Here is a 57,671-nt window from a genome sequence, read left to right as displayed (position 1 = left end):
ATTTTTTTACGTTGCATTTGCGTCTCAATTTTTAGTACAATAAAGTTGGAGGTGTCGGCATGAGAGAAAACAGAGAATTAGAGTTTAAAGAGATTGTTAACCATTCATTTCTCAAAACGGTGAGTGCTTTTGCCAATTTTGGTACTGGTAAAATCCTGTTTGGGGTGAGTGATGATGGTCAAGTGATTGGTTTAGCGGATCCTGAGCAAAGCTGCTTAGCGATTGAAAATAGTATTAATGACAATATTAAGCCGCGACCTAATTTTTTTTTGAGTATCAATGCTGATAACACGATTACCCTAGAGATTGCAGAGGGACTCAGCAAGCCATATTTGTATAAGGGTAAAGCCTATCGAAGAAGCGATAGTTCATCAGTTGAGGTCGATCAAGTTGAATTAAAACGTTTAATTCTATTTGGCGAGAATGTATATTTTGAAGAGCTACCGTATTCTCATGATGTTCCACTTAGCTTTAATCGCCTTGAAGAGCAGCTTGATAAGGAGCTTAAGGTTCCTAAGCTAACAGAAGATGTGCTAAAAACGCTTGGCCTATACACAAAAGATGGCCAATTCAACAATGCAGCAGGTATTTTTGCTGACAAAAATACCTTTCCGGGTGTCGATATCATTCGATTCGGTCGCTCCCTTAGCGAGATTTTAGAGCGTCAGACTGTTGACTGTCAGTCGCTCTTATCCTTGTATGAAGAGGCGCTCATCATGTTTAGGCGATACTACCAATATCAAGAAATCATTGGCTCTAAGAGACAATTGGTAGAGAAGGTTCCGGAAAAGGCGTTTAGAGAGGCCTTGGTCAATGCCTTAGTTCATCGTACGTGGGATGTACAAAATCATATCCGTATTGCAATGTTTGATGAACATATTGAAATCCATTCGCCAGGTGGGCTACCTCCCGGGATTAGTGAGGAGGAGTATCTATATGGCTACGTTTCTTCTTTGAGAAATCCTGTTATTGGAAGCATCTTGTTTAGATTAAATTATATTGAGATGTTCGGCACAGGAATTAGGAGGATTAATGACTTGTACCGAGATAGCGAGCTTAAACCGTCTTTTAATGTGTCAGCTAATAGTATTCAGGTGATTTTACCAGTCGTTAATCGTTTGCCAGAATTAAGTACGGACGAGAAAGTGATTTTTGATTTATTGGCTGACGGTAGAAAGTTGGCAAGTAGTGAGATTGTCGCAGCAAGTGGTTTTAGTAAAAATAAAGTCATCCGCTTACTAAACGATCTAATTGACAAGAAGTATATAAAAGTAGAAGGTCAGGGTAGGGGAACGCGTTATAAGCGTTAACGCAGAGTGGTGATTTCACCCCTTATGAATCGCTTCACAAATTTTTGGTAGTTCTTTTATAAACCGCAATGTCGGACGATGCAAAATATCGACATCGACGGTCACTAATTGCTCTGTGCGTAGCTCAAGGCCGATTTTCTTAAATAGCTTGATGGCCGCTTCTTGTGCGCGTTCTTTGCCATTCGGATCGGTTGCGCTGTAGCCATGAATCACGATATCTGGCGTATGCAAAAGTAGCTCTTCGGGATTGACGATAAAGCTGGGCTGTTTGATATCAGCAAAAATATTTTCGGTATGACAGCCTTTGACCGCCTGGGCTAAAAATGTCATATCACTTAAGCTAAATACTGGTTGTTTGGAAATTAGGAAAAAGACTTTTTTAGGTGTTTTGTTTTTATTGTCCTCAACTAAGTTTTGCCATTCTGCTTCAATAGCATCTATTTTTGCTTCTGTTGCAGCACGTTTTTTCTCATCATGTTGAACGCGTGCTAACACCATGCGCCAATCATTAAATAAGGCCGGAACTGTATTGGGCAGAGAAGCTATCACGTCAATTTTTTTAGCAGGAAATAAATTGTCTAACTCAATATTGGACGTGAAGTGCAGCAAAATATTCGGCTGATACAGCAGAAGTAGCTCTTTATTGGGATTGAGTCCTGAGCCTATTGAGGGGGTGTTTTTAACTTCTTTAGGGTAGTTGCTGGCATCATCTCGCGCCACCAATTGCTCCTCTAAACCGAGGTCATAAACCATTTCTGTCATGTGCGGAGAGAGTGTGATGATACGTGGTGCGTCAGTAGGTTCTGCAACAGCGGCACCGTTGAGAGCGAGTAAATTTAAACCTGAAGCAATGATGCTCAGAAATCTTTTGAAGCGCATAGCCTACTCAATTTAAAAAGCGGTTTTACGAAGTGAAGCCTCGTAAAACCGCTTCCACAAGAACTTAATTAGTTCTTGGGTTGCCAACTTAAATTAACAAATATATTACTGCCTTGGCCACGATAACCGTGAACAGGTGCGTATTTCTTATCAAAGATATTATTCCAGTAGACTTGCGCTGAAAACTCTTTGCTCAACTGAACTTTAGCAGATAAATTGACTACGCCATAACCACCTAGTCGCGTGTTATTGGCTAGGTCATCGTAGCGTGCGCCGATGTGCATAAACTCGGCACCCAAGTTAAAACGATCATAGCTCTGCTCTACACCGGCACGATAAACTTGACGGGCGCGACGAATCAAGTTGTTATCAGTGATATCGTCCTTGGCATCCAGGAAGTCTGCACCAGCGTAGACGCGAGTGGTGCCAAAGCGAGTGGCATCAAATTGATGAGAAGCGGTTAAGCTAATGCCGCGAATCGTTGCTTTTTCTGTGTTGCTCGTGCTGGCAGGGTAAGAGCTGGTATCGTAGGTATTAATCAAATCACGATACTTTGTGTAGAAAGCACGAATGCTGGCGGCTGTAGTCTCATTGGCGAAACTGAGGTGAGCTTCAATGTTGCGTGATTTTTCAGGTTTCAAATCAGGGTTGCCCTGGAAGCCCCAGTTTAGTGGTGCATACATATCGTAAAAGCTAGGGATTCTAAAGCCTGTATTGCCTGCCAAGCCGACAGTGATGCTGTCAGTTAGATCAAAATCATAGGCCAAGCTACCAGTAGTACGGGAACCGTAATCAGTATAGTGGTCATTACGAACACTGGCTTGTAGGTGATGGCGACTTAAGAAACTGCCTTGATAAATCGCCCCAAAGGAATTGGTGTTGCGTTTATTCTCATCAAATTGAGTAGTAGAGCCGATGCGTTCTTTGTAGCCTTCATAAAACACAGAAACTACGTGCTCCGGTGCGACATGAAAGTCATTTTGCCAGCTAAAGCTATTTTGGTAGGTGTTGTTTAACGTATCACCCCATGGGCCATTGTCAAACATTGAGCTCTTGCCAAAGCCATAGCGTAGAGTGCTATACCACCAGTCAGTAATTTTGTTGCTGCTGCTGAGACCATAGACTTGTTGGCGTTGCTTAACATTAGCACCAACCGGATCGTATTCACCGGCATCATAATCGCCGCTGATATAGCCATTTAAAAAATGAAAACCAATCCGTTGCTCAGGCGCCCAGGTCCAACCAAAGCTACCACTTAAGCTATGCTGTTCGTAGCCATCATCATCCGGGTTGTAGTTGTACAGATTGTCTGGCGTTGTGGCGTTATGCCCATCAGATTTGGCGTATTGCGCGTGTAAGCTATAGTCAAAGGTGCCATCGGCGCCTGAGAAGCCGGCGCCGGTACGGATGGTACCCTCACTGCCAAAGCCAATATCTGCATAGGGACTAAAATCGCGCATCTGACCTGGTGTTAATTCAGTCACTAGATTGACGACCCCGCCCATGGCGCTAGAACCCCATAAACTGCTGGCTGAACCTCGTATCACTTCAACACGCTCAAAGGCGCGAGGATTTAAAGTGCCCCAAGGTATGCTATTACCTGCGACTGGATTATTAATCCGAATGCCATTAAGCATGATGAGGTTTTGATCACCCCAAGCACCACGGATAGAAATACCTGAGATAGTATGCGGACCACCGCTGTCGTACATCTGAATACCGGGTTGGCGTATCAGTGTACGTAAAATATTGGCATCATTGTTTTGGCGTAATTTGATGCCGTCAATCACCGTCACATCGCCAATGGCACGCTGCAGCGGTTGAGCATGGCGTGAGGCGACTACGACGAGAGTGGGTAATTGCTGAACGATTTCAGCTTGATTGTCTGTTGTGGTGGTTTGAAGGTCTTGTGCCATCACGGTAGGCGCAATAAAACAGGCAACGGCCAGAGCGGCCGCTAGAGGGGAGATTCTAAACATGGAACGTCCTGTGAATGTGCGTCCCCGCACATGTTAAAACAAAAATCAGGTAGATTGCAGGCTGGTGTCGGGCTTAAATAATGAGATAGGAGACAAATTATTCATTACCGTTGCGGGGGCAGCACAGTTTTGCTCAGTCCTATTGGAGTGGGTGGAGTGTGAGCATGCTGTTTCCCATTTAACTTACGCAACTAAAGACGTAGGTTCTAATAGTCGTAAGCACCCATCAATCATTTATGCATTGTAACAAAACTCGATGATTAGACTAGCTAAAGCCACTGTCCTGATAGGGCCTGTCTAGAAAAGTGGTGTTAAAAAGCAACAAAATGTATAAAACATGACAAAAGTAACTTTTGGCTTTAGTGCAGCTTAATTAGCAGCGTATTAACCTTCAAACTGAGCTTCCCTTTGTCTGTTGGTGGTGTCACCTGAGTTATAATGTGCGGTTCTAATTTGCTTATTTTATAAGGGTTTGTAGTGACTTATCCAGCTTTGCCATATCCAATTTCTTCCTATACTCGCGGTGCAGAATTTGCTCGTCGTTTAGCGACCGATAGTATTTTGGTGCTTGACGGGGCGATGGGGACGATGATTCAAACCTATAAGCTCGGCGAGCAGGACTTTCGTGGTGAGCGCTTTGCTAATCATCACAAGGATGTTCGAGGCAATAATGAGCTTCTCTCTTTGGTGCGTCCGGACGTTATTTCAACGATCCATGAGCAATACTTAGAAGCCGGCTCAGATGTTATCTGTACCAATACCTTTGGCGCGACGCGTGTAGCCCAAGGTGACTATGAGTTATTTGATATCGCCTATGATTTAAACAAGGCGTCAGCTGAGTTGGCACGTGCTGCGGCAGATAAGTACAGCACAGTTGAACATCCACGTTTTGTTGCCGGAGCATTAGGCCCTCAGCCCAAAACAGCGTCTATTTCACCGGATGTTAATGATCCCGGTGCGCGCAATATCACCTTTGATCAGCTAAGAGAAGCATATGCCGAGCAGTTGCATGGCTTACTTGATGGCGGCATTGATATTGTTTTGTTAGAGACCATTTTTGATACGCTCAATGCCAAGGCTGCTATTTTTGCCATAGAAAGCGTTTTTGAAGAGCGTGGCGAGCGTTTGCCCGTGATGGTTTCCGGTACGGTGACCGATGCTTCCGGACGTATTCTTTCCGGTCAAACGGTTGAGGCTTTCTGGAATTCAGTACGTCATGCCAGACCGATTACCATCGGCTTAAACTGTGCCTTGGGTGCCGCGTTGATGCGACCTTATGTGGCAGAGCTGTCAAAAATCTGTGATACCTTTGTCTGTGTCTATCCTAATGCCGGTTTGCCTAACCCAATGTCTGAAACCGGATTTGATGAAACCCCGGTGGTGACCTCTTCTTTGTTGCAAGAGTTTGCTGAGGCCGGTTTTGTTAACGTCGTGGGTGGCTGTTGTGGTACGACACCCGCGCATATCGCTGCTATTCGTGACAGTGTGCAGGGCTTACCTGCGCGTAAAGTACCCGAGATTCCTATTAAAACCCGTCTTTCAGGTTTAGAGCCACTTAATATTGATGAGGATAGTTTATTTATCAACGTGGGTGAGCGTACTAACGTCACCGGCAGTAAGGCTTTTTTGCGATTGATCCGCGAGGAAAAGTACGATGAAGCATTAGCTGTTGCTCGTCAACAGGTCGAAAACGGCGCGCAAATTATTGATATTAATATGGATGAGGCCATGCTTGATTCTAAGCAGTGTATGGTCAAGTTCCTCAACCTAATCGCTTCCGAGCCTGATATTTCACGCGTACCTATTATGATCGACTCCTCTAAGTGGGAAGTGATTGAGGCAGGTCTTAAGTGCATTCAGGGTAAGGCCGTCGTTAACTCTATCTCCATGAAGGAAGGGGTAGAGGAGTTCAAAGAACACGCCAAACTCTGTCTGCGTTATGGTGCAGCAGTGGTAGTGATGGCTTTTGATGAAAATGGTCAGGCTGATAACTTGGCACGTCGTATTGAAATTTGTGAAAGAGCCTACCGTATCCTCGTTGACGAGGTTGGTTTCCCGCCTGAAGATATTGTTTTTGACCCTAACGTCTTCGCAATTGCAACCGGTCTTGAGGAGCATAACCGCTACGCTTTAGACTTTATTGAGGGGGTCAAGTGGATTCACGAGAATCTGCCGCATGCACGTATTTCGGGCGGTATTTCTAACGTCAGCTTCTCTTTCCGTGGTAATGAGCTGATGCGTGAAGCGATTCACACGGTCTTCTTATACTATGCAATTAAAGAAGGCCTCACGATGGGTATTGTCAATGCCGGTATGTTGGGCGTTTATGCGGACTTGGATAAGACGACCCGTGATTTGATTGAAGACGTGGTTTTTAATCGTACCGATCCTTTAGGTAAAACTGATCCGGATGATGAGCGCACTAATACCGAGCGTTTGGTTGAGCATGCGGAGTCGGTACGTGGCAATGTCGCCCGCAAAGAAGAGGATTTGACTTGGCGTGAACAGCCTGTACGTCAGCGTCTGATTCATGCCATGGTGCATGGTGTGACCAGTCACATCGTTGAGGACACCGAGGAAATTCGCCAGCAAATTGAAGCGGCCGGCGGTCGCCCCATTGAGGTGATTGAGGGGCCACTCATGGACGGCATGAATGTGGTGGGTGACCTGTTTGGTGACGGTAAAATGTTCCTTCCTCAGGTCGTTAAGTCTGCCCGTGTGATGAAGGAAGCCGTGGCGCATTTGGTTCCTTTTATTGAGGAAGAAAAACGCCAAATTGAAGCGGCCGGTGGTGATGTCCGAGCCAAGGGTAAGATTGTTATTGCGACGGTCAAGGGGGATGTGCACGATATTGGTAAAAATATTGTGGATGTGGTTCTCCAATGTAATAACTTTGAAGTAATTAACATGGGTGTGATGGTGCCAGCTGCCGATATCCTCGCCAAAGCCAAAGAGGTTAATGCCGATATTGTCGGCCTTTCCGGATTAATTACGCCCAGCCTGGAAGAAATGCAGTATGTCGCTACCGAAATGCAGCGCGACCCCTATTTTGTTGAGCGTAAAGTCCCTCTGATGATTGGTGGTGCGACCACGAGTCGCGTGCACACAGCGGTTAAAATTGCGCCGAAGTATGAGGGCCCTGTTGTGTATGTACCGGATGCGAGTCGCTCAGTAGGTGTTTGTACGTCGTTAGTGTCAGACAATGTAGATGCCTTTATTGAGAAGCTGTCTGAAGAATATGAACTGGTGCGTCAGCGTCACGCTAATCGCAAGACGAATCCTCTTATCTCAATAGAAGAAGCACGAGCCAATAAAGTAGCCATCGATTGGGCTAATTACACCCCGCCAAAGCCAAAGTTTATCGGTCGTCGCGAGATTGTTAACTTCGATCTAAATGAGATTGTTAAGTTCTTTGACTGGGGACCTTTCTTTAACTCTTGGGGTTTGTTTGGTAAGTTTCCGCAAATTCTTGAGGATGAGGTGGTTGGCAAAGAAGCTAAAGAGCTTTATGAAAATGCCAAAGTTATGCTTAAGAAAATCGTTGACGGTCGTTGGCTGACTGCCAGTGGTGTGCTTGGTTTTTATCCCGCTAATACGATTAATGACGATGATATTGAGCTATATACTGATGAGTCTCGCAGTGAGGTGCTTCTTACTTGGCGTAACATACGCTCTCAGGGTAAAAAGCGACCGGGCATCTATAACAAGTGTTTAGCCGACTATATCGCTCCTAAAGAAAGCGGAGTTGAGGATTATATCGGTATGTTTGCGGTGACCGGTGGCCTTGGCATTGAGAAGCATGTAGAGCGCTTTGAGGCCGAAGGTGATGATTACTCCGTTATTATGCTCAAGGCACTCGCCGACCGCTTTGCAGAGGGCTTCGCTGAGGCTTTACACTATCGTGTACGTACTGACTTATGGGGTTATGTGCCTGAGGAATCGCTGGATAATCAAGAGATCATTGATGAGAAGTACCAAGGTGTCCGTCCGGCACCGGGATATCCTGCGTGTCCTGAGCACACGGTCAAGGCAGATATGTTTGAGGTGCTTGAGCCTGAAAAAATTGGTATGCATATTACTGAGAGCTATGCGATGATCCCTGCCTCCAGTGTGTCAGGTTTTTATTTCAGTCACCCGGAATCCTCTTATTTCAGCGTGGGTAGTATCGGAGACGATCAGCTGCATGACTATACCGAGCGTAGCGGCATTTCTTTGGGTCAAGCTAAACGCCAATTAAGTAGCGTCTTAGAGTAGGTTTTGGTTTTTACAGGTCATAGGGGTAAGTAATGGCTCAAGCAGGTTCAGTCAAGCAAAAGGAGCTAGGGGATTTTTTGCGTCAAGCACGCGCCAAAGTGACTCCCGCCATGGCTGGACTGCCTGATTACGGGCGTCGTCGTACGCCCGGTCTGCGTCGAGAGGAAGTGGCACAATTAAGCGGTATTAGTGTGACTTGGTATACGTGGATCGAACAAGGCCGAGATCTTAAGGTCTCGGCTGAGGTTTGGTCTGCCTTGGCAGATGCCTTGCACCTTAATAAGGTTGAGCGAGCCTATTTATTTCAACTTGCTCAACAAAATGACCCTGATCTGAAAAAGGCGTCAGCCGGCAGTTTGCCTTTGGCCTTGCCGAATTTAGTCAATCAAATCAATACGCCTGCTTATATTCTTGATAAGTGTTGGAATATTCTTTATTTCAATCAACAATTAGATGAGTTGTTTGGGCATTGGCCGGGTCAGCAAGTGCAAGACCATGCTAACTTGTTGCGTTTTATCTTTTTAGCACCTCTCAGTAGACAAATTATTGTGAACTGGGAGGAGCGTGCCCGCCGTTCAGTTGCTGAGTTTAGAGCGGATATTGCTTCTTTCATGGAAGAGGCTGAGGTTCGCGAATTTATTGATACGTTTATAGTGCATAGCGAAGAGTTTGCTCAGCTCTGGGGGCACAGGACAGTAGAAGCACGAGAGGGTGGGGCGCGTGGTTTTTATCATCCACAACGTGGCTACTTGGAGTTTGAGCAATTAACCTTCAGACTGGCGACTCACTTAGATTACAAATTAGTTATTTTAAGTTAGTATCAGTTAATTACGTGTGGTGTCCATGGAACAGCCTCCGGGATCCAATCGCTTACTTGGCGTCAGAGCGAACTCAGTGAAGAGCAGCTCAAAGCGCTGCTTATGCTATCTGCGCAGTTAAAGGGAAAATAGGGAGTATTCATGTTGTCAAGGCGACGGCCGTTATGGTGGTTCATGCTGTTGGTATTGCTTTTGCTGTTAGTGAGTATCGTCAGCTTAGTAACAGGCAAATACCCGCTGACCTTAGGCGAGTTATGGCAGAGTTTGATAACGGCCGGTCGTGCAGAAACTAATGCTGATATGGTGCTCTGGAATTTGCGTTTGCCACGGCTACTTGCCGGTATTTTAGTGGGTGCTTCTCTAGCAGTTGCCGGTGCAAGCTATCAGGCTATGTTTAAAAATCCTTTAGTATCGCCGGATATCTTAGGTGTTTCTGCCGGTGCCGGTCTGGGGGCGGTGTTTGCTATTTTTCTGTCCTTGCCGTTGGCTGCAGTGCAGCTGTTTGCGTTTGTAGGCGGTTTAATGGCGGTCGCTTTGGTGTATTTGATATCTCTGACGAGTCGGCAGTTTGACTCTACCTTGGTTTTGGTGCTGGCAGGCGTGGCGATCGGCAGTTTATTAGGGGCCGGGATTTCTTTGATCAAAATTCTGGCTGATCCCTATTCACAGCTAGCCACGATTACTTTTTGGCTCTTGGGTGGGCTTAATGCTGTCTCTAAGAGTGAGTTGTTATGGGCTTTGCCCTTTATGCTTCTGGGCTTGTTGCCTTTAATTCTATTACGTTGGCGTATTAACTTATTAAGCCTTTCCGATATGGAAGCTCAGGCCTTAGGCGTTAATACTGGGTTTTTACGGTTTCTGTTAATTATTTGTGCCACGTTAATGACGGCAGCCGCTGTCTCATTTACCGGTATTATCGGCTGGATTGGCTTAGTCATACCGCATGTTGCTCGTTTATTGGTAGGGCCTGAGTTTTCCCGTTTATTGCCAAGCTCTTTATTGATAGGCGCTGTTTTTCTCGTGTTAACGGATAATGTGGCACGTAATGCAGCCAGTATCGAACTGCCATTAGGGGTTTTGACTTCATTAATTGGGGCCCCGTTTTTCCTTTACTTGTTACTCAAAGGGCGTTCTCATGGGTAAACAGGTGGTTTTGTCGGCACGCGATTTGCGAATTGGCTATGGTAATAAAACGATTGCGGACAGTATCAGTTTTGAACTGGAAGCGGCTGAGGTCTTGTGTTTGTTAGGGCCTAATGGTAGTGGTAAATCGACGTTGTTTAAAACAGTGCTTGGATTAGTTCCCGCGCTTGACGGTCAATTATCCGTGTTGAATCAACCTCTGGCGCGTTGGTCACGACGACAATTGGCGCGACAAATTGCTTATGTGCCGCAGCAGAGCGTTTCTTTGTTTTCTTTTACTGCTTTAGATATGGTGTTGATGGGCCGAAGTGTCTATACAGGATTGTTCTCTACACCTTCAAAAAATGATAAGGAAAAGGTTTGGTCTTGTTTAGAGCACTTAGGGATTGAGCATTTGGCTGAGCGTTTGTTTCCGCAATTAAGTGGTGGTGAACAGCAATTAGTCTTGTTAGCGCGTGCCTTAGCACAAGAACCCAAAGCGCTGATCTTGGATGAGCCGACATCAAGCTTGGATTTTGGGAATCAAATTTTGGTGATTGAGCAGGTGCAGCAGCTGAAAAAGCAAGGTTTAGCTATTTTTCTTTGCACCCATCAGCCGGAACATGCCATGCGTATGGCCGATAAGGCTTTGTTGCTTGCCAAAGGAAAGGTGTTTGCACAAGGGGCTGTTCATGAGGTGCTTAGCATCAATAATTTGGCCACCATGTATGGTTTAAGCGATGATCGTGTGTGCGATTACTTAGAAACGAGCTTGTCCAAGTTTCAAGCCGATTGACACAAAAGGTGCGCTACCCAACGACTGTCAGCTCTGTTAGGCTTGTTAATCTGCCGTGCTTAGATGATAATTAGAGCGGCAATTTTCAATAAAACTTCGTTGGTTATAAAAAATGTCAAAAAATATATCTACCCTCGCCAATTCAGGTGGTTGGGGTGAACTCCTTAGCGGTAAAAATGGCTTGCGGACCATTGCTCTCTGCGGAGGGGTAGCTGTTCATGCGATTAATGTGTATATCGTAACCACGATTATGCCCTCCGTCGTTAGGGATATCGGTGGTATTAATTACTACGCTTGGATTACCTCGATTTTTGTGGCTGCATCTATTATCGGTTCAACCTCATCAGCGCGTTTGCTTGAGCAATTCGGTTTGCGTTCGGCCTATTTGCTCGGTATTTTTGTGTTTGTTCTTGGATCGATGGCATCGGCGATGGCGCCTTCAATGCCTGTTCTATTGTTTGGTCGAGCCATTCAGGGCTTAGGTGGCGGGGTCATGCTGGGACTGAGTTATGCGTCTGTGCGCTTAGTTTTTGCACCGCATTTATGGTCACGGGCAATGGCTCTTATTTCGACGATGTGGGGAGTGTCGACGCTGACAGGTCCTGCTATTGGCGGTCTTTTTGCTGAGCATGGTGCTTGGCGAATGGCACTTTGGTCTACCGTTCCGGTCGCCTTAATCGTGGCTTTTCTGGTATTTACTCAAGTGTCACAGCGTACTGACGCAAACAATGCGGCTCAAAAAAGTGAGGTGCCTTTAGTAAAAGTTCTCTTCTTAAGTTTTTCAGTGATTGTGTTATCGCTTGGTAGTTTAGGGGATTCTTGGCTGTTGCGAATCGCTTCGTTAGGAGGCGTCGCCCTGATTTTATATGGTATTGCCAAGAGTGACTTAAAAAGTAATAACCCATTATTGCCTACCGGAATGTATTCTTTGAAGCACCCGATTGGAGCCCTGTTTTCAGGGGTCGTGCTGTTAAGTATGGGAGTCACTACTGAGGTATTTATACCATATTTCCTGGAAAATATTCATGGCCTGCGTCCCCTGGTTGCCGGTTATATGGCTGCGATGATGTCTGCCGGCTGGACGGTAGGTTCTTTGTCCACTGCAGGTAGGTCGACTCAAACGGTGAATAAGCTGATGATTGTCAGTCCAATGATATCCGGCATGAGTCTCTTCCTGCTTGCTTTATTAATGCCGTGGCAGGGCTTAAGTGCAGAGCATCATGCGGCTTGGGCGATGATTTTTCCTTTGCTGGGTATTGGCATAGGGGTAGGGATGTCATGGCCACATATTTTGTCCCGTGTGTTAATTGCTGCAGATAAGGGTCAAGAAAACCAAACAACCAGCGCCATTACAACGGTACAACTATATGCCGTATCACTCGGTACGGCCTTGGGTGGTATGCTGGTTGCAGCGGCCGGTTTTAATGATGGCGATTTAGCCGGGACTCAGTCTGCTGCAGCAACGCTATTAGGCAGTTTTGCTATATTGCCTTTTATCTTTGTATTGGTGTCTAAAGCCGCTAGACAAGTCAAATGACAAGGCAGTCAGCTCATTTGGATGGATGGCGTCAAGTTAGCAATCGCGCTAAAAACGATTTATCTAGTTACAATTGCTTAATATTAAATGCTTTAAGCTTTGATAATATGAATCGTTTTGTTACTATTAAGAAGCTACCGGAAGGGGTAATTTCAGTCCATGCGTTTTTGTTGGGCAATTCTTCATTAGACTAGGAGAAATCTTATGAAAATCAAATCAGTACGTTTAGGTGGTATAGTGTTGGCAGCGACCTTGGCTGCAGGTTGTGCCACTCAGGGTGGTCAAACAGCAACAGGCGCAGGTATTGGTGCAGCATTGGGAGCCGGTTTAGGCGCTCTTATTGGTGATAGTTCCAAATCTGCCGGTATTGGCGCAGGTATTGGTGCGGTAGCCGGCGGTATTGTTGGTTATAACTGGGATCGTCTACGCGGTAATATTAACGATGCCGGCGGTCAGGAGTTGGGAATTACAACGACTCAAATGCCTGATGGCAGTCTAAAAGTTCTTATTCCGGAGGGCGCTACCTTTGATACCGGTAAGTATGATTTGAAGCCTGCATTATACCCGGTGCTTAACCAGGTAGCGGCTGAGATGCAGTCGCATCAGCAATTGCGTGTTAAATCAGTCGGGCACACGGATAGTACCGGTTCGGTCTCTATTAACCAGCCACTATCAAACAACCGCGCTTCTGCTGTGACTAATTACTTAGCAAGTCAGGGCGTTGCTCATTCTCGTATGACCGTTGAAGGTCGTGCGGCTAATGACCCAATCGCTTCTAATGACACGGCTGAAGGTCGTCGTATGAATCGCCGAGTGGAGTTGTTCTTATACGCGGTCGAATAAAGCGATTAAGCGTTACTTGACCTAGATAAAGGGCAAAGCAGTAGGTGGGCTTTGTCCTTTTTTGTGCTTACAATGATACCGTCTTTTTGGTAAAACATCACTTGGTGAACGGCTTGCCCTTGGGGGTTAAAGCTGCGCTCTGCCATAAAGGATCCACCATCTTTAAAGTGCAAAATGATACTGGAACAGCGAGTTCCGTAATCAGGACTGATAATAAAGGGGCTGCTAAGGAGCTTCTCTAAGTCGTCACTGACACCGGTCTTGGGTAGTAAGTCATCAGGTGCTTGCTGGTTATTAGCGAGCTTTTCAAAAATAAGGTTAATAAAGTCTTGAGTGGTGCTGCTTTCAAGATGTTTTAAATCGCTGCTGCTAATAGCGGTCAGATCAATGCCGTCAAGACTTGAGCCGAGTGCTTTGGTTTTTGGCCAGACGGTAAATAAGTCGGCGTTGGATAAGGTGTAGCTACCGGGACTAAGTTCGTAGGGAGCGTATTTAGCGGGCTGCTGAGCATCAATTTGCTTAATTAATGCATCATTAGCTAGGTAGTAGAGCTTTTTACTATCTCCAAAAATAAGATTAAAGCCATTATATTTTTCTAAGGGGCCTTGCTCTTTTATAAACTCAGTGAGTGTAGCAGGCGTGAAGCCGTGATGCCGTGCTTGCCAGCATAATGCGTTGCGCACCAAGGCACCGCGACTTTTGGCCTCGTTGCGTATCGCTAAGGGATTGCGAATATTGGTAATGAGTGCGACACCGCCTTGTTGATTGATTCCTAACCAAGTACCACCTGCCTCTAAGTCGCGTCCGGCGATGATATCCGGCAGATCTTCCCATCTAGTTGCAAAAGCAGTAGGGCGTGCGTGGAACTCATCGCGGTTAGCAGCGACAAATAAAGCAGCTTCTTGAGCAGGTTGAAATCGAATATAGGCGATGCACATTGAATGACTAGTCCCTAGCCTTCGGCCTCACGTAGCAGACCGTAGATTTTATCTTTGAGGGCTAACTTTTCTTTTTTCAGCTGTTCAATGTCCAAGTCGGCATGAATGGCTGTGGCTGCGTTTTTTTCCATGCGAGTAATCTTTTGGTCCAGCTCATTGTGCTGATTAAAGATTTTTTCAAAACGGGGGTCATCTTGGCGTAGCTTTGTGATGAGATCTTGATATTCAGGAAACATGGTTTGTCCTTTATAAAGATGGAGAGACGTCTGATAGGGTCTCTATATGGCCAGCATAAGTGCTAAAAAGATCGATAAATTAATAGCATCCACCTTTGTTTTTACCAAAAAATCTACCTAATGGTTGCTTCTTCTTCGTAATTCAGAACTTCTTGAATCGTATTGTCCGGATTCATAATCGCTACTTTGGGACGGTGATTTTGTGCTTCTTCATTGGTCAAGAAGACATAAGACATGATGATAACCACATCACCTTTTTGCACTAAACGAGCTGCCGCGCCGTTTAAACAGATGACACCACTGCCGCGCTTGCCTTCAATAACATACGTTTCGAGGCGAGCACCGTTGTTGTTGTTGACAATGGCGACTTTTTCATTGGCCAATAAACCGACAGCATCCATTATATCGCCGTCAATAGTTACTGAACCAATATAGTTCAAATCAGCTTCAGTCACCACAGCGCGGTGAATCTTGCTGTTCATCATGATACGCATCATAAATTTCTCTTGTAAAATAAATTAGTTAGAGCTCAGGTGTTGACTGACTATTTCAGTCATTTCGAACATATTAACCTGATCTTTACCAAAGATAGGGCGCAGTTTATCATCGACATTAATGTTACGACGATCGATAGGATCTTGTAAGTCGTTGGCCTTGATGTATTCCCACATCTTTTTAGTTACTTCTGTGCGTGGTAAAGGTTCGGTACCTACGATAATCGCTAATTCAGCGCTAGGTACAACAGGTTTCATAAAAGCAGCATTGGTTTTGTTAGCTGTTTTTTGGTGGTCATAAATTTTCTCTTTTTTAAATTTTTCAAAGGCAAAACTCCGCTTATGGCGGTAGCCTTTTCCGTAAAGCGTGATATTGTACGGTATTAAGTGTTTAAATTTTTTAAAAGTCGCATTAACAGTTAAAATGGCGACAAATGTAGATATGAGCTTTTTTGATTAGGAAATATTATGCAAATTACAGAGGATAAAATCACCTTAATCCAGCCAGATGACTGGCACCTACACCTAAGAGATGGTGAGGCCTTAAGTCATGTGGTGGCAGATACTGCTAAGCAGGTTAAGCGAGCCATTATTATGCCAAACTTAGTGCCGCCTGTAAGCACTACAGAGCAAGCATTGGCATATCGCCAACGTATTTTAGATGCACTAAAAGGCTCGGCTGCGGCCAAGGCAGACTCGTCGCTATTGGGTTTTGAGCCATTAATGACTCTGTATTTAACTGATAACACATCCCCAGAAGAGATTATAAAGGCTAAAGCGTCTGAAGTGGTGCATGCAGTTAAACTTTATCCGGCTGGTGCCACGACTAACTCTGATGCGGGTGTAACCGATTTATTAGGCCACTGCTCAGAGGTGTTAGAGCAAATGCAACAGGTGGGTATGCCACTTTTAGTGCATGGTGAAGTAACTGATCCTGAGATTGACGTGTTTGATCGTGAGGCGGTCTTTATTGACCGTGTGATGTTGCCGCTACGCCAGCTTTTTCCTGAGCTTAAGGTTGTTTTTGAGCATATCACAACCAAAGAGGGTGCCCATTATGTGCGTGATGCCGAGGGTCCAGTGGCGGCGACGATTACGCCACAACACTTACTCTATAACCGTAATGCTATTTTCACCAATGGTTTGCAGCCGCATTATTACTGCTTGCCCGTTTTAAAGCGCGAGGTTCACCGTGAGGCGTTGATTGAAGCAGCTACCAGCGGTTCACCACGTTTCTTTATGGGAACTGATAGTGCGCCACATGCTCGCTCACTTAAGGAGCAAACTTGTGGCTGTGCTGGTTGTTATTCGGCTTTCCATGCCTTAGAGTTATATGCTCAGGCCTTTGAGAGTGTAGGTAAACTTGATCGTTTAGAGGGTTTTACTAGCTTTTATGGACCAGATTTCTATAATCTACCTAGAAATACAGAAACCATTACATTAAAACGACAAGCTTTCAATATTCCAGAGGAGTTGCCTTTTGTTAATGGTGGCACCTTAGTGCCTTTGGCTGCAGGTACTACTCTGAATTGGCAGCTTGAAGCATAATTTGGAGTAAAAACGTGGCGATTGGTTCAGGTAGTAAAAGTATCGTCGATTTGCACCAGGCCGCAGAGGTCGATGACTATATCTATGATCATTTATTAACCGAAGATAAGCTATTTGCCGAGGTATTAGAGCGTTGTAGCCAACATCCTATTCCCTTAATTCATGTATCCCCTGCACAGGGTAAGTTTTTAAAGTTCTTGGTGCAGATGATGGGAGCAAAAAGAGTTTTAGAAATAGGCACGCTAGCGGCTTATAGTACCATCTGGATGGCCTCGGCCCTACCCGAGGATGGTCAATGCATTACCTTAGATTTTGATGAAAAGCACGTTGCTATCGCTCGCGACAATATTGAGTTTGCAGGTATGAGCCATAAGATTGAGGTGATTCAAGGTGCAGCAGTTGAAAGCATGGAGCAACTGATTGCTGATGGGGTAGAGCCTTTTGACTTTATTTTTATTGACGCAGATAAGGGTAATAACCCGAGCTATTTGGAGCTGTGCTTAAAATTATCGCGTCCAGGCACGGTTATCATTGGTGATAATGTGGTGCGTCATGGCAAGATTCTCGAAGAAAATCCTAAAGGCGCTAATATTAAGGGTCTAAAGACCTTCTTTGAGATGATGCGCAATCATCCTCAGCTTGACGCTACGGCGATTCAAACCGTTGGCGCCAAAAGCTGGGATGGTTTTTCAATGGCCATTGTTAAGTAGTTAATGAGCTTATTGGGGATCCTTGCTCTCAAGAAATTCCCAGCGCTCAAATAGCTTCTCTAATTCCTTGGCCAGTTTCTCGAGCTCGTCTTGGATCTCTTGTGCTTTATCTGAGCCATCGGCATAGGTATCGGGATCGCTGAGTTGCTCAGAAAGAGCCCCCTGCTTAGTTTCGAGTTCAGCGATTTTCTCTGGTAACTCGTCTAATTCTTTTTGTTCCCATGGGCTGATACGATTGCTACGTGGTGTACGTGGTTTTTGCTCTTCTGTAGCTTTGCTTTCAGAGGCTTCTGTTTTGGTTTTCTGAGGTTCAGCTGGAGCCTTTTCTTTGGGCTTATTTTTGGCGCTTTGCTCAAGCCAATCCTCATAGCCGCCGACATAGTCGCGCCATGTGGCATCACCTTCGTAAGCGATGGTTTGGGTGACTACATTATCTAAGAAGCTTCGGTCGTGACTCACTAAAAGCACAGTGCCTTTGAAGTCTTGAATTAGCTCCTCTAATAGCTCAAGAGTTTCAATATCTAAGTCGTTAGTCGGTTCGTCCATAACTAAGACATTAGCAGGACGAGCAAATAAACGTGCCATTAAAAGACGGGCGCGTTCACCACCCGATAGACTGCTGACAGGCGATTGAGCGCGTGCTGGTGAGAATAAAAAATCACCAAGATAACTCATCACGTGCTGACGCTTATCGCCAATCTCAATCCACTCACTACCAGGATTAATTACCTCGGTCAGTTTGGCATCTTCATCAAGCTGCTCACGCATTTGATCGAAGTATGCGATATTTAAGTTGGTGCCTAATTTGACTGTGCCTTCATTAGGCTCTAAGCGGCCTAAGATGATTTTTAATAGAGTGGTCTTACCAACGCCATTAGGACCAATTAGGCCAATGCGGTCACCACGTAAAATAGTGGTGCTGTAGTCCCTAATTACCTCTTTATCACCAAAGCGATGAGAAATGTTTTCTAGCTCAGCCACTATTTTGCCCGAACGATTGCCAGTATCAATAGCGAAGCTCACATTGCCTTGTTGTTCGCGGCGTTGTTGACGCTCAACCCTCAAGGCTTTGAGTCGACGTACACGGCCCTCGTTACGCGTACGGCGGGCTTGGATGCCAGTGCGAATCCACACCTCCTCTTGGGCAAGGAATTTATCGAAACGCTCTTGCTCTTTAGCTTCGGCGGCAAGCCACTCGGCCTTATGCTCTTGCCAGCGACTGAAGTTACCAGGGAAGCTAAGTAATTGGCCCCGATCTAATTCGACAATGCGATTAGTGACATTGTCTAGGAATCGACGATCGTGGGTAATAATCATGCAGGTTTTATTACTTTGTTTTACCTGCTCTTCTAACCAAGCAATACCTTCAAAGTCGAGGTGGTTGGTGGGTTCGTCTAATAAAAGCAAATCGGCATTTTCCACAAAGGCGCGAGCTAAGGCGATGCGTTTGCGGGTGCCGCCTGATAGGCCCTTAACCTTGGCCTCAGGATCTAGGCCTAATTCATCAATAATGGCTTGGGCGCGAGCGGGCTTAGCCCAATCCTCAGTGGATAAATAATCGCCCGTAATACTATCTAAAATAGTGAGCTCTGGATCTAAGTCGGGCTCTTGCTCTACCGTGATCACTTTAAGACCGCCCTTAAGCTGAATTTCACCATCATCGGGTTCAGTGCGGCCGTCTAGTAGGCGTAGCAAAGATGATTTACCTGCACCATTACGCCCAATCAAACCAATGCGCTCACCCTCAGCAATAATAAGATCGGCCTTATCTAAGAGTGCGTGGTGACCGTAAGAAAGACTGACTTTCAGAAGAGAAATAAGAGCTTGTCCGGACATATAAGAAGATAAAAATAGTAAATTAATAATGTTAATATGCCAATATTATATAGTAAGTGTGATTTCTAGGTGATAAGTCAATTAAGGTAGCGCTTAGCGTTTTAGTTATTAATGGTTTATTATTTGCTCATATTGTTGTATATTAAATGCATCTTTATTGTTATGATGAGATGTGATTGTTATATTCTGTAAGGTCAAAGTGAGTGTGGTGCTTATTGCTTATATACTAAGATGCTAATATAGAGACGTTTTATTTAGCGAGTCACAATTATTTTAGTAGCGGGTAGCTTAAATGATTAAGGAAGTTTTCAGATGATAAAAAGAATGTTCAGCAAGTTATTACTTTGCTTCTTAATGTTGTTTAGTGGATCCCTCTATGCGCAAACCATTAACTTTGACTTAATAGATAATAAAGGGCCAGTGACTCAAGAGAGTTACCCAGGTAAATACTTGCTCTTAGCGGTTGGCTATACCTCTTGTCCTGATATTTGCCCAACGACCTTATATGAGTTCGGGGCAGCAATGAAAGCGATTAAAAATCCAGATGCCATTCAGCCAGTGTTCGTAACCATTGACCCAGCTAGTGATGAGGTTAATCGTTTAAATGCTTATACGGCTTTCTTTGATAAGCGCATTGTGGGTTTAACAGGTCCTAAAGAAAATATTAAACATCTTGCTGATCAAATTGGGGCCACTTATGGCTATAGCCTTAACGGCAAGCCTATTGAGGATCCTGAGCCTGGAATGTCTTATGCGGTTTATCACAGCGCTTATATTTATTTAATTGATCCTGAGCGTGAAATTCTTGATGTATATGATTATCAAATCGGCGTGGATGGATTGGTTGAGGCTTTAGATGAGGTCTTAGGCGTTCCCGATTCAGAGTCAGGGGCTGAGTCTCACGACCGAGATGAGGTGGCAGCGGTACAAGCGGAGTCCCATGTCGCTACTGCTGAGGCTGCGAGTGCTGCTACTACGATAACTACAGACTGCGAATTACCAACGGGCTTTGTGCCGGTCAAAGAGCCCCATGATTTAGCCGCAGTAGTCGATTCTGCTCCTGAGGCAAAAGTGAGCCTATTGAATTTATGGGCTATCTGGTGTGAGCCTTGCCGCGTAGAATTGCCATTGTTAGATAAGTTTGCGACCGAGCAAGATAAGATGTCGGTTGTTGCTCTCAACCTAGGCGATCAGAAAGATAAGATTGCCGAGTTTTTTAAAATTCAGGCTATTCAGCACTTAACTCAACAAAGTACAGATGATGCTATGCTCTTACGCCGTTTAGGCGGTATGGGCTTGCCATTCAATATGTTATTTGTTGATGGTAAGGCAGTAGCCCTTAAAAACGGTATCATTCAAGAGACCGAAACGCTAGGTCGTTTTGCTCAATGTGTTTTACATTAAATGGCTCGGCACTTTTTACAAAAAGGAAGAAGTATGAGGAAAGCTTTAATTTTAAGCGCCATATTTATGGCGTTAACTCAAACTGCTGTTGCAGAGGAATCAACTACCACCGTTGATAATTGTGTGATTCAAGAGGTTTTACCGGGTAAGGACATGACAGGCGCTTTTGTGACATTCCATCACAAGGGACCGCAGGTTAATATCGAGTCAGCCGAGATTCCCAGCATTACGACGCACATTGAGTTGCACTCAATGGAGATGAAAGATAATGTTATGACCATGATCCCCTTGACTAGCCCTGAGCTTAATGAAGGTGTTAGGGAGTTTAAAAAAGGTGGTGATCATGTCATGGTTATGAGTATTCCTGAGGATAAAATGCCTAAGGTTGGCGAAACACACACCATGACATTTAACTTTAGCGATGGTACCAAAGCCAGTTGTGATGCTATTGTGAAGTCAGTCGATGAGATTATGCAAGAAGCTGGTAAGGCTGGAACGGCTGATATGGCTCATCAACATTAATTGGCATTTGTAAATTGTAGTTATAAGGGGGTATTGATTGTGAAAAGGCGAGATTTTTTACGCTACTCGATTGGTGGTGGTTTAGTTCTGGCTCAACCGCAGTTGCTTCTTGCTGCAAACAAAGAGCAACCCCTTTATAACCCGCATCTTTATAATCCGACTCGCCATCTCTTTATTGCTGATAGTGAGTCGTCTCAAATCACTATTTTCAACGTGATGTACGATAAGCACATTGATATTTTAAATTTCAATGTGCAACCAGAAACCATTGAGCTTGCTCGTGACGACTCAATGATGTTGGTAGGTAATAGCGAATCTACCGATTTGATTTTATATGATTTAAAAACGAGTTTACGCCGTGATATGGAGCTACCTTCACCTCTTTATAGGGCAGTGTATGTACCGCAATCTAAATTAGTGGCGATTGTCTTGCGCGATCATGTGGCAATGCTTGATTACCAAAAACGTCAATTAACTACATATGATGAACCGCCTGCTATTAGCGCACAAGATAAAGATAGCAAACAAGAGCCCAAAGTTTTATTTAGTTCTTATACTCGAACCTTTTGGGTATTAGACGAAAATAAGGCACAGATCTATCGTAAATCTGCTTATGAATCTGATGATAAGCCATGGCAAACCATTGATTTGTCAGCGCGCGCTAGTGTCAATTTAAGTGCTGGCTTTGATGGCGGGGTGATTACGCCAGGTGACCACATGATGGCCCTAACAACCAAACAAGGTAACGAGGGCTATGTTTATTATATTGATCAGGACAAGCTATATAGCACGGGGCCCATGGGTACCGTAGACTCGACTAGTGGTTCAATGGTCAGGCCTTATATTGATTCATCGTTTAAACGCGTTCTATTTGCTGATAGCAATGGCAATGTGGCCTTATTTGATTTCGATAAGAGTGAAAAGGCTGAGCACTTTAAGGTGGATTTTACGCCTCGAGAGTTCCGTACGGGTTGGTTAGAGACGACCTTGATTATCGGGGGTGATAGGGGCTTGCAGTTCCAGTCATTTAATGATTTAAATGATAAGGTGTTCTTTGAATTACCTTCAGGGGTTGTAGATATGTGGGTAACAGGCGATAGCAAAACACTCTATGTTACTCTCGAAGAGGGTGAGCCACAGGTGTTACGTTATGATATCCGCCGTAGGGTCGAGTTAAAGCCATTGTTAATTCACGGTGTGATCAAGGGGGCGGCCTTGCGTATGGGCAGCACCAATAGTATTTGCCACTAAATCATAGGATTCAATTCAGAACAAATACAGCCGCCTAAATTTTCCCCAAAATTATTAAAAATTGACGCAATATGATCTGAACTTTTGTTGATGGGTTAAACTCTAATCTATGGGGCAAGTCGGGCAATCGCGGGCTTAGGCACGAGGAAGGTCCGGACTCCACAGGACAGGGTAGCGGCTAACAGCCGTCCATGCCATCGGCATGAGGAATAGGGCCACAGAGACGAGACTGTTATGAGGGCTTAGTTTACTAAGCACACCAATGGCGACTTCCATTGGTTGTGGCAATGTATTTCGGTACTTGACCACGGCATAGCAGGGTGAAACGCGGTAACCTCTACCCGGAGCAACATCAAATAGGCATACGTGCTGCATCATGCAGCCAAGGGCGGTCCGTCCGAGTATGCGGGTAGATGGCACGAGCTTATTAGCAATAATAAGCCTAGATGAATGATTGCCAACGAGTAATCGTTTACAGAATCCGGCCTATAGACTTGCCCCACATTTCTTTATATCGATTTAAGTGTACATTTTTCACTATTCCCACTCCTTTGATTTTTTAGTCTGAAATTTCTCCATTTTCTTCTTTGAAAATACACTTTGCTCCCACTTTGAATGGTTGGAGCTAGGGGTTTTTGTGCCTCGTATACCACTTACTCGCACTTTTTTCTCTAAGTGATTGAGATTTAATTAAATAATACCTGCATGTACAGGCTTTATTTTTAGCTGTAAAAGCATGATTTTGCTTGAAATTTAATGAAAAATGTCATAAAGTGGTGTGAAAGGGTTAAGAAGTGGTATAAAGTGGGAAATTAAAATGACAAGTGGGATAGGATAGTGATTTTTCAAGGCAACCATCCATTAACGATCGACGTAAAAGGACGGATGATGATTCCGGCCCGGTATCGTGACGTCTTATTGGAGGAAGTCGGAGGTCAGCTAACCTTTACTTGTAATTTTGATGGTGGTTTATTGGTCTACCCCAGGCCTCAATGGGAATTAAAACTGGAAGAGATTATGAATCTACCCGCTAACCTTGCTTCGGTAAAAAGAACCCTTCTGGGTAACGCTTTTGATGTGGATATTGATAAAGCAGGACGAGTCTTAATTCCATCTCAGCTCCGTGAACGAGCTAAGTTGGAAAAAGAGGTGGTGTTGGTCGGTATGGGTCGTCATTTTGATCTATGGGATTCCCAGAAGTATGAGGAATTAGTCTCTATAGATTTAGAGGCCGGTCTGCCCGACGATCTGGGTGATTTTTCTCTATAAGAGCTAGAGATGAGTCAGGATTTTAGTCACACCACTGTTTTGCTTCATGCCACGGTCAACGCTTTAGTAGACCCGTGCTTCAATGCGAAGTCCAAAGCTGTGCACTCTCCACTGCCCGCACAGCAGAAAGACGGCGTATTTGTTGATGGGACTTTCGGCAGAGGTGGTCATAGCCGTTATTTGCTCAGCCACCTAAGCCCTGAGGCGAAGTTATTCGTTTTTGACAAGGATCCGGAGGCGATGAGAGTAGCCAATGAGCTACAAGCCGAGGATGCTAGAGTGATTCCTGTGCATCAGGCATTCTCTTCTATGCCAGAGGTGTTGGCGGAGTATGGAGTATCTAAGGTACAGGGCATCATGATGGATTTAGGTGTGTCTTCACCGCAATTAGATGACGCCGCTCGCGGTTTTTCATTTATGCGCGATGGTCCCCTAGATATGAGGATGGATACCAGTCGCGGCATAACCGCCGCTGAATGGCTGAATTCCGCCTCACTTGAGGAAATTAGAGGAGTGATAAAAGACTATGGCGAAGAACGGTATGCTTTCCAGATTGCAAAGAAGATTGTTGATCGCAGGCAATCCAACCCATTTCGTGGCACGCTCGAACTCGCCCAGCTCGTCGCTGGCGTCGTCAAGTCGCGCGAAAAGGGTCACCACCCGGCAACTCGCACCTTTCAAGCTGTACGGGTTCACATCAACCAAGAGCATGAGGAACTCGCACGCAGCCTCGCGTCAGTTTTAGATTTGTTAGGGACCTGTGGGCGCTTAGCAGTAATCAGTTTTCACTCGCTGGAGGATAGGCCGGTGAAACAAGCCATTGCTAAGGCATCCAGTCTCGATCCGGAGTTAGCTAAGCTACCATTGCGTGATAGCGAATTGCCGCAGGCGCGATTAATCAATCTTGGTAAGGTGCAAGCCAGTCGAGAAGAGGTTCAGCATAATCCTCGCTCACGCTCCGCGATGTTAAGAGTGGCCGAGCGTACTGCTGCCAAATGATCTTATAGAGGTTTGGCATGTATAGAGTATTAGTTTTTGGGTTAATTGCTTTTTTTGTTTATAGCGCAATCGAGTTGGTCAGTGCGCGTTATGAACAGCGTCAGCAATTCACACAAATTGAACGAGCAAATAGGGTTGAGCGTGAACTGGAGACTCAATGGAGTTTCTTGGAGTTGGAGCGAGCCAAATTGACGAGCTCGATGAGTATAAGAAGCGAGATTGAAGGCAAATTAGATATGCATTCGCCTGAGGTGAATGAAATTATTTATATCCGAGAATCCGAGCTTAGTCCCTTAAATGCAGCAGGTTCGAACAGGTAAAAAAATGAGATTTAAACAAGTCTTAAAGCATATTCAGCGGTCTAAGTCTCGCAATAAGCGTGGCTATCAGGCCCAGCCCCGTTTTTTTAATGAGCCTGTTTTAGAAAATAAATTTCCAAAATGGCGCAGTCTACTCGTGCTTGGCTTGTTTGTGTTTGGTTTTGCCCTTGTCGTAACTAAATCCTTTTACCATCAAGTTTACAATAATGATTTTCTGCGGACTGAAGGCGATAAGCGCTTTGAAGTAAACCAGACTTTACCTGCAAATCGTGGCCGCATTGAGGACCGAAACGGTGTTTTTTTAGCGACCAGCGTGCCCGTCAGAGCCGTGTGGATTATTCCTGAGGAGTTAAAAAAAGCCTCGCCTGAAGAGTTTGAGTTTTTGTCTCAGTCAGTTGACCTTTCTGTGGCCAGTATCAAAGAACGCATGGAAAATCATATGGGTAAAACCTTTGTCTATCTAAAGCGTCAGGTGGCGATGGACAAAGCGGACGCGTTAAAAGAGCAAAAGCTGCCGGGCGTCTATTTTCTGCCCGAAGTTAAACGTTCTTACCCGCAGGGCCCGATTACTGCGCATATCGTAGGCTTTACGAATATCGAAAATAACGGTATTGAGGGGATTGAAAAGCATTACGAAGAGCGTTTAAGTGGTATCGAGGGCAGCCGAACCGTATTGCGCGACCGCTTGGGTCGTGTGATTCAGGACGTGTATACTCAACAACCGGCGCAAGATGGTGAAAACGTTCGCTTGACCATTGATAGTCAAATCCAATATTTGAGTTATCAGGCCTTGGAAAAAGCAGTAGAACATCACGCAGCCGATTCTGGCGGTGCCGTAGTGATTGATATTCAGACCGGTGAAATTCTGAGTATGGTCAGTTATCCGAGCTACGATCCTAATGACCGTTCAGCACGTAAGGGTGGGTTACTGCGAAATCGCGCGGTGACTGATGTGTTCGAACCGGGTTCTATTATTAAGCCGTTTGTTGCTGCGTTGGCGCTGGATTCCAAAGCAATTTCATTAAATACCATGTTTGCTACCGGTAACGGCAGCTATCGATATCAGGGGCATACGATTACTGACGTGAGTCGTCGTAACGGTACCTTAAATGTAGCGGGTATTATTCGTCGCTCAAGTAATATCGGCATGACGATGATCGCTGAGCGTTTGCGCGCTGAGCAAATGTGGACTGTATTTAAAGCCTTGGGCTTTGGTACGGCACCGGAGATTGGCTTCCCGGGAATCGCAACAGGTACGCTAAGGCCGTGGGAGCGCTGGCGCTTAATTGAAAAGGCCACGATGTCTTATGGTTATGGTGTTTCCACCTCATTACTGCAAATTGCTCATGCTTACACTTCGTTGGCGCGCGATGGAGATATGATCAATTTATCGTTGATCAAAGATAATCAGCCTAAAAAAACCTTACAAATATTCAGTAAGGAAACTGCGCGCAACGTACGCCACATGCTAGAAGAAACGGCCGGTCCTAATGGGTCAAAAATTCAAGCGATGGTTGAGGGCTATCGTATCGGCGGTAAATCAGGGACTGCGCGTAAAATAGTCAATGGAAAATATAGCCGTAGTGATTATCGTGGTTCGTTTGTAGCCCTTGCACCTGTATCCAATCCACGTATTGTGGTTGCGGTGACGGTGGATAATCCGCGCAAAGCCGGTTATTTCGGTACGCTAATTGCAGGGCCGGCAACCGGTGAGATTATTAGTGGAACTTTAAAATATATGAGCGTCCCGCCGGATATCAATACCGGTCCAACATTAGAAGCCAAAAATATGAAGACCCAAGGCGACGCCACTCGTAGCTCGCGTGGATGATCGCTATGACAGCGTGTAGGAAGTTGTATGCAAGAACAGAATAAAGAAGTGTTAGCCATTGTACAGTGGCTCCGACAGCAGACTGAGCACGGAGCCGATCTGAAACTTGATTCCAGAGACATCCAAGCAGGGGATGTCTTTGTTGCGTCTAAGGGGCAACAAAATGATGGCGCTCAATATATTCAGGGAGCCATCGAAAATGGTGCAGTCGCGGTTTTGCTTGATGCAGATTCAGAAAAAATAGTAGATGCCAATATCCCTATTTTGTCGGTTAGCAATTTAAGGTCGCTCTTGGGTGAACTTGCTGATGAGTGGTATGGCAAGCCTTCTGAAACTGTTAAGGTTATTGCAATTACCGGAACTAACGGTAAAACCTCGTGCGCCAGTTGGGTTACACAGGCTCTCAATCTTAACAATACACCTTGTGCAACAATCGGTACCCTAGGTGTTATATTGCCCGACGGCACGAACCTTGGCGGTTCGTTGACGACGCCGGATGTGCTTAGTTTGCACCGTATACTGGCCTATTTGCGTGAGCAAGAGATTTATACTGTGACGATGGAGGCTTCTTCTATAGGCCTTGAGCAGGGTCGTATGGATGGTCTACGTATCGGGATCGCCGGTTTTACTAATTTGAGCTTAGACCATTTAGATTACCATCAGAGCATGCAAGAGTACGAGCGTGCTAAAGCCTTGTTGTTTACTTGGCCTAATCTGAAATTAGCGGTCCTCAATGCGGATGACGCGGCCGGCTTGCGCTTAGCTGAAAAGTCAGTTGCCAATTTGACCACAACCTACTCGCTGGATATGGGCTCCGCAGCCGATATACGTGCTTTGCACTATACATTCCATGATTACGGCCTTTCTTTTATGTTGCGCACTCCTAATGGCGAGACGCAGGTTATCAGTCGTTTGGTCGGTGAGCACAATATTTCTAATTTGTTATTAACCGTTGGCATTTTAGAGGGCTTAGGCTGGAGCTTGACGCGAATTAGTCGTACTTTAAGCAAATTAGAGGCTGTGGCCGGGCGTTTGGAAACCGTTGAACCTATTGCCAATTCACAAAATAAGCCCTTAGTGGTGGTTGATTATGCGCATACTCCTGATGCATTAAAGCGCGCTTTGCAGGCGATTAGGCCAAATGCCGATGCGCGTGGCGGGCGTTTGGTATGTGTTTTTGGTTGTGGTGGCGATCGTGATCGTACAAAGCGCCCGTTGATGCTTCAAATTGCTGAGGAGTTGGCTGATCTGATTTATATCACCAGCGATAACCCACGCACTGAAAAGCCGGAGGCCATTTTAGAAGAAATTGTGGCCGGTCTATCTGCACCTAATGCAGAAAAATTGGCCTTAGTGGAGAAAAATCGTGATTACACCATACTCCACGCTATCTTGCAAGCAGCCCCTGATGATGTCATTCTAATCGCCGGTAAGGGGCATGAGGATTATCAAGAAATTAATGCTAAGCGTCATTTCTTTGATGATAGGCAATGGTCGAGCCTTGCCTTATTAATGCGTGATGGTCTAAATATCAGTATTGATACGCGTAAATTAGAAGCCGGCCAGTTTTTTGTGGCTTTAAAAGGTGAGCATTTTGATGCGCATAGCCTGCTTAGCCAAGCCCAAGAGAAAAAGGCAGTGGCGGCATTGGTTTCAGCACCTAACAAGGAATTAGCCTTAGCTCAAATCCAAGTTCATGATACGCTTGATGCTCTGATGACCATGGCTAAAGCTTGGCGTGCGCAGTTTACGTTGCCGGTCGTTGCTGTCACCGGTAGTAACGGTAAAACGACCACCAAGGAAATGACTGCCTCCATCATGAAGGCTGCTTACGGTGATGATTATATTGCGACGCTTGGTAATTTAAATAACCACATAGGGGTGCCCCTGAGTCTGTTGAGATTACGTAGCCATCATCAAGTGGCCGTATTTGAGTTAGGAATGAATCATCCGGGTGAGATAGCCATTTTAGCCGATTTATGCCGCCCGACAGTCGCTGTGGTGACGAATGCGCAGCGTGAGCACCAAGAATTTATGCATACGGTTGAGGCGGTCGCCAAGGAAAATGGCTCAGTATTTGCCTATTTAAGTGATGGTGGCACAGCCGTTTATCCTGCGGCTACCGAGTACACAGCGCTTTGGGATGAGCTAAGCGCCACTAAAAAGTCCTTACACTTCGCAATTAACGAGCCCTCTGCTGAGCTTCATGCGACAGCGATAGGACATGGTGCTAAGGGGGCTAGTTTTGTGCTGACTGTTCATGACGAGGTACTGACGATTAATCTGCAAGTACAGGGAGAGCACAATGTCAGCAATGCGCTGGCAGCGAGTGGTGCTTGTTTTGCAGCGGGTCTGAGCTTAGAGCATATCCAACAAGGCTTAGAAAACTTTTCCGCGGTGTCGGGACGCTTACAAAGCTATGTCCTCGAAAACGGTACGCAAGTCATTGATGATAGTTATAATGCTAATCCAGATTCTGTGCGCGCAGCAATTGATGTGCTCAGTGCTTTGCCGCAGCCAACCGTCTTAGTCTTAGGTGATATGGGTGAGCTGGGTCCTGAATGGGCACAAATGCACCGCGAAATAGGTCAATATGCTCAGCAAAAGGGCATCAGTCATTTGTTAACCTTTGGTGAAGCAACCCAAGAAACAAGCCATGCTTTTGGTGAGGGTGCCCAGCATTTTGAGCTAATAGAACAGATAGGTGAGGCAATAGCTTTATTAGAACCGGCTGCTATATTGGTTAAAGGTTCTCGCTTTATGCAAATGGAGCGCGTAGTGCAGAATCTGTTATCAAAACAAGAAAGTAAATAGTAAGCAACGGGGAAGCTACTCATGTTACATGAGCTGTTTAAATATCTAAGTAAAGATTACAGTTTTTTTGCAGTATTTGATTATTTGACTATGCGTGCGCTACTCGCTAGTGCTACGGCGTTGGTGATTGGATTAATCGCCGGTCCTAAGGTGATACGTAAGCTATTAGAGCTCAAGGTTGGTCAAGCAGTTCGACAATATGGCTTAGAAAGTCACTTAGTAAAAGACGGTACGCCGACCATGGGTGGCGTATTGGTGCTTATCGCGATTGCGTTGTCGACCTTGTTATGGGCAGACTTAAGTAATCGCTTTGTCTGGGTAGTGCTTTTTGTGACCGTTGGTTTTGGTGCCGTTGGTTGGTTCGACGACTATCGTAAGGTGGTTTACAGAAATCCGGAGGGCATGTCATCAAGAGAGAAGTTCTTTTGGCAGTCAACGATTGGCGCAATTGCCGCTCTTTATCTGACCTTTGCTGTTGCCGCACCGGAAAATGCTGAGTTATGGCCTTTATTTAAAGAGTGGGTCATGAGTGGTTTTACCATGCCGTTGCCCCGACAAGCAGATTTAATTGTGCCGTTTTTTAAGAGCGTGAGCTATCCATTAGGTGTGTTCGGTTTTGCGATCTTAACCTGGCTAGTGATTGTCGGCTCGAGTAATGCGGTCAACCTAACTGACGGCTTAGACGGTTTAGCGATTATGCCGACAGTGATGGTGGGCGGTGCCTTAGGTATTTTTGCCTATGTCGTCGGTCGCGTGGATTATTCAGGTTATTTACTATTTCCTTATATCCCCGGTGCTGGTGAGATGCTGATTCTATGTGCGGCATTGGGTGGGGCGGGTCTGGCCTTCCTGTGGTTTAACGCCTATCCTGCGCAAGTGTTTATGGGGGATGTCGGTGCCTTAGCTCTTGGCGGTATGCTTGGTTGCATTGCCGTGATTGTGCGCCAAGAGATCGTTTTCTTTATTATGGGCGGTGTTTTTGTGGTTGAGACGCTTTCTGTGATGCTTCAAGTCAGTTGGTTTAAATATACCAAGAAGCGCTATGGTGAAGGTCGACGTATTTTATTGATGGCACCATTACATCATCATTTTGAGAAAAAAGGTTGGAAGGAAACACAGGTAGTGATTCGTTTTTGGATTATCACTATCATGCTGGTGTTGATTGGTCTTTCAACACTCAAGTTACGTTAATTTTTTCTAAAGGTCTGTTAAAACGCGGCAATGATGCAACAAAAAAGCTTGTCTCAATCACATGTATTAGTTTTAGGTCTCGGTGAGGCTGGTTTAGCCAGTGCGCTATGGTGCCTGCATGAAGGCGCTAAGCTGCGCGTGGCTGATACGCGTCAGGAACCGCCGGGATTAGCTGAGATTAAAGCCGCAGCCGCTGCCAAGTTCGATGCGCGGGTCTCTTACGCCTTAGGCGAAGATTGCTTGGCGTCACACACCCTAGATGGCATCGATTCTCTTATCCTTAGCCCGGGACTATCCCCTAACGAATCGCCTATTAAAGAGTTTCTACAAATGGCCGAAGCTCAAGGTATTGAGGTGATTGGTGAGGTGGAGTTATTTGCTCGTGCCTTGGTCGATTTAAAAGCGACTCGAGGCTATGACTGCGATGTTATTGCAATCACGGGGACAAACGGCAAAACCACCGTGACGATGATGGTCCGCGATATGTTGTTAGCTGCCGCTGTGCCTGCCATTGCCTGTGGCAATATTAGTCCTGCCGTACTAACCGCGCTCAGACAGGCCCTTGAGGCAAATGAGCTGCCTGAGGTTTGGGTGGTTGAGCTATCCAGTTTTCAAATGGCAACGGTACAGTCGTTACGACCCAAAGCCGCTGTTGTGTTAAACCTTAGCCAAGATCATTTGGATTGGCACCTCGGCTGGGAGGATTATGTCCAGCACAAGGCTAAGCTATTAGAGTTAAGCGAGATTAAGGTTGTCGCCCGTCCGGAACCGGAAGTGATGGCGATGGTGTCTGATGTTCAAGCAGTCGATGTGGTCAGTTTCGGTGAAGATGAGCCCCGACTTATCGGTGATTTGGGGATTCAAAATGACGGCGGTATTGCTTGGTTGACTGCCAATATGGATGAGGATGACTTTGATGTACCGCTCAGTGCTGCTGCCCGTAAGAAAAAAGAACAACTGACAATCCGCAGCAATGGTCGCCTGAAGCACTTAATGCCGGTAGAAGCGTTGCCGGTTAAGGGGCGCCATAATGCGCTTAATGCTTTGGCAGCGCTCGCTTTGTGTCGAGCCATGCACGTGAGCTGGGGGCCCTTATTACATGCCTTGACTAATTTCCAAGCAGCACCACATCGAATGAATTTCGTGCGTAATATCAACGGTGTGGATTTTATTAACGATAGTAAAGGGACTAATGTCGGGGCAACCTTGGCGGCGATTAATGGACTAGAGCAGCGTTTAGTCGTTATCTTGGGTGGCTTAGCCAAAGGTCAAGATTTTGGCCCCTTACAACAACCCTTAAAAGACAAGGCCCGTGCACTCGTTTTGATCGGCCGTGATGCTGAGCAGATCGAACAGGCGCTGGGTAGCACCGGTGTTCCGGTATCCCATGCGGATTCGATGGAACAGGCGGTCAATACAGCCATGGGTTTGGCCACCAGCGGTGACGTGGTACTGTTATCACCGGCATGTGCCAGTATGGATATGTTTAATAATTATATGCAGCGTGGTATCGCTTTTGCTGAAGCGGTGCAGGAGTTGGCGCTTGAGTACGGGGAGATCTAGATGGCTCTAAGCATGCGCGATCGATTCGTTCACGAGGGTGAATCAAGAGTTAATGAGGTGTCGCCTAATCGCGTCAAAATGCGCGATTATGACCTATTGCTTTTATCGATTATCGGCGTGATTGTGATATTGGGCCTAATCATGGTCTATTCCTCCTCCATTGCCTTGACGGACGGACCAAACAGTCAAGTGATTAAGTTTAATCGCTATTTTGTTATGCAGGCCGCCTTTATTGGTATCGGCTTTTTTGGCATGTTTACCGTCTTCAATATCAATATGGATAAGTGGGAGGAGCTGGCACTGCCATTTTATATTGTCGCGGCAATACTCCTGCTTATTGTATTGTTTCCCTTTATTGGTCGAGAGGTTAATGGTGCTCGTCGTTGGATTCCTTTGGGGCCGGTAAACTTTCAGCCAAGTGAATTGATGAAAATAGCGATGGTTGTTTACGCTGCGCGTTATGCGGTAAGACATCACGAAGTCATTGCCAGCCTCAAATTTATGGATGGCTTTGTTAGAGGGATCCTGCCTATTGCCGGGTTGATGGCTTTGGCTGTCGGTTTAACAGTCGTGGAGCCGGATTTGGGTGCGGCAATGGTGATAGCCTGTATTTGTATTGGGCTCTTATTCTTGGGTGGTTTACATAGTTTTTATTTAAGCACCGTCATTATCGCTGGAGTGGCATTGGTCAGCGTTGCCGTGTTTGGCAGCTCGTGGCGCTTACGGCGACTGCTGGCATTTATGGATCCCTTTAGCGAGGAGCATGCGCAGTCCTCAGGTTACCAATTGGTGCACTCATTGATTGCCATTGGGCGCGGAGAGTGGAGTGGTGTGGGTCTGGGTTTTAGTATTGAAAAATTGCACTATTTACCGGAAGCGCATACCGACTTTATTTTGGCCGTTATTGGCGAAGAGCTGGGTTTTGTCGGTATTACATCGGTCGTTATACTGTATTTTGTGTTGGTTTTTAAGTGCTTTAAAATCGGTCGTGTTGCGATCGCGATGGATAGGTTTTTTAGTGGCTTGGTGGCCCAAGGGGTTGGTATTTGGATTGGTTTTCAAGCGCTTTTCAATTTATGCGTTTGCTTAGGTTTATTACCCACTAAGGGCCTGACCTTACCGATGATAAGTTATGGCGGTTCCGCGATGGTGATTACATTAAGTGCGCTTGGTTTAGTCTTTAGAGTAGATTATGAAAACCGTCAGTTGATGCGTGGTCTGTCCATTTCCGGTGTGCCGACGCCGAGGTATATGTGATGAGTGATGAGATTCAGATGAGTTCGACAATCGCCCCAGACACCACTGATGCGGCAGTAGCCGCACCGACCATCTTGATTATGGCTGGCGGTACCGGCGGTCATATTATGCCTGGTTTAGCAGTTGCAGATGAGTTACAGCAACGCGGTTGGCATGTATATTGGTTAGGCAATCCGGACCGTATGGAGGGTGACTTAGTGCCTGCTCGTGGCTTTCAGTTGCTGCCGATGAGTTTTTCCGGGCTTCGTGGCAAGGGGTTGTCTGCGCTGTTGAAGCTGCCCTTTGCCTTGGCCGGTGCGCTAGGCGATGCGCGTAAGGCGTTTAAGAAGGTGAAGCCTAATGTGGTGTTGGGGATGGGCGGTTACGCAGCTTTTCCGGGTAGCCTGATGGCTTTTCTTAGTGCTAAACCCATTGTTTTGCATGAGCAAAATGCCGTGGCCGGAACGGCCAACAAGGTCATCAGTAAATTAGCTAAGCGTGTATTGACGGCTTTTCCAAATGCACTGTCAAACGGCACAGTAATCGGTAATCCGGTCCGTGCTGAGTTGTTGAATTTATCGATGCCGACAGAGCGCTTTGCAAACCGTGAGGGACCGTTGCGTTTGTTGGTGGTCGGAGGTAGTTTAGGCGCTTTGGCATTAAATAATTTAATTCCCCAGGCCATAGCCCAACTACCATTAGAACGGCGTCCGTTGATCACACACCAGTCAGGTGCTGCTCACCTTGAATTACTAAAAAATAATTATCAAGAAGCGGGTGTGGAAGCAAATTGTGTGGCTTTCATTGATAATATGGCAAATGCACTTGCAGAGGCTGATTTACTTATTTGTCGAGCAGGTGCAATGACGGTGGCAGAAGTTGCCGCCGTGGGTGTGCCGGCATTGTTTGTTCCTTTGCCGGGAGCCATTGATGATCACCAGACAGCAAATGCTCGTTGGCTAGCCGCTCATGGTGCAGCAGAGGTAAAGGCACAATCCGCACTCACTGCCCATTGGTTATCAGAGTGGCTGTTGACCAAGGATCGTGAGCAGCTGTTAGAGATGGCAAATTTAGCGCGAGCAATGGCGTTACCCGGTGCGACGCATGCAATTGCTGATGTGTGTGAGCAATTAGCTAGAGAATAAAATGAAGTATAGAATTAGAAATATCCATTTAGTAGGAATTGGCGGCTCAGGGATGAGCGGTATTGCCGAGGTATTGATTAACCAAGGTTATCAAGTCAGCGGTTCTGATCTGAATAAAACGGCGGTGACTAAGCGCTTAGAAGAGTTAGGTGCGCATATTTTTTATGAGCATGCGGCGGACAACGTCGATAGAGCAGAAGCTGATGTGATCGTCACCTCTACGGCAATTTCCGGTGGTAATCCGGAAGTGCTCAAAGCGCGCTCGCAAGGGATTCCTGTGGTATCCCGAGCGATGATGCTGGCTGAATTAATGCGCTTAAAAATGGGTATTGCTGTTGCTGGCACTCATGGAAAAACTACAACGACCAGCTTGGTCAGTAGCATTTTAGCGGCAGCTCAATTGGACCCTACCTTTGTGATTGGCGGACGATTAAACTCAGCAGGTACTAATGCCTACCTGGGCAAGGGCGATTATATTGTAGTGGAAGCGGATGAGTCAGATGCTTCTTTTCTTAACTTATTGCCGGTCATGGCTATCGTAACCAACATTGACGTTGACCATATGGACACCTATGGTCACGATGTCGCTCGTCTACGTAGTGCCTTTGTCGAATTTACGCAAAATCTGCCTTTTTATGGCACCGCTATTTTGTGTGTGGATGATGATAACGTCAAAAAAATCATCCCCTTTATTTCTCGTCCGATCGTTACCTACGGTATCGAAGAAGAAGCAGATTATCGCGCGACCAATATTCGCAGCGTCGGTCCGCAAATGCATTTTACCGTGCACAGAAGTTGTGGCCGTAGGCGTCAGTGCCCGCCGTTGGATATTGTCTTAAATTTACCGGGTCATCATAATGTGCTTAATGCATTGGCCGGTGTTGCCTTAGCGACAGAAATCGGCGTAGAGGATGAGGCGATTGTATCGGCATTAAAAGCATTTACCGGTGTGGGACGTCGCTTTAGTTTTATTGGCGAGATTGAGGTGCAGCAAGTGAATGGGGGCGGTACTTACACCCTCATCGACGATTATGGCCATCATCCTGTTGAGATGGAAGCGACCATTCAAGCAGCACGTGGCGCTTGGCCGGACAAACGTTTAGTATTGGCTTTTCAGCCACACCGCTATAGCCGTACTCGCGATTGCTTTGAAGAGTTTGTGCGCGTGCTTGGTTTGGCTGATGAGGTGTTGCTGACAGATGTCTATGCTGCCGGTGAGTTGCCGCTTAGCTTTGCTAATGGTGAGGCGCTATACAAAGCCTTACAGCAGGCCGATAAAGTGAAACCACAATTTATTCCGAATATAGAGGATTTACCGCAAGCCGTTCATGCGTTTGCGCGTAATGGTGATGTTGTTATAACAATGGGCGCTGGTTCAATCAGCAGAGTGCCTGCAAAAATATTGGAGACTGCAAATGGCTAATACAGAAATTAATTTCGGCAAGGTCGGTGTTTTATATGGCGGAGTGTCGGCAGAGCGAGAAGTGTCTCTAAATTCGGGTGCTGGCGTGCATGCTGCTCTACTCGAAAAAGGGGTGGATGCACACCTTTTTGATATGGCTGAGCATAGCCTTGGTGATCTGGAAGCAGCAAAATTCGATCGGGTGTTTATTATTTTGCATGGTCGCTACGGTGAGGATGGTTGTATCCAAGGTGCTTTAGAGATGTTGGGCATTCCTTATACAGGGCCAAGTGTAATGGGCTCCAGCGTCACCATGGATAAGATCATGACTAAGCGTCTGCTGATCGAGCAAGGTATTCCTACGCCTAATTACCATGTGGTACGCAATGCAGAAGATTTGCAAGAAGCGGTTGCTAAATTAGGTTTACCGATGATCTTAAAGCCTCCACATGAGGGATCAACCATCGGTTTAACTAAGATTCAAACAGCCGATCAGTTAGAAGAGGCGCTAGCTCAGGCTTCCCAGTATGATAAAGTGTTGTTAGCCGAACAATGCATTGTGGGTCGTGAGTTGACGGTGGCCGTATTAGGCCAGGGTGAGGATGCGCGAGCGTTGCCGATCATTGAAATTGTTGCACCGGATGGCAATTATGATTTCCACCATAAGTATCATTCAGATGATACGCAGTATGTGTGTCCGGCGGATTTGTCACCAGAGCAGACTAAAAAAGTTCAGGATTATTGCGTGCAAGCCTACCGTACTGTTGGTTGTGAGGGGTGGTCACGCGTTGATGTGATGCTCAATGCAAATGGCGATCCGTTTTTGTTGGAAATTAACACAGCTCCCGGCATGACAAGCCATTCGTTGGTTCCCATGGCGGCTAAAGCCGATGGTATGACCTATCCTGAATTGTGTGTCAATATTCTTGCCTCAGCTGACTTGAAAGTCGGCCGCAAGGGTTGATACAAAGCATAGTGTTTTAAGGTGTTGGTGTGATATTTTCGGATCCCCGTTTCATTAACCGCGTTGCCGGTTTTTTGGTGATGGTAGGGGTGTTGATCATGCTCGGAGGCGTTGCCTATCGAGTGATGCATTTGCCGATGTTTAATATCAGCCGTATCGTCTTGGAGCCTAAGCAGGGTGATGTGTTGTCGTACGCATCACCTGCTAGTATTCAGCGAACCTTAGATGGGCGAGTACAGGGTAATTTCTTTAGTTTGGATTTGCTCAAGGTTCAAGACGTATTAAGTACATCACCTTGGGTTCGTCATGTCGATATTACGCGTTTATGGCCAAATGGCTTATTGTTGCGGATCGAGGAGCACGAGCCTTTTGCTTTATGGAACGAAGAGGCCCTGATTAATACGTGGGGCGAAAAGTATTTAGCGAACAGAGGCGAGGTCGATAGTGTTGAGCGTTTGCCTCAGTTCTTTGGTCCGGACGGTTCGGAGGACCTGGTGGTGCAGCGTTATGCTGAGTTGATGCGTTGGTTGAGTCCGATCAATTTAAGAGTTAAAGAATTAGGTCTGAATGACCGCTATTCTTGGCGTATTTTGTTGGATAATAATATGACTTTAATCATGGGTCGTGACCCCGGCGCTGAAATTGCAAATCCCTACGATGGTGTGGGGGCAATTAGTTTTGCCGAGACGATTGAGCGCTTTGTTCGCAGTTGGCCGGCATTGTTGAAACGAATTGAGGGAAGGCAGATTGAGCGAATCGATCTCCGCTATACTAGAGGTTTTGCGATTACCTTTATCGATAGCGAAAGATCTGAACAGCCCTGACTAATCCGATAAGCAATAAGTGAGTTAATTGAAAAATGAGTCGAGACCACAATAAGGATGTAATTGTTGCCCTGGATATAGGTACTAGTACCGTTGTTGCTATCGTGGCTGAGTGTTTGCCGGATGGCCGTTACGAAGTGATTGGCGTGGGCCAGGCACTATCACGCGGTATGCGTAAGGCCGTGGTAGTCAATATCGAGCAAATTGTCGGCTCGATACAGCAGGCGCTCGAGGAAGCGTGCCTGATGGCTGATTTTCGTATTCGCGAGGTCTATACCGGCATTGGTGGTAGCCATATCAATAGTTTCAATTCAAGCGGCATGGTGGCGGTCGTTGACAAAGAGGTCAGCACGACAGATGTACGTCGTGTGCTGGATACAGCCAAAGCCGTAAATATCGCTAATGATCACGAAATTCTTCATGTGATCACTCAGCAATATACCCTCGACAAGCAGGAGGGTATTATCCAGCCTGTCGGTATGGCGGGGATTCGTCTGGAGGTGCGTGTACACATTATTACTGGCCTACAGAGCGCAACTCAAAATGTTCTTAAGTGTATTCGTCGTTGTGGTCTTGAGGTTCGTGGTTTAGTTTTCCAAGCGTTGGCAGCCAGTCAGGTTTGCCTCACCGCCGATGAAAAAGAGTTGGGCGTCGCCCTGATTGATATTGGTAGCGGTACGACTGATGTGGCCGTTTGGCATGGTGGAGCTTTACGTCACACAGCAGTTTTCCCGCAGGGTGGTGACCAAATTACCAATGACATCGCGACGATGTTACGTACACCAACACCTGATGCTGAGGATATTAAGTTAAATTACGGTGTTGCTAAAGCCAGTCTGGTGGATTCCGAGGAAACTTTCGAGGTCATTGGATTAGGTAATCGCGAATCACGAGAAATGGAGCGCCATATCCTTGCGCAAGTGATTGAGCCCCGAGTAGAAGAGATCTTGATGGGGGTGATGAGCGCATTGGCAGAGTCGGGTCATAAGGTCACCGGCTTGGTATTGACCGGGGGTACTGCTTTATTACCCGGCATTCAGGAGTTGGCTGAGGATATCTTTCAAGTGCCTGTACGGATTGGGGCGCCGATATATGATGGTAGCTTGTCTGATGTGGTTTGTGAGCCGAGATTTGCTACCGCGATGGGTTTATTAAGCTATTCGCGTATGCAGCAATATAGCCAGCATGGGGATATACCCAAAGAAGGTATATTAAAACGCCTTTGGCGCTTTATTACCAACAGCTTATAGTTTAGAATATAGTTTGCAGTGGAGTAGGGTGGAGATTTCTCAAAGGCAGTGCGAATCTCGCATTGGCTCTTTCTTTGAGATTATTTCCGTGTTTTCGATATAGGAAAGTAGGAGTCTCTCGTATGAGCATGGATTTAGGTTTTAAATTTGTTGACCAGGAGCAACCGGAAAACGGCACGGTCATCAAGGTCGTTGGTGTTGGTGGCGCCGGCGGCAATGCGGTCAATCACATGATCGCTAAAGGTCTTAAAGGCGTTGAGTTTATCAGTGCAAACACGGATGCACAGTCATTAGGCAGTTCTCAAGCAGATCACGTTATCGCTTTAGGTACCACCGGATTAGGAGCCGGTGCTAAACCTGAAAATGGTCGTGCAGCTGCAGAAGCGGCGCGCGAACAAATTCGTAATGCGCTAACCGGTGCTCATATGGTATTTATTACCGCTGGTATGGGTGGCGGTACAGGTACAGGAGCCAGTCCTGTCGTTGCCCAAATTGCTCGCGAACTTGGTATTTTAACTGTTGGCGTAGTGACTAAGCCCTTCGGTTACGAGGGTACTCGTCGTATGAAGGCAGCCGAAGAGGGTATTGAGAACCTAACCGACAATGTCAACGCATTAATCGTTGTGCTTAACGATCGCTTAGAAGAGTTGTTAGGTGAAGACGCCACGATGCAAGAGTGTTTCATTGAGGCTGATGATGTACTTCACAATGCTTGCGCGGGTATTGCCGAGATTATTAATGTCGAGGGTAATATCAACGTTGACTTTGAAGACGTGAAAACCATTATGAGCGAGCAAGGTCAAGCGATGATGGGTACAGCAGTCGCTTCGGGTGAGGATCGCGCTAAGAAAGCAGCAGAAGAAGCGATTGCTTGTCCGCTGTTAGAAGGTGTCGATCTCAATGGCGCACGCGGCGTGTTAATTAATATTACAGCGAGCACCAGCATCACTCAGCGTGAAGTCCGTACGATTAACGAAGTCATCACGGGTTACGCAGACAAAGATGCCGTTATTATTTCCGGTATTGCTCACGATGATAATATGGGTGATCAGATTCGAGTGACTGTGGTCGCTACGGGTCTCGGCCGAAAAAAGCCTGAGATCGTTGTTGATAATACAGAGCAGCATCACCTTCGTACCGGTACGGATGATGCCAGCGCAGCAGTCGATGGCCTAAGAGGTTCGATCGGCGGTTTTAATCCGATTCGTGCCGCGCGTGGTCCTCGCACTGGTCATCTCAATGTCGGTTTCGGTTTGTCAGGCGGTGGCGTCACCGATTCAGCTATCTCTCGTCGTTCTCTTTCGGATGATGAGCGTAATGATAGTGATGTCCCTGCCTTTTTGCGTAAGCAAGCGAATTAATCACCGTAATTGATTAAGTCGTTTAGAATAATCTGTTGACCTTGGATATGCATCACAATGATGTGATACTCAAGGATTAAAGAGATTGGGAACTACTAAATACCAATACTGTCAATAGGTCAGTATTGGTGTTTTTTTGTTACAAGTTTATTTCTTTTATTTTACTTCGTAAGTGATTGAGTTAATTGGTTTTTTATTTGCTTGAGCGAGTTAAAATAGCAGAATAAATTAGAACAAAATAATTTCATTAGATTTTTATAGAAGACTAGCCATGTTAAAACAAAGAACCATACAAAAGGCGGTAAAAACTATTGGCGTAGGTGTTCATTCAGGACATCGTGTTGAGCTTACTTTGCGACCTGCAGAAGCTAATACAGGGATTGTTTTTCATCGTATTGATACCCCCCAAGTGATTGATTTTCCGGCGCTAGCAGAAAAAGTCGGTAATACTCGCATGGCTTCCGTCCTTGTTAACGGAGAGCATCGCGTATCGACAGTTGAGCATTTAATGTCAGCCTTAGCCGGTTTGGGTATTGATAATATCCATATTGATTTGACCGGTGAGGAAGTGCCTATTATGGATGGTAGCGCGGCTACCTTTGTGTATCTGCTTCGCTCAGCGGGCATCGAAGAGCAGGATGCTCCTAAGCGTTTTATACGTGTCAAAAAAACGATAGAAGTGATCGAAGGTGAGGGCGATAACATCAAGTGGGCACGCCTTGAGCCTCACCCCGGTTTTTCTTTAGCATTTTCAATTGATTTTAAGCATCCGGCCATTGCTTCTACAGCAAATTTTGCTGAAGTGGATTTTGCCAAGGACTCATTTATCAGGGATATTTCTCGTGCGCGTACCTTTGGTTTTGCCCAGGAAGTAGAGTTGTTGCGTTCTGCAGGTTTAGGTCGTGGCGGCAATCTTGATAACGTCATTGTGCTGGATGAGTACCGGATTCTCAACGAGGACGGATTGCGCTATGAAGACGAGTTTGTAAAGCACAAGATTCTTGATGCGATCGGTGATTTATATCTTGCCGGTAAACCCTTGCTCGCCAAATACGTGGCTTGTAAGTCCGGGCATGATTTAAATAATAAGCTGGTGCGTGCTTTGCTGGCGCAACCCGATGCCTATGAGGTAGTAACCTATGAGAGCGAAAAAGCTAAAGCGGATGTGTTTAACCGTGATTGGCAGCTAGCCTAATTCACGCATTATTATTCTAATTATCCGGCTTATGTTTTAAAATTCTTTCAATTAAGTCGGATTTCGTATGACCTTCAGTTCTACATTATGCAGTTTTAAGCCGTGCTTATTCAGGTGTCGTGTCATGCTTGGCGCTAATTGCTTAATTTTTGCTGCGCAGGCATTGTTAGCGACTGCTAATTTGAGTGTGCCCTCGGTATAACTAATAATCAAGCATTGTTTTGTCAATTCTTTGCCTAGTACACTTACCAGTAGCGGTTGTAGTTTAAGAATGGTACGAGCGCGTTCCAGGACGGGACCCGTGGTTTTCTCCTGTTCCAGCCACTCCATTGCAGTTTGAAAACTCGGTGGTTTACGATAGTTACGATGTGATTTCATATTGAGGAAATAGCGTTGGCTAAAAAATTTGTATCACCGCGGCGAGCGAGACAGAAGACACAAAAAGTTTGGTCTTTTAGTATTACCGTGTTGTGTGTGTGTATCGCCCTAGTGTCCGGTGCTTTGTTGGAGCGGCATTATGGTTATCACCATGATAATAACCAGAGCGGCTCGCCAAGGAATCCGAATAGTTTACCTCAAAATCCGGCCCAACAGAATTTGATCGAGCATAGTCTGGGTCAGTTTGCTCAACAATTAGCTGAAGCTAAGATTACTTTAGACAATATCACTCAGATAACAGAACGAATCAGTCATAATTCATCCTTTAATCTTGGTGTAGAAACCAACACCTTTACACAGCCTAACTTGGGTGAACACGATCAACCCATGGAGGAGTTTGTCGATGAGGTTGGTTTTTCCGGTGAAAAAATCGGTAAAGAACTCGATTTATTAAAACAGAGACTATACCAACAAGAAAATCGCATACGGGCTTTAGATGTATTGATGCAGAGTCGTAAAATTGATTTAGACCGAGTACCTACCGGTATACCGGTATCAATGCTGCAGGCGCGTATGTCTTCGCCTTTTGGATGGCGCCTTCATCCTATCACCAGAACGTCAAGATTGCATGCCGGCTTGGACTTTGCTGCCCCAAAGGGTACACCTATTTATGCCGCCAGCAATGGTGTAGTCAGTAGTGCCGGCTATGTTAATGGCTATGGCTATTTGATCGAAATAGACCATGGCGCAGGAGTGACCACGGTCTATGCTCACAATAGCGAAAACTTAGTCGAAGCAGGTGATATCGTCAGCCGTCGCCAAATGATTGCTCGTGTAGGCAACACAGGCAACTCTACCGGCGCCCATTTGCATTTTGAAGTGCGACTTGATAGTGTACCGATTGATCCGATGCTCGTGCTGGGCAAGGATTTGTCTGATATCCAAGCCCCTGCCGGCGGTTCTTTATTAGATACACTAAAACTTCTTAGTCAAGAGTGAGCAATATTTCTCATAATATCTTGATTACAGTCAACTTGCCCTCACATGAATTGGGCTATGGGTTAAACTGTTGAACTGTTGCCAATTCATCGGTGGTTTAACCTTTAATCACCAAGAGATTTTTATAATATTCACTACACAGACGATATGATTTCCATTTTTAAAAAAATCATCGGTAGCCGTAATGATCGACTACTTAAGCAATATAAACGGACCGTAGCCAAGATCAATAAGTTAGAGCCTGAGATGCAGGCGTTGAGCGAAGATGAATTAGCAGCTAAAAGTGTTGAGTTTAAGGAGCGTTTAGCGAATGGTCAGAGTTTAGATGACATTCTGCCTGAGGCTTTTGCTGTGGTGCGCGAAGCGTCAGTGCGTGTCCTCGGTATGCGTCATTTTGATGTGCAGATGATAGGAGCTCTGGCTCTACACCAAGGCAAGATTGCAGAGATGCGTACCGGTGAGGGTAAGACACTCATGTCTACCTTGGCGATTTATTTAAATGCCTTGGCCGGCAAGGGTGTCCATGTCGTTACTGTCAACGAATACCTTGCTGCGCGCGATGCTCACAATAATGGCCGCTTATTCGAATTCTTAGGCTTGAGTGTCGGTGTAGTGACTTCAAACCAAAGTAATCCGGATAAAATCGCCGCCTATGCAGCGGATGTTACGTACGGTACTAATAATGAATTCGGTTTTGACTATTTGCGCGATAACATGGAGTTTCGTGTTGAGGACCGTCGTCAGCGAGGCCTTAATTTTGCGATCGTCGACGAGGTTGACTCCATTTTAATTGATGAGGCCCGTACGCCATTAATTATTTCCGGACAGGCAGAAGACAATACAGATCTTTATAAGGCGATGAATGTGGTACCGGCGATGATGAATCGCATGGCCAGTGAGCCACGCCCTGATGAGCCCGAGCCCGAAGGTGATTTCTGGGTAGATGAAAAGGCACAACAAATTCATTTATCAGAGGCCGGTCACGAAAAAGCCGAGCATATTTTACAAGATCTCAAGATTCTCCCTGAGGGGCAGTCTTTATATGATCCGCGTAATATCAGCTTAGTACATCACTTGATGGTCGCTCTAAGAGCGCATAATCTATTCCACCGCGATCAGCATTATGTGATCCAAGATGGTGAAGTGGTTATTGTAGATGAATTTACCGGTCGTTTTATGCAGGGTCGTCGCTGGTCTGATGGTTTGCACCAAGCGGTTGAAGCCAAAGAAAATGTTGATATTCAAAATGAAAATCAGACCTTAGCATCCATTACCTTCCAAAACTACTTCCGTATGTATGAGAAGTTAGGCGGTATGACCGGTACAGCAGACACCGAAGCGTATGAGTTCCAACAGATCTATGGCTTAGAGACGGTGATTATCCCGACCAATTTGCCGATGATTCGTCAGGACCAAAACGATCAAATCTTTAAAAACGATGAGCAGAAGTTTGCCGCTATTATTAAAGACGTACGTGATTGTTATGAGCGTAAGCAGCCGGTATTAGTGGGTACAACCAGCATTGAAAACTCTGAGCTTCTTTCTGAAATGCTCAAGAAAGAGGGTTTACCACACGACGTTTTAAACGCTAAGCAGCACGCTCGTGAAGCAGAAATTGTAGCAGAAGCGGGTAAGCCGGGTGCTATTACGATCGCGACGAATATGGCCGGTCGAGGTACTGATATTGTGCTGGGCGGTAGTATTGAGAAAAGTATTAACATGGTGATGGCCGATGATTCCCTCGATGCGGAGCAAAAGAATGCGCGCATTGAGAAGATTCGTGAGGAATGGAGGCCAATTAACCAAGAAGTCAAAGCATCAGGTGGTTTACGTATTATCGGTACCGAGCGCCACGAATCGCGACGTATCGATAACCAGTTGCGCGGTCGTGCCGGTCGCCAAGGTGACCCCGGTTCTTCACGCTTTTACTTAGGTTTAGATGACCCGTTGATGCGTATTTTCGCGGGTGACCGTGTACGCGCAATTATGGATCGTTTAGGTGTCGATGGTGAGCCTATTGAAGCGAAAATGGTGACCCGTTCCATCGAATCTGCACAACGCAAGGTTGAGAGTCGTAACTTCGATATCCGTAAGCAATTACTTGAATTTGATGACGTAGCCAATGAGCAGCGTAAAGTAATTTACAGTCAGCGTAACGAAGTGCTCGAGTCAGACTCACTTAAAGAGATGCTGACGAATCTTCGTCATGATGCGGTGACGGAACTAGTGCGACAGTACGTACCTGAAGAATCGATGGAAGAGCAATGGGATCTTACTACCTTAGAAAATGTCCTCGCGACGGATTGGCAGTTGCACGTGCCGGTCTCACAGTGGGTCGAGGAAGATAGTAATTTAGACGATGAAGGTATCTTAACACGCATTATTGAGGCTGCAGACGAGCAAAATCAAGCAAAAATTGAGCTGGTGGGCGAGGAATCTTGGGCTCAGTTTGAGCGCTCTGTGTTACTCGATCGTATTGATGGCAGCTGGCGTGAGCATTTATCGGCTTTAGATCATTTACGTCAAGGTATTCACTTGCGTGGTTACGCACAAAAAGACCCTAAGCAAGAGTACAAAAAAGAAGCCTTTATTTTATTCTCACATATGCTTGACCGCATTCGTGATGAAGCCGTTAAGATTCTTATGACGGTTCAAATTCAAGCACCGGAACAGGTGACTGAGGCCCAAGCACAACAACAGCAGACGGCCGGAGTACAAAATGTGCAGTACCATCATGCGGACGCAGATGAAGTCCTAGGCGGCGACAAACCGGCTTCGGGTGTAGAGGTGAATGCAGAGGGTGATGTGTCTGCCGGTGGTATTACCGTCAAGAATATGATGCGTCATGTTGGTCGTAACGACCCTTGCCCGTGCGGTAGTGGTAAGAAGTACAAGCAGTGTCACGGTAAATTGAACTAAGACAAAATTAACACCTTATATAAAAAGTCCACGATATGACAAGATGCATATCGTGGACTTTTTGTATGGTGATTACAATTACATCAAGAAGATGGTCGCCAATCCTAAGAAGATGAAAAAGCCTAGGGAGTCAGTGGCAAAGGTTAGCAGTACTGAAGAACCTAAGGCCGGGTCTTTGTTGAGACGATCACGTATCAGTGGAATCAGCACGCCGAGCGTTGCGCCGACCAGCATATTTAGCACCATGGCACTTGCCATGACCAAGGCGATTTTGATGGAACCCGAGAAAATCCAAGCAAATGTGCCGGCAATGAAACTGCCACCAAGGCCTACGCAGAGAGTCACAAAAGTTTCACGCTTTAAGAGATTTCGTGCATTTTTTTGATTAACACGACCAACAGCCAACGCACGAATCACCATCGTCATGGTCTGATTGCCGGAGTTGCCGCCAATCCCCGCCACAATAGACATGAGAAAAGCCAGAATCACGATGTGACTAACGGTGTCTTCAAAGCGAGAGGCGACGAGTGATGCGACGGACGCAGTCATTAAGTTAATCAATAGCCAGGGTGCGCGATTGGGAATCGCTCGACGGACCGGCACAAAGATATCCTCTTCTTGTAGACCCGCTTGAGATAGTGCTTGTTCATTGGAATCTTCACGAATCACATCAACAATGTCAGTGATCGTGACGCGACCAATTAGGACATTGTCCTCATCAATGACCGGTGCTGATGCTAAGTCATAACGTTCAAAAGCAGAGGCTGCTTTGGTGTCTTTGGAGTCCGCTTTAAGGGATAGATAGTCGGTCTCCATGACATCTGTGACCGATTTTTCGGATTCATTAACTAATAACGTGGTCAGTGGCAGGACACCCTTTAATTGGTTTTCTCTATTAACGACAAATAGTTGGTCAGTGTGCTCAGGTAGTTCGCCCAGCATGCGTAAATAGCGCAGTACGACTTCGAGGGTTACATCTTGGCGGACCCGTACGATTTCGAAGTCCATGATGGCGCCGACTGTGCCTTCCGGGTATCCAAGTGCTGAGCGAAGCTGTTCGCGCTCTTCATCTGTTAAAGTTTTTTGAAGCTCAACAACTACTTCAGGCGGTAGGTCGGGTACTAGGTCAGCCAGTTCGTCTGCATCTAAGTCTTCTGTGGCCGCGATGATATCCTCTTGGTCCATCTCGGCAATCAGCTCTTCACGAATCCAGTCTTCTACTTCGAGAAGAATATCCCCATCGTGATCTGTATGTGCAGCGTTCCAAACCTTGATACGTGCTTCAGACGGTAATGACTCAAGAATAAACGCAATATCGGCCGGGTGTAGGTGATTGATTAAATCACCTAATTCCGCAGCATGCTTGTGTTCTAAAACTGTTTGAACTAATTCTGCTCGTTCGGAGCTACCCTCTTGTTGAGCGAGGATGTTTTCAACTAACTCTTGCTTTTTTAAAAGTGTATTGATCTCTTCGATAATTGAGTCTTGGTTCTCATGATCAAGCCGTTTAGGGATATTGATTACCTGTGGCTCATCGAAGGAGTCCATGCTGCTATCGGAGATTTCCTCAATGTTGAGGTCAAGTTTCTCTTGTTCTGTAGTTCTATTATCGTTATTTGAATTATTGTTAAGCATTTGAACCGTAACCTTCTAATATTTTGTGTTGCGAGGAAATGGCTTAGAGCTGCTGTCTAATCATCTCCCCAAAGGCTGTTGCGATGTGTTTGTTGGAAGCGATGATGTTGCCGCCTCTGGGCCAGTCTTCCTGCTCATAAATATCTTCTACGATACCACCTGCTTCGCGGACTAGCAAAGTACCTGCACACACATCATAAGGCGCCAGGCCCATTTCCCAGTAGCCATCAAAGCGACCGCAAGCAACCCAAGCTAAGTCCAAAGCGGCAGCGCCGAGGCGACGTATGCCGCGCGTGTGGTGGATGGCCTCATTGAAGCCCCTCATGTACGATTCCTCAAAAGAGAAGTCTCTAAACGGCACGCCGGTGGCTAATAATGAGTCTTCGAGATGCCTGCTTTGAGAGGTGTTAACACGCTGGCCATTTAAGAAGCAACCGTCTTGATGAATTGCACTAAACATCTCCTGGCGGTTAGGGTCATAAACGACGCCGATAATAGGGGTATTAACCGCCAAAGGCTCTGTGTTGGGGATAAGTACCGTACCGGCGCGCGCTACTAGGCCGATTGACACTGCATAATGCGGTATCCCATGTAAAAAATTTGTGGTGCCGTCTAAGGGGTCGATGAACCATGCAAGCTGCGCTTGATCCAAGTCAGAAGAGGTGCCGCTTTCCTCAGCTACAATAGCAATGTCTGGGGTCTTCTCTCGCATGATCTGTAGAATAGCTTGCTCTGCATCTCTATCCGCTTGTGAAACGAGGTCATTTTGAGATTTATGATCAATCGATAGTTTACTACGATCCTTGGCATAAACTGTCAAAATAGAGGCTGCTTCCTTGGCGGCGGTGGTGGCAGCTTCCAGTGCGTGGTAAAAGTCAACTTTAATGTCTTGCATGAGTATATTTCTCCGAAGGGCCACAAGGTATAGGCTGGTTCTGAAAAGAAATTTCGCTGACCATCCACTTATACGGCATGTATGATGCAGAATAATCAACAATTATACTACATGTTTTTTTAAAAAAATTATTAATAAAGTTTGGCAAGAACTGGGTCACTTTATCTCTCGTTTAAAAATTTATGCTTAAAGAATTTAACCTGTCTCCGGCAGTGGTTGCGCTCGACTGTCAAGCGTTAACCATAACATCTCCGTTTAATACCCTGAGCTTAAGTAGTGCTTGGCTCAAGGATTGGCAGCAACGAATCGAGCAAGAGTGGCCCAGGGTTAGGGCGATGTTGCAAGACAAGGCGTTGATGCAAGTGATGCTGGAGGGGGAGAGCGCGTTAGTGTTGTTGCCTTTGTTAATGGTGCAGCAGCATGAAGTCAGTCTGCACGCCTTATATAGCAATAATATCGTTTTTTCTGCACGTGACTGGGAGCAGATAGCGCATTTTTATCAGCTGTCCGGATTGGCGAATCCGTATTTCGATGTCGTTTTTACTCATCTGCGTCTTCATTGGCCTTTGGCCTTGCCGGGCGTGCACAGAATAGACTTTGCTGATAAGCAGGGTAGCCTAACGCTGGGTTTTGGGGAGCCAAACTATTTACAAAATCAATGGCATTGTTCTATCGATCTGTTTGTGCGTGATGAAGCGATAGAATCATCGGAGCATAGGCATTGGCCATGGGTTTTACGCTATGCAGCCGTTAAAAGTTATTTCCTCATGGACAAAGCACAGTTTGAACGTGAAGAGTTTGTCGTTGCGACAAAAAAAGCCGGTATGCAGTTGGTCGATTCCCAAGCGCTTCGTCCGCATATGCAAAAAGCTCAAAAAAATAAAACTAACACCATGGCGATCATCGGTGGTGGTATCGCCGGCGCCGGGATTGCGGGTGTGATGCAGCAGCGAGATTGGCAAGTAACGGTATTTGATCCGATGTTCAGCGAGTCTAATGCCTGCAAGCATAAAAATCACTTAGCCGCTGCTATGACGCCATTTATCTCGGTTGATGATAACCATAAGTCACGTTTGAGTCGTGCGGCCATCTTGCGCGCTTTATATCATTGGCGAGACTTTCCGGATGAGGTGATCGTATCTCGTGCCGGTAATCTGGAGGTTAATCGTAATAAGGGCTATGGCAAGGATATTACCATTGCCGTAGACACGTTGAATTTCCCGAGGGAGTGGGTGCAACGACTGAGCCCTCGGGAGGTGTCGGAGCGTTTGGGCGTTGAGCTAGAGGAAGAAGGCATTTTTTGGCCACAGGCTCGACTCATTAGTCCGGAGCAATTATTAAAGTACATTTATACGCATTTTCCTGTGCAGCAACGCAGCCAAGCAGTCGCTTATGTCAAAAAGCACACAAATTCTGAACATTGGCAATTATTTGATGCAGACGATAACTGCTTAGGCAAGTACGAGCAGATTGTGATCGCGAACGCAGCCGAGTGTATGTCTATTTTAGAAAAAAGTGATTTGCTCCAACGCCAAACGATGGCTGGTGAGTTTAAAGCCGCTATGCCTAAAGTTGAAGAGACCATGCACTGGATGGGGGGTGAGGTGATACATATCGCGGCGAACAGATTACTGCAGGTGCCAAAGGTTGCTTTGGGTGGTCAAGGCTATTTCTTGCCGCCTACGGTGGATGGCCTGTGCGTGTTAGGTAGTACCTATCGGCATGGAGAGCAGGATCCCGGGATAAGTCTCAAGGGGCAAGAGGTGATCAGAGATAAAATACCGCTTGCTTTAGATGAGTTAACGTCGCCAACCGTCCGGTTAGAAGAGGGGTGGTCAGGCGGTCGAGCCGTCGTACAAGGGCGATTGCCGGTGATTACAGAATTGGACTACGCACGAGGGGTATGGTTGGCGGTGGGCTATGGCTCACATGGACTGACTTGGAGCAGCTTTGCCGGGGATATCATCGGCGCTATGCTGGATGGTGAGCCTGTCCCTTTGGAAAAAGAGTTAATCAAAGCGCTTGGGCTTCGATAGTTGCGCAATCATGAGCTTGGTTTAGTTAGTATGGCAGTCGGATAAATGACATGAATATGACTAATTCATGAGAAAAATGGGGGCGCTATTTTAATCCTAAATATGAATAAAAATCAATTTCGGTTTAAATTTTATGAAAAAAAAGTCATAATAGTAGACTATAAGCGGACAATTACCTCAGAAAAATGACATAAGTCCACATTTATCAAAATTTATAAAAGAGAGTTGTGTGATTCAATTTGAAGAGTTAGCCCTAGTTAGCAAACAAGGCCATAGCGTAGAGTTTTCAACCGGTTACCAGGATTATGTACTACGTATTGAGGCTCAAGCGCCCGGTGTCTTTAGATTTTGCTGCGGCTCCTTAAAAAGTTTATCCCTTTCCGAAACCAATGAAAGAGCCAAAACACGCCAAGAGCTCTCGGTGATTCCAAATGATCAGCCGGCTGAATTGGTTGTTGTAGAGCAGGAGGGCTCTTGGCTATTAGCACAAAAAGATTGTGCTTTATTACTCTCCACTCATCCTTTTTCCCTGAAGCTATTAAAACCGACTGCCCTGCAGAGTGAGGTTGATGCTGAGGACGCAGACGAGCAAGAGCGCAGTCTTGAGCAAGATGCAATAGCGGCCTACGCTGATGCTGAGGTGTTGCTTCAAACATCAAGCGCTTATGATAGGTCTTTTGTTTTTGATGAGTCTTGGGCGCTGATGCTTGATTTGCCTGAAGAACAGCCGGTGTATGGTTTAGGTGCGACAGATCAAAATTTTAATCGTCGCAGCGAAGAATTTGTCTCTGATCTGGCAGCGTTTAATTTTGCTCCATTGGCTTGGTCTACTCATGGTTGGGGCTTGTATCTGGATGGCTTAGACCGCAGCATACACAGTGTTGCTGCGGCAGATGATGCGCATAGCTATCAACTTTACACGGATAATAAGTGCTTTGATTTGTATTTATTCAGCGGTGAGCCCTTAGTCATTTTTGATCAATACACGGCACTGACAGGCCGCGGCGGTCAGCCGACGTTAGACGCAATGGGCGTTGGTTTAGAGCAATTAGACGGGCAAAGTGATGAGGAGTTTTTAACCTTTGCCAAGCAGTTGCGTGACCACGAGGTTTCTATTAATACGCTGGAGTATGCGTGGCCTGGCTTGGCGGTGATTGATAATGACCGCTTAAGTTTGGATTGGGATGCTGAGCGTCTCGAGGCCAATACTCGCGCATATTTTGATAAGTTAAAGGACAATCATTGGCATGCGATTGTACCTACTTTTCCGGCCATCTATGTGGGTACGCATCTTTTTGAAGAGCTTCAAGACCGTGGTTGGATGATCATGGATGCCGAAGGTGATGCACTGCGCTTTTCCGGTACCAAGCACACGGGTGGTAAGGACTACGGCTTATTGGACCTAACTTACAAAGATGCTTATAACTTTTGGCGTGACAGACATCAGCAGCTACTCGAACATGGGCAGTCTCTAAAAACCACCACAGCGATTGTTGAGCTGCCTGATGAGGCCAGTGGCCGCCATAATGAAGAAGGTGCACTACTGCGACAGCTTTTCCCTACGCTTATGGAGCAGTCTCTCTATGACGGCATTTCAGCAGCTACCACGCCGCCTGAGGGGGTTGTTGTACATGATCAAATGAACATTGCCAGTCAGCGACGCCCTTATCTTGAGCTACCATCTTTTGAAGGGTCTTGGGATGGGCTCAACAAGCTTTACCGTACCTTGATTAGTGTGCAAAATAGCTGCGTGCCGTTTGTTAAGCATCGTATTGGGCGTGCGGGTGACGAGCCGATGGAGGCAGATTTATACCTTCGTTGGTTGGCTCTTTCTACCTTTAGCGGTAATTTCTCTTTTCATGCCGAGGTAGAGCAACTGCCGATTTATTATGATGAGGACACACAGCATCTTGCCAAGCAGTGGCTATCTTTACGCTATCGCCTTATTCCTTATGTCCTTGGTATTATTGAGGAGGGCGTGCGGGGTGGGCAACCTATTCAGAGCTCCATGCCGTTGGCCTTTCCTAATGATGAGATGGCGGCAGAGTTTGATCAGCAGTTTTTATTTGGTCCGGCGGTGCTAATTGCGCCCATCCTGGATGAGAGTGGCTGTGCGATTGTCTATTTGCCTGCGAATGAAGCTTGGTGGGACCTAAACACCGGTGAGCGCTACGAAGGTGGTCAGGTCTTAGAGTATCATTGTGGATTGGACACGATCCCCGCTTTTGGTCGTGAAGGGCATATGTTGGCCGTTGGGCCGACTATTGCGCATCTGGGCGAGATGAACTCGGCGCGTTTGTTGGATGAGATTTGGTTGTTTGGTATGCCTCTTCATAATCCGGTGGTGATGCGTAATAAAATTCGCGTGATGCAGATGCAGGGCTCAAGCTACATTAAGGGCTTAGAGGGTTTAAAGATTCTCCCGACCGACGAGTTAGAAGTAAAGCGTCGTGGTGCCGAGGTCAGGATTTCACCTGTCAGGTAGCAGATGAGTCACTATAAAATTTTTCTTGGTATTGCCCTGCTCGTTTTATCGACATGGGCACTATCAGTTCAGGAGGCAAGCGGTAAGTGGTTAATGCAAATCAGCTTGCCTCTTTTTTGTCTGCTGTTTTTTAGATTTGCTGTGCATGTGGTGTTGGTGCTGGCGATTACCTTGCCTAGCAAAGGTTTAGCTATTTTTCATAGCACAAGTTATAAAACGCAAGTTATTCGCGGTCTTACCACGATGGTCACGACCCTGGCTATTTTTACGGCGTTGTCCTATTTACCTCAAGCAGAAGCAACGGCTATTTATTTCTTAGCACCTTTACTCGTGCTGTGTGCTGCTCCTTGGTTTCTGGGTGAGGCCTCTCGTTTACATCGCTGGGTTGCGGCTGTGGTTGGCTTCATGGGCGTTTTATTGATAGTGCGGCCCGGGGCGGGCTTAGACCCCGTTGGCGTGGCTTATGCCTTGTTAGCGGCTTTTACGATTGCCATGCAGTTTATCTATACCAAAAAGTTGGCTGCTGACGATTCACAAACTACGTTACTGTGGACCGGTATTGTCGGTTTACTTGGCGGTATCGTGTTAATGCCTTTTCACTGGGACGAAAGCATGGCCGCCTTGAGGGATTTCAGCTTGTGGCAATGGTTGCTTTTAATTAACGTGGGATTATTTGGTACGTTAGGGCATTTATTACAAATAAGAGCGTATCAACATGCGCCTGCTTCTTTGCTTGCACCGTTTAGTTATTTTCAAATTATTGCGGCAGCAGCGCTAGGATTTGCAATTTGGGGGCAATTTCCTGATGTCTGGGCGTGGGTCGGTATTTTAATCGTGTGTGGCAGCGGTATTGCAGTGACAGCGGTTGAATGGCGCTATAATCAAAAAGCGTTGAAGTTAGTAGAAAAGATAATTGAAGAAAAATAGCTAAAACTGTTGTTTAGTTGTGAAAAATACACACAAATTAGCTGTTTATAAAAAAATGACAAATTGGTGTTGACAGTGTTACGCAAATAAGTCATAATTTTAATCTTTCGAGGGGCTGGTAGCTCAGTCGGTAGAGCAGCGGACTTTTAATCCGTTGGTCGCGGGTTCGAATCCCGCCCAGCCCACCAGAAATAAATTAACGTCTTATAGGATTGCTCTATAGGACGTTTTTTTATGCCTGCTTTAGAGTGGTATGGTTCTGTTGGACACGTAGGAGTGTGCCTGAGGTATATTCAAGTTTATGGTGTGTGTCGCTTAGTCACGTTATGGCAAGCTATTGAAACGACTGGTAACATCGGTCTAGGTAGGCTTTAAACGAGCAGGCTGCTTATGTTACCTTAATTGGTTAAACAATTTCAGAATCCATAAAGGGGTAGTAGCGTGTTCGATTTTTTCAAAAAGACGCCACTAAAGTTGGCAGGTTCAATCCATGTAGGAGCGTGGTTTCAGCCGTTATTATTGATTTTTTGTGTCCTTATTTTTTTGAGTTCTGATAATGTGGCACATGCCGTGACTGAGACAGCAACTGTTGCTTCTTCGGCGCAACTGGCGGATCTGTTGGAAAATGAACAAACACGCCAACAATTAATTGAACAATTGCGAGGTCAAGTCGCTGAAGAGCCGGTGGCAGACAGCGCGACAGAGACGACGGAAATCGATGACTCTTTACCCAGACGGGTAGCGGATACGACGCAGCTTTTTCTTACTAAAGTACTGGATGACTTAGGGTATACAGCAGAGACGCTTGGTGCGATGGTGCGTGGCGAAGCAGTTGGTAACGTCACCATGGCGGGTTGGAAGACCGTTTTACTAAGGTTTTCTCTCGTAGTGTTTGTTACGGTGATTGCCTTTATATTTACCCGTTTAGTAGCAGCTCGGTTTTTTTCTCGAATCAATCAATGGACCGTTCAATCACCTAAAGTATCTAAAAGACAGCAGCATCGCGTTAATGAATTATTTTTATTGCGAAAAATGACTGCCATACTTGGCGCATTCGTTATTGATGTGGCGGCTATCGCTCTAGCGGCTATTGTTGGTTATGGTGTGGTTATGTCACTTGCCGGGCCGGGTGGTGTCGCAGGGATGTTTGAGTCTCTGTTTGTCAATGCATTTGTTGCGGTTGAGCTTACTCGGGCCTTAGTGCGGGTGGTCTTTGCTACACGTTTCCCTCGTTTGAGGCTGTTTACGATGTCTGATGAAGTCGCGCAGTATTGGAATAAATGGCTGACTGTGCTGGTGGAAGTAGTCGGATATGGGATGCTAGTGATTGTGCCGGTCGCGACGCTCATGTTCGGTGCGGCCTTAGGCAACATGATTCGCTTATTGATTATGTTCGGTGTGTTTATTTATGCGATTAGAGGCATTTGGAAGCATCGAGTCGAGGTACATGATCGTTTTATGCAGCGTGCAAATCAGGCTTCGGTTGCATTTTTTGGTACCTTGATGCGCTTGTTTGCCAAGGTATGGCATTTTTTAGCCATTATTTACTTTGCTGTTTTGTTGGTGGTAAGCCAGATAGATCCTGTTAATGCGCTTCCCTTTATGGCTCAGGCGACAATGCAAAGCATATTGGCGATTGTCATCGGGTTAATTGTATCGACGATCCTGACGGCCATACTCAGTCGACGGGTGCGTTTGTCTGATGATTTGCGAGCTAAGTTGCCTTTACTTGAAGAGCGTATTAATTCATATATACCGGCGATGCTTAAAGGCCTGCGCCTGCTGACGCTTGCTGTTGTGGTGCTGGTGATCCTTGACGCCTGGCGTGCGTTTGATTTAACAGCTTGGTTAAGTTCGGCTTCAGGGCAAGCAACCATTAATATGGTCGTTCATATAGGTATCGTCTTGTTAATTGCGTCGATCAGTTGGAGTGTCATTGCCAGCATCATTGAAGGCCGTCTAAGCGGAACGGGTGAGTATGAGGCGAGTGCGCGTGAAAAAACCTTACTCTCACTCTTGAGAAATGCCGTATTGATTGTGATTGTGACCATGACAATATTAGTGCTGCTGTCACAAATCGGCATTAATATCGGTCCGTTACTTGCCGGTGCGGGTGTTGTGGGTTTGGCGATTGGTTTTGGTGCACAAAAGTTGGTGCAGGATATTATTACAGGCATTTTCATTCAACTTGAAAATGGGATGAATGTAAATGATGTCGTTGAAGCGGGCGGAGTGTTTGGTACAGTCGAAAAAATGACTATCCGTTCGGTGGGTATACGCACCTTAGATGGCGGTTATCATATGATTCCTTTTTCATCGGTTGATGTGGTGGTTAATCACATGCGTGATTTTTCTTACCATATGGGTGAATACACGATTGCGCATCGAGAAGATGTGGATCATGCCATTCAACATTTACACCATGCATTTGATGAGCTGATGCAAGATGAGGTACTGGCTCCCGAAATTCTTGAAGAAATTACTATCCCCGGGGTTACTGCCATTAATGATAAGGGTGTCACTATTCGAGTCTTGATTAAAACGACACCCGGTATGCAATGGGCTGTGCAGCGGGGTTATAACCGCTTGGTTAAAAAGCACTTCAACGCAGCCAATATAGAGCTGCCATATCCACACACGGTGGTATATTTTGGTCAGGATAAAAACGGCCACGCTCCTGCTGCTAATGTACAGTGGAGCAGTATGGACAAGCCAAAGCAAGCGCCTTTTAGAAGAGGTCATGCGCCTGCTGCAGGGCATACGCCGGGTCATTTAGCACCTGCGGTTCAAGGCTCAACAGATGTATTGGGTAATGAATTAGAGCAGGTGGTGCCGGATGATGAAGAGCAAAAGGATATTTAACTGACGAGATATAAACTTTATGCCGTCATAACATAATAAAGGCCACGGTAATAAAGTGGCCTTTATGTATTTAATATAGAGTTATTTCCTAACTGCTGTACCGCATTCGGGCACGAGGGCTAGAGGTAGGGTTAATTCATCAATCCAAGCCTGTAGCTCGACATGGGCGGTGGCTATTTCGTCGTCTTGACGAAGAGGGTGGATATAATCCGCCCACATCAACATATTTAGAGATTGTAATAGTAATCCCGGTGCATGACTGAACATACTCAATTGGCGTAACTCAGCAAAAGAGTTGTCGCCAGAGGCAAGCGCCTCAATTAATGGTGTAAAAATCTCTTTGGGACCAGTGATTTTACCGATTGGGGTGCCAAATATAATGGCACCTGCTTTAGTTGACATCCTCCCCGCCCTAAAGAACGGGGATTCCTACGGCGTTCAGGCGACCATCGCCTGACTCGCTTCGGTGGGTTCTTGGCCCGACGCCCTTACCTACAGGCGAAGTCTCTGCACAAGCTAACCGGGCGTGTCCCGCCCTTAANACATTGATCGCGCCGACTACGTCAGCGTTTTCCTCAAAATCACAGTCCATACACTTGAAGCACGCTTGGCTACGCCTATTCTCCTTGGCAACGTAGCCGCAGCAGGGACAAGTCCGGCTGGTGTTTCTGGGGTTCACAGCAAGGAGCTCCCC

General features: G+C 46.0%; 46 protein-coding genes, 1 tRNA gene, 1 other RNA gene and 1 riboswitch. Of the genes, 36 read left to right on the top strand and 12 right to left on the bottom strand.

Translation table 11 applies throughout. From position 1 onward, the window contains the following. Positions 1-59: 59 nt before the first annotated feature. A complete protein-coding gene (locus tag B092_RS0111275; protein ID WP_018575344.1) occupies positions 60-1,310 on the top strand; it encodes an ATP-binding protein in 1,251 nt (416 codons plus the stop codon). Positions 1,311-1,325: 15 nt separating this feature from the next. On the opposite strand, the gene B092_RS0111270 is transcribed toward B092_RS0111275, so the two are convergent. Next, the gene (locus tag B092_RS0111270) at positions 1,326-2,189 is read right to left on the bottom strand and encodes an ABC transporter substrate-binding protein (protein ID WP_018575343.1); all 864 of its coding nucleotides are present in this window, start codon (positions 2,187-2,189) and stop codon (positions 1,326-1,328) included. A 68-nt stretch (positions 2,190-2,257) separates the two neighbouring features. After that, the gene (locus B092_RS0111265) at positions 2,258-4,168 is read right to left on the bottom strand and encodes a TonB-dependent receptor plug domain-containing protein (protein ID WP_018575342.1); all 1,911 of its coding nucleotides are present in this window, start codon (positions 4,166-4,168) and stop codon (positions 2,258-2,260) included. A gap of 42 nt (positions 4,169-4,210) precedes the next feature. Further along, a riboswitch (cobalamin riboswitch) is annotated at positions 4,211-4,410 on the bottom strand. A gap of 235 nt (positions 4,411-4,645) precedes the next feature. On the opposite strand from B092_RS0111265, the gene metH reads away from it, so the two are divergent. The 6 genes from metH to B092_RS0111230 all read left to right on the top strand — a co-directional run bounded on the left by metH (position 4,646) and on the right by B092_RS0111230 (position 13,538). Further along, a complete protein-coding gene (gene metH, locus B092_RS0111260) occupies positions 4,646-8,422 on the top strand; it encodes a methionine synthase (protein ID WP_018575341.1) in 3,777 nt (1,258 codons plus the stop codon). A gap of 32 nt (positions 8,423-8,454) precedes the next feature. Beyond that, entirely contained in the window at positions 8,455-9,240 is a 786-nt protein-coding gene (locus B092_RS0111255) for a helix-turn-helix transcriptional regulator (RefSeq protein WP_018575340.1), read from the top strand. Between the two features lie 141 nt (positions 9,241-9,381). Further along, the gene (locus tag B092_RS0111250; protein ID WP_040608514.1) at positions 9,382-10,383 is read left to right on the top strand and encodes a FecCD family ABC transporter permease; all 1,002 of its coding nucleotides are present in this window, start codon (positions 9,382-9,384) and stop codon (positions 10,381-10,383) included. Continuing rightward, entirely contained in the window at positions 10,376-11,158 is a 783-nt protein-coding gene (locus B092_RS0111245; RefSeq protein ID WP_018575338.1) for an ABC transporter ATP-binding protein, read from the top strand. Before B092_RS0111250 ends, B092_RS0111245 begins: the two co-directional genes overlap by 8 nt. A gap of 112 nt (positions 11,159-11,270) precedes the next feature. Continuing rightward, positions 11,271-12,695 carry an MFS transporter gene (locus B092_RS0111240; RefSeq protein ID WP_018575337.1) on the top strand — a complete coding sequence of 475 codons (1,425 nt, stop codon included), beginning with the start codon at positions 11,271-11,273 and terminating at the stop codon, positions 12,693-12,695. Positions 12,696-12,899: 204 nt separating this feature from the next. Then, a complete protein-coding gene (locus tag B092_RS0111230; RefSeq protein ID WP_018575335.1) occupies positions 12,900-13,538 on the top strand; it encodes a YiaD family glycine zipper/OmpA-like lipoprotein in 639 nt (212 codons plus the stop codon). 5 nt (positions 13,539-13,543) lie between these two features. Here B092_RS0111230 and B092_RS0111225 read toward each other — a convergent pair whose 3' ends face one another. The 4 genes from B092_RS0111225 to B092_RS0111210 all read right to left on the bottom strand — a co-directional run bounded on the left by B092_RS0111225 (position 13,544) and on the right by B092_RS0111210 (position 15,464). Then, entirely contained in the window at positions 13,544-14,476 is a 933-nt protein-coding gene (locus B092_RS0111225) for an NRDE family protein (protein ID WP_018575334.1), read from the bottom strand. Between the two features lie 14 nt (positions 14,477-14,490). Continuing rightward, positions 14,491-14,712, bottom strand: a complete 222-nt coding sequence (locus B092_RS0111220) for an HP1242/YdcH family protein (protein ID WP_018575333.1) — start codon at positions 14,710-14,712, stop codon at positions 14,491-14,493. Between the two features lie 113 nt (positions 14,713-14,825). Next, positions 14,826-15,209, bottom strand: a complete 384-nt coding sequence (gene panD / locus B092_RS0111215; RefSeq protein ID WP_018575332.1) for an aspartate 1-decarboxylase — start codon at positions 15,207-15,209, stop codon at positions 14,826-14,828. 21 nt (positions 15,210-15,230) lie between these two features. Further along, positions 15,231-15,464 (bottom strand): SWIB/MDM2 domain-containing protein, encoded by a 234-nt coding sequence (locus B092_RS0111210; RefSeq protein ID WP_018575331.1) that lies wholly within the window; start codon positions 15,462-15,464, stop codon positions 15,231-15,233. 210 nt (positions 15,465-15,674) lie between these two features. On the opposite strand from B092_RS0111210, the gene pyrC reads away from it, so the two are divergent. Then, positions 15,675-16,754: a dihydroorotase gene (gene pyrC / locus B092_RS0111205; protein ID WP_018575330.1), complete on the top strand. Its 1,080-nt coding sequence runs from the start codon at positions 15,675-15,677 to the stop codon at positions 16,752-16,754. A gap of 14 nt (positions 16,755-16,768) precedes the next feature. Further along, a complete protein-coding gene (locus B092_RS0111200; protein ID WP_018575329.1) occupies positions 16,769-17,464 on the top strand; it encodes an O-methyltransferase in 696 nt (231 codons plus the stop codon). 9 nt (positions 17,465-17,473) lie between these two features. Here B092_RS0111200 and abc-f read toward each other — a convergent pair whose 3' ends face one another. Continuing rightward, positions 17,474-19,300 carry a ribosomal protection-like ABC-F family protein gene (gene abc-f / locus B092_RS0111195; RefSeq protein WP_018575328.1) on the bottom strand — a complete coding sequence of 609 codons (1,827 nt, stop codon included), beginning with the start codon at positions 19,298-19,300 and terminating at the stop codon, positions 17,474-17,476. A gap of 312 nt (positions 19,301-19,612) precedes the next feature. Between abc-f and B092_RS0111190 the strand changes: the two genes are divergently transcribed. From B092_RS0111190 to lpxC, 19 genes are all read left to right on the top strand, one after another. After that, positions 19,613-20,704, top strand: a complete 1,092-nt coding sequence (locus B092_RS0111190) for an SCO family protein (RefSeq protein ID WP_040608512.1) — start codon at positions 19,613-19,615, stop codon at positions 20,702-20,704. A 33-nt stretch (positions 20,705-20,737) separates the two neighbouring features. Then, positions 20,738-21,226, top strand: coding sequence for a copper chaperone PCu(A)C (locus tag B092_RS0111185; RefSeq protein ID WP_018575326.1), 489 nt, complete (start codon positions 20,738-20,740; stop codon positions 21,224-21,226). 39 nt (positions 21,227-21,265) lie between these two features. After that, on the top strand, positions 21,266-22,477 hold the full coding sequence (locus tag B092_RS0111180; protein ID WP_018575325.1) for a YncE family protein: 1,212 nt from the start codon (positions 21,266-21,268) through the stop codon (positions 22,475-22,477). Between the two features lie 111 nt (positions 22,478-22,588). Next, an RNA gene (rnpB, locus tag B092_RS14785) (RNase P RNA component class A) lies at positions 22,589-22,982 on the top strand. 332 nt (positions 22,983-23,314) lie between these two features. Next, on the top strand, positions 23,315-23,746 hold the full coding sequence (gene mraZ / locus B092_RS0111175) for a division/cell wall cluster transcriptional repressor MraZ (protein ID WP_232244138.1): 432 nt from the start codon (positions 23,315-23,317) through the stop codon (positions 23,744-23,746). Between the two features lie 9 nt (positions 23,747-23,755). Continuing rightward, complete coding sequence (gene rsmH / locus B092_RS0111170; protein ID WP_018575323.1) at positions 23,756-24,745, top strand: 16S rRNA (cytosine(1402)-N(4))-methyltransferase RsmH; 990 nt, start codon at positions 23,756-23,758, stop codon at positions 24,743-24,745. Positions 24,746-24,762: 17 nt separating this feature from the next. Continuing rightward, on the top strand, positions 24,763-25,065 hold the full coding sequence (gene ftsL, locus B092_RS0111165; protein ID WP_018575322.1) for a cell division protein FtsL: 303 nt from the start codon (positions 24,763-24,765) through the stop codon (positions 25,063-25,065). A gap of 4 nt (positions 25,066-25,069) precedes the next feature. Next, positions 25,070-26,896: a peptidoglycan D,D-transpeptidase FtsI family protein gene (locus B092_RS0111160; RefSeq protein ID WP_018575321.1), complete on the top strand. Its 1,827-nt coding sequence runs from the start codon at positions 25,070-25,072 to the stop codon at positions 26,894-26,896. A gap of 27 nt (positions 26,897-26,923) precedes the next feature. Then, complete coding sequence (gene murF, locus B092_RS0111155; protein WP_018575320.1) at positions 26,924-29,710, top strand: bifunctional UDP-N-acetylmuramoyl-L-alanyl-D-glutamate--2,6-diaminopimelate ligase MurE/UDP-N-acetylmuramoyl-tripeptide--D-alanyl-D-alanine ligase MurF; 2,787 nt, start codon at positions 26,924-26,926, stop codon at positions 29,708-29,710. A gap of 21 nt (positions 29,711-29,731) precedes the next feature. Further along, positions 29,732-30,901, top strand: coding sequence for a phospho-N-acetylmuramoyl-pentapeptide-transferase (gene mraY / locus B092_RS0111150; protein ID WP_018575319.1), 1,170 nt, complete (start codon positions 29,732-29,734; stop codon positions 30,899-30,901). 30 nt (positions 30,902-30,931) lie between these two features. Further along, a complete protein-coding gene (gene murD, locus B092_RS0111145) occupies positions 30,932-32,464 on the top strand; it encodes a UDP-N-acetylmuramoyl-L-alanine--D-glutamate ligase (RefSeq protein WP_018575318.1) in 1,533 nt (510 codons plus the stop codon). Further along, positions 32,465-33,721 (top strand): putative lipid II flippase FtsW, encoded by a 1,257-nt coding sequence (gene ftsW, locus B092_RS14305; RefSeq protein ID WP_018575317.1) that lies wholly within the window; start codon positions 32,465-32,467, stop codon positions 33,719-33,721. Next, positions 33,721-34,845: an undecaprenyldiphospho-muramoylpentapeptide beta-N-acetylglucosaminyltransferase gene (murG, locus tag B092_RS0111135; protein ID WP_018575316.1), complete on the top strand. Its 1,125-nt coding sequence runs from the start codon at positions 33,721-33,723 to the stop codon at positions 34,843-34,845. Before ftsW ends, murG begins: the two co-directional genes overlap by 1 nt. A 1-nt stretch (position 34,846) precedes the next feature. Next, entirely contained in the window at positions 34,847-36,268 is a 1,422-nt protein-coding gene (murC, locus tag B092_RS0111130) for a UDP-N-acetylmuramate--L-alanine ligase (RefSeq protein WP_026253747.1), read from the top strand. Then, a complete protein-coding gene (locus B092_RS0111125; protein WP_018575314.1) occupies positions 36,261-37,211 on the top strand; it encodes a D-alanine--D-alanine ligase in 951 nt (316 codons plus the stop codon). Before murC ends, B092_RS0111125 begins: the two co-directional genes overlap by 8 nt. A 29-nt stretch (positions 37,212-37,240) precedes the next feature. Beyond that, positions 37,241-38,035 carry a cell division protein FtsQ/DivIB gene (locus B092_RS0111120; RefSeq protein WP_018575313.1) on the top strand — a complete coding sequence of 265 codons (795 nt, stop codon included), beginning with the start codon at positions 37,241-37,243 and terminating at the stop codon, positions 38,033-38,035. 35 nt (positions 38,036-38,070) lie between these two features. After that, entirely contained in the window at positions 38,071-39,285 is a 1,215-nt protein-coding gene (ftsA, locus tag B092_RS0111115; protein WP_018575312.1) for a cell division protein FtsA, read from the top strand. A 122-nt stretch (positions 39,286-39,407) separates the two neighbouring features. After that, on the top strand, positions 39,408-40,646 hold the full coding sequence (gene ftsZ / locus B092_RS0111110; protein WP_018575311.1) for a cell division protein FtsZ: 1,239 nt from the start codon (positions 39,408-39,410) through the stop codon (positions 40,644-40,646). A gap of 271 nt (positions 40,647-40,917) precedes the next feature. After that, positions 40,918-41,841 (top strand): UDP-3-O-acyl-N-acetylglucosamine deacetylase, encoded by a 924-nt coding sequence (gene lpxC / locus B092_RS0111105; RefSeq protein WP_018575310.1) that lies wholly within the window; start codon positions 40,918-40,920, stop codon positions 41,839-41,841. A gap of 51 nt (positions 41,842-41,892) precedes the next feature. Here the strand turns inward: lpxC and B092_RS0111100 are convergent, their stop codons facing one another. After that, a complete protein-coding gene (locus B092_RS0111100) occupies positions 41,893-42,219 on the bottom strand; it encodes a DciA family protein (RefSeq protein WP_018575309.1) in 327 nt (108 codons plus the stop codon). Positions 42,220-42,234: 15 nt separating this feature from the next. On the opposite strand from B092_RS0111100, the gene B092_RS0111095 reads away from it, so the two are divergent. After that, the gene (locus B092_RS0111095; RefSeq protein WP_018575308.1) at positions 42,235-43,218 is read left to right on the top strand and encodes a M23 family metallopeptidase; all 984 of its coding nucleotides are present in this window, start codon (positions 42,235-42,237) and stop codon (positions 43,216-43,218) included. Positions 43,219-43,365: 147 nt separating this feature from the next. Continuing rightward, positions 43,366-46,137: a preprotein translocase subunit SecA gene (gene secA / locus B092_RS0111090; RefSeq protein ID WP_018575307.1), complete on the top strand. Its 2,772-nt coding sequence runs from the start codon at positions 43,366-43,368 to the stop codon at positions 46,135-46,137. Positions 46,138-46,215: 78 nt separating this feature from the next. On the opposite strand, the gene mgtE is transcribed toward secA, so the two are convergent. After that, the gene (mgtE, locus tag B092_RS0111085; protein WP_051077733.1) at positions 46,216-47,685 is read right to left on the bottom strand and encodes a magnesium transporter; all 1,470 of its coding nucleotides are present in this window, start codon (positions 47,683-47,685) and stop codon (positions 46,216-46,218) included. A gap of 130 nt (positions 47,686-47,815) precedes the next feature. Further along, positions 47,816-48,667, bottom strand: a complete 852-nt coding sequence (locus B092_RS0111080; protein ID WP_018575305.1) for an inositol monophosphatase family protein — start codon at positions 48,665-48,667, stop codon at positions 47,816-47,818. Between the two features lie 182 nt (positions 48,668-48,849). On the opposite strand from B092_RS0111080, the gene B092_RS0111075 reads away from it, so the two are divergent. The 6 genes from B092_RS0111075 (at position 48,850) to B092_RS0111055 (ending at position 56,977) form a co-directional block, all read left to right on the top strand. After that, positions 48,850-50,703 (top strand): FAD-dependent oxidoreductase, encoded by a 1,854-nt coding sequence (locus B092_RS0111075; RefSeq protein WP_018575304.1) that lies wholly within the window; start codon positions 48,850-48,852, stop codon positions 50,701-50,703. Between the two features lie 229 nt (positions 50,704-50,932). After that, positions 50,933-53,188, top strand: a complete 2,256-nt coding sequence (locus tag B092_RS0111070) for a TIM-barrel domain-containing protein (protein ID WP_018575303.1) — start codon at positions 50,933-50,935, stop codon at positions 53,186-53,188. Between the two features lie 3 nt (positions 53,189-53,191). Continuing rightward, the gene (locus B092_RS0111065) at positions 53,192-54,115 is read left to right on the top strand and encodes a DMT family transporter (RefSeq protein ID WP_018575302.1); all 924 of its coding nucleotides are present in this window, start codon (positions 53,192-53,194) and stop codon (positions 54,113-54,115) included. 112 nt (positions 54,116-54,227) lie between these two features. Further along, positions 54,228-54,303 (top strand) — tRNA-Lys (locus B092_RS0111060). 46 nt (positions 54,304-54,349) lie between these two features. Then, positions 54,350-54,490, top strand: coding sequence for a hypothetical protein (locus tag B092_RS15505; RefSeq protein ID WP_156813075.1), 141 nt, complete (start codon positions 54,350-54,352; stop codon positions 54,488-54,490). A 66-nt stretch (positions 54,491-54,556) separates the two neighbouring features. Continuing rightward, the gene (locus B092_RS0111055; protein WP_018575301.1) at positions 54,557-56,977 is read left to right on the top strand and encodes a mechanosensitive ion channel domain-containing protein; all 2,421 of its coding nucleotides are present in this window, start codon (positions 54,557-54,559) and stop codon (positions 56,975-56,977) included. 81 nt (positions 56,978-57,058) lie between these two features. Here B092_RS0111055 and B092_RS0111050 read toward each other — a convergent pair whose 3' ends face one another. Both B092_RS0111050 and B092_RS0111045 read right to left on the bottom strand, forming a co-directional pair. Next, positions 57,059-57,379: a hypothetical protein gene (locus B092_RS0111050; RefSeq protein ID WP_018575300.1), complete on the bottom strand. Its 321-nt coding sequence runs from the start codon at positions 57,377-57,379 to the stop codon at positions 57,059-57,061. Positions 57,380-57,389: 10 nt separating this feature from the next. Next, positions 57,390-57,656 carry a zinc ribbon domain-containing protein gene (locus B092_RS0111045; protein WP_083907511.1) on the bottom strand — a complete coding sequence of 89 codons (267 nt, stop codon included), beginning with the start codon at positions 57,654-57,656 and terminating at the stop codon, positions 57,390-57,392. Positions 57,657-57,671 lie beyond the last annotated feature (15 nt).

The sequence above is a fragment of the Oligella ureolytica DSM 18253 genome (assembly GCF_000373745.1).
GTDB classification, from domain to species: Bacteria; Pseudomonadota; Gammaproteobacteria; order Burkholderiales; family Burkholderiaceae_B; genus Oligella; species Oligella ureolytica.
This window is presented reverse-complemented; position numbering and strand designations above follow the sequence as displayed.

What these genes read in the sequence shown, in the direction of transcription:
- B092_RS0111275 (WP_018575344.1), top strand. Translation starts at nt 60, where the DNA reads ATGAGAGAAAACAGAGAATTAGAGTTTAAAGAGATTGTTAACCATTCA.
- B092_RS0111270 (WP_018575343.1), bottom strand. Translation starts at nt 2,189, where the DNA reads ATGCGCTTCAAAAGATTTCTGAGCATCATTGCTTCAGGTTTAAATTTA.
- B092_RS0111265 (WP_018575342.1), bottom strand. Translation starts at nt 4,168, where the DNA reads ATGTTTAGAATCTCCCCTCTAGCGGCCGCTCTGGCCGTTGCCTGTTTT.
- B092_RS0111255 (WP_018575340.1), top strand. Translation starts at nt 8,455, where the DNA reads ATGGCTCAAGCAGGTTCAGTCAAGCAAAAGGAGCTAGGGGATTTTTTG.
- B092_RS0111250 (WP_040608514.1), top strand. Translation starts at nt 9,382, where the DNA reads ATGTTGTCAAGGCGACGGCCGTTATGGTGGTTCATGCTGTTGGTATTG.
- B092_RS0111245 (WP_018575338.1), top strand. Translation starts at nt 10,376, where the DNA reads ATGGGTAAACAGGTGGTTTTGTCGGCACGCGATTTGCGAATTGGCTAT.
- B092_RS0111240 (WP_018575337.1), top strand. Translation starts at nt 11,271, where the DNA reads ATGTCAAAAAATATATCTACCCTCGCCAATTCAGGTGGTTGGGGTGAA.
- B092_RS0111230 (WP_018575335.1), top strand. Translation starts at nt 12,900, where the DNA reads ATGAAAATCAAATCAGTACGTTTAGGTGGTATAGTGTTGGCAGCGACC.
- B092_RS0111225 (WP_018575334.1), bottom strand. Translation starts at nt 14,476, where the DNA reads ATGTGCATCGCCTATATTCGATTTCAACCTGCTCAAGAAGCTGCTTTA.
- B092_RS0111220 (WP_018575333.1), bottom strand. Translation starts at nt 14,712, where the DNA reads ATGTTTCCTGAATATCAAGATCTCATCACAAAGCTACGCCAAGATGAC.
- panD (WP_018575332.1), bottom strand. Translation starts at nt 15,209, where the DNA reads ATGATGCGTATCATGATGAACAGCAAGATTCACCGCGCTGTGGTGACT.
- B092_RS0111210 (WP_018575331.1), bottom strand. Translation starts at nt 15,464, where the DNA reads ATGAAACCTGTTGTACCTAGCGCTGAATTAGCGATTATCGTAGGTACC.
- pyrC (WP_018575330.1), top strand. Translation starts at nt 15,675, where the DNA reads ATGCAAATTACAGAGGATAAAATCACCTTAATCCAGCCAGATGACTGG.
- abc-f (WP_018575328.1), bottom strand. Translation starts at nt 19,300, where the DNA reads ATGTCCGGACAAGCTCTTATTTCTCTTCTGAAAGTCAGTCTTTCTTAC.
- B092_RS0111190 (WP_040608512.1), top strand. Translation starts at nt 19,613, where the DNA reads ATGATAAAAAGAATGTTCAGCAAGTTATTACTTTGCTTCTTAATGTTG.
- B092_RS0111185 (WP_018575326.1), top strand. Translation starts at nt 20,738, where the DNA reads ATGAGGAAAGCTTTAATTTTAAGCGCCATATTTATGGCGTTAACTCAA.
- rsmH (WP_018575323.1), top strand. Translation starts at nt 23,756, where the DNA reads ATGAGTCAGGATTTTAGTCACACCACTGTTTTGCTTCATGCCACGGTC.
- ftsL (WP_018575322.1), top strand. Translation starts at nt 24,763, where the DNA reads ATGTATAGAGTATTAGTTTTTGGGTTAATTGCTTTTTTTGTTTATAGC.
- B092_RS0111160 (WP_018575321.1), top strand. Translation starts at nt 25,070, where the DNA reads ATGAGATTTAAACAAGTCTTAAAGCATATTCAGCGGTCTAAGTCTCGC.
- murF (WP_018575320.1), top strand. Translation starts at nt 26,924, where the DNA reads ATGCAAGAACAGAATAAAGAAGTGTTAGCCATTGTACAGTGGCTCCGA.
- mraY (WP_018575319.1), top strand. Translation starts at nt 29,732, where the DNA reads ATGTTACATGAGCTGTTTAAATATCTAAGTAAAGATTACAGTTTTTTT.
- murD (WP_018575318.1), top strand. Translation starts at nt 30,932, where the DNA reads ATGATGCAACAAAAAAGCTTGTCTCAATCACATGTATTAGTTTTAGGT.
- ftsW (WP_018575317.1), top strand. Translation starts at nt 32,465, where the DNA reads ATGGCTCTAAGCATGCGCGATCGATTCGTTCACGAGGGTGAATCAAGA.
- murG (WP_018575316.1), top strand. Translation starts at nt 33,721, where the DNA reads ATGAGTGATGAGATTCAGATGAGTTCGACAATCGCCCCAGACACCACT.
- murC (WP_026253747.1), top strand. Translation starts at nt 34,847, where the DNA reads ATGAAGTATAGAATTAGAAATATCCATTTAGTAGGAATTGGCGGCTCA.
- B092_RS0111125 (WP_018575314.1), top strand. Translation starts at nt 36,261, where the DNA reads ATGGCTAATACAGAAATTAATTTCGGCAAGGTCGGTGTTTTATATGGC.
- ftsA (WP_018575312.1), top strand. Translation starts at nt 38,071, where the DNA reads ATGAGTCGAGACCACAATAAGGATGTAATTGTTGCCCTGGATATAGGT.
- ftsZ (WP_018575311.1), top strand. Translation starts at nt 39,408, where the DNA reads ATGAGCATGGATTTAGGTTTTAAATTTGTTGACCAGGAGCAACCGGAA.
- lpxC (WP_018575310.1), top strand. Translation starts at nt 40,918, where the DNA reads ATGTTAAAACAAAGAACCATACAAAAGGCGGTAAAAACTATTGGCGTA.
- B092_RS0111100 (WP_018575309.1), bottom strand. Translation starts at nt 42,219, where the DNA reads ATGAAATCACATCGTAACTATCGTAAACCACCGAGTTTTCAAACTGCA.
- secA (WP_018575307.1), top strand. Translation starts at nt 43,366, where the DNA reads ATGATTTCCATTTTTAAAAAAATCATCGGTAGCCGTAATGATCGACTA.
- mgtE (WP_051077733.1), bottom strand. Translation starts at nt 47,685, where the DNA reads ATGGACTCCTTCGATGAGCCACAGGTAATCAATATCCCTAAACGGCTT.
- B092_RS0111080 (WP_018575305.1), bottom strand. Translation starts at nt 48,667, where the DNA reads ATGCAAGACATTAAAGTTGACTTTTACCACGCACTGGAAGCTGCCACC.
- B092_RS0111075 (WP_018575304.1), top strand. Translation starts at nt 48,850, where the DNA reads ATGCTTAAAGAATTTAACCTGTCTCCGGCAGTGGTTGCGCTCGACTGT.
- B092_RS0111065 (WP_018575302.1), top strand. Translation starts at nt 53,192, where the DNA reads ATGAGTCACTATAAAATTTTTCTTGGTATTGCCCTGCTCGTTTTATCG.
- B092_RS15505 (WP_156813075.1), top strand. Translation starts at nt 54,350, where the DNA reads ATGCCTGCTTTAGAGTGGTATGGTTCTGTTGGACACGTAGGAGTGTGC.
- B092_RS0111050 (WP_018575300.1), bottom strand. Translation starts at nt 57,379, where the DNA reads ATGTCAACTAAAGCAGGTGCCATTATATTTGGCACCCCAATCGGTAAA.